The organism is Micromonospora sp. C81 (assembly GCF_018070425.1).
GTDB lineage: Bacteria > Actinomycetota > Actinomycetes > Mycobacteriales > Micromonosporaceae > Micromonospora > Micromonospora zamorensis.
The window spans coordinates 111,945-167,466 of sequence record NZ_JAGPXS010000011.1 but is presented as its reverse complement, the minus strand read 5'-3'; the positions used below and the strand labels follow the sequence as shown (position 1 = coordinate 167,466).

Here is a 55,522-nt window from a genome sequence, read left to right as displayed (position 1 = left end):
CCGGCCTGGCGGGGCCTGCTGCCCGGGCAACGCCTCACCGCCGACGGCCGGCTCGGCGTTCCGCGCGGTGGTGACCTCACCGCGGCGGTGCTCAGCACCGACGGCCCTCCGCAGCGGCACGGTGCGTCGTCCTGGGCGCAGCGCGCCGCCGGGACGCTGCGCGCCGGCCTGCAACGAGCCTGTGCGCCGCTGCCCGACGATCCGGGTGGGCTGCTGCCGGGTCTCGTGGTGGGGGACACCAGCCGATTGCCACCCGCCGTCGAGGAGGACTTCCGCGCCACTGGGATGACACACCTCAACGCCGTTTCGGGAAGCAACGTGGCAGTTGTCGTAGGCGCGGTGTTGCTGCTGGCCCGGTGGGCGCGGGCCGGCCCGTGGCTCGCCGCCGGGCTGTGCGGGGTGGCGCTGGTGGGCTTCGTCATCCTGGTCCGGCCGTCACCGAGCGTTGTACGGGCCGCCACGATGGGGGCGATCGGGCTGGCAGCGCTGGCTGCCGGTCGTCCTCGTGCCGCGCTGCCCGCGTTGGCCGCCGCCGTCACCGTGCTGGTCCTGGTGGACCCGGAGCTGGCCGGTGATCCCGGTTTCGCGCTCTCCGTGCTGGCCACCGGTGGCCTGTTGTTGCTCGCGCCGCGCTGGCGGGACGGCCTGCGGCGGCGAGGTGTGCCGCCCGGCTTGGCGGAGGCGCTGGCCGTGCCGGCGGCGGCGCAGCTGGCCTGCGGGCCGGTCGTCGCCGGCATCTCCGGCACGGTCAGCCTGGTGGCGGTGCCGGCCAACCTGTTGGCGGTGCCCGCCATCGCGCCGGCGACCGTGTTGGGAGTGCTGGCGGCCATGATGTCGCCGATCTGGCCGGGCGGCGCCGAGTTCCTCGCCTGGCTGGCGAGCTGGCCGGCCTGGTGGCTGGTGGTCATCGCCCACCAGGGCGCCCGCTTGCCGGGTGGCACCCTGCCGTGGCCGGGCGGGGTGCCGGGCGCCCTGCTGTTGACCGCGCTGACCGTCGCGCTGCTGATCGCGGTGCGCCGGCCACTCGTACGGCGACTCGTGGCGGTCGTCGGCGTCGCCTCGGTGCTCGGTGCGCTTCCGGTGCGGCTGGTGTTCGCCGGCTGGCCGCCGCCGGGTTGGGTGGTGGTGGTCTGCGCTGTGGGTCAGGGCGACGCCGTGGTGTTGCCGGTCGCCCCCGGTCGGGCGGTGGTGGTGGACGCCGGTCCGGAACCCGGGGCGGTGGACGGTTGCCTGCGCCGGCTCGGCGTACGGGAGGTGCCGCTGCTGGTGATCAGCCACTTTCACGCCGATCACGTGGGAGGAGTGGCCGGGGTGTTCCGGGGGCGGCGGGTCGACGCCGTGCTGGTGCCGTCCTCGACTGACCCGGACAGCGGTCGGGACGTGGTTCGGGCGGCGGCGACTGCCGGACGGGCCGCGTCGTTCACCACGGTGTCCGGGGTCCGCCATCCGATCGGGGACGTCGACCTGCTGGTGCTCGGCCCGCCGTACCCGCTGGCCGGCACGAGGTCCGATCCGAACAACAACTCGTTGGTGCTGCTCGCCACGGTGGCCGGGGTGCGGATCCTGCTTCCCGGAGACGCGGAGACCGAGGAGCAGCACGCGATGGTGGCGCGGGCCACGCCCGGCCAGTTGCGGGCGGACGTGTTGAAGGTCGCCCACCACGGTTCGGCGTACCAGGACGTCGGTTTCCTCGACGCGGTGCGGCCCTCCGTCGCGCTGGTGCCGGTCGGCACCGGCAACACCTACGGACACCCGAGCCCTGGGCTGCTCGCGCGATTGGGCAGGGGCGGCGCTCGGGTGCTGCGTACCGACACCGATGGCGACCTCGCGGCGGTTCGGACGAGCCACGGACTGGGTGTGGCCCGGCGAGGTGTCCCAGTGGGCCGGCGACCCTGAGCCGACGGCGGGGAGGTTCTGATCGACTCCGGGTTGCTGATATCGGGGTATGAGCAGCTGTCCGATACCGCGATATCGCTGATCCCGTGTGGATCAACTCCATGCGGGCGTTCCGGTGTGGCCCAGGTCGCTGTCAGGGCTGAAGATGCGGGTAAATTGCGGATTGCATGGGGAATTGAGATAGATGTCGGGATTTGCGCTGTGTGCGGGCTGCGCCGACCAAGCAGCGAATGAGCAGGCACGATCCCGAGCCGGGCCGTGCGAATATGGGCGGCGTGACCCCCGCCAGCTTCGCCCCCATTCTGCTCGTCCTCGGTGACGAGGAGCTGCTCGCCACGCGCGCGGTCACCGAAGCTGTCGCGAAGGTTCGCGGTGTCGACCCCGAAGCGGACGTCCGCGAATACCAGGCCAGCGCGCTCACCGTCGGCGAGATTGCCGAGATGCTCAGCCCGTCGCTGTTCGGTGGACGGCGGCTGCTGATCCTGCGCTCCGGTCAGGACGCCCGCAAGGATCTGGTCGCCGCACTGCTCGCGTACGCGAAGAACCCCGACCCGGACGTCCAACTGCTGGTGCTGCACCTGGGCGGCGCCAAGGGCAAGGCGTTTGCCGACGGGCTGCGGGCAGCCGGCGCGACCGTCGTTCCGGCGGCCAAGCTCAAGGGGCACCGCGACCGGCTGGCCTTCGTCCGCGACGAGATCCGCCGAGCTGGCGGAAAATGCACCGACGACGCCGCTGAGGCGCTCATCGCGGCTGTCGGCAACGATCTGCGCGAGCTGGCCGCCGCCTGTTCCCAACTGATCGCCGACACGGACGGGCGGATCAGCGCCGATACGGTCTCCCGTTACTACCGCGGCAGGGTCGAGGTGACCGGCTTCACCGTGGCGGACGCCACCATGGTCGGTGACGTGCCGGCGGCGCTGGAGGCACTGCGCTGGGCCCTGCACGTCGGGGTCGACCCGGTGCCCATCGCCGACGCCCTGGCCGACGGGGTACGCACGGTTGCCCGGGTGGCCTCGGCTGGGCGGGGCAACCCGTACCAGCTCGCCAGCAGCCTCGGGATGCCCGCGTGGAAGATCGAGCGGGCGCAGCGGCAGGGGCGTGGTTGGACCCCGGAGGGCCTGGTCCGGGCCATGCAGGTCGCCGCCGAGTGCAACGCGGCCGTCAAGGGCGGCTCCGACGATCGGGCGTACGCCCTGGAGCGTGCGGTCTTCTCCGTCGCCGCGGCCCGGCAGGGCAGCGCCAGGTGACGGGGGCGAACCGCCCGGCCTGGGCCACCATCCCCGTGGACGAGGAGCGTTACCGGCCGCTCTACGCCCGACTCCTCGGCCTGCGGTTCGTCAACCCCGGCGGTGTGCTGTGCTTCCTCTTCTTCGAGGGCACCATCGCTCTGGCGGTGCTGCTCGCCCTCGCCGAGCTGGTCACCTGGTGGGCGGTGCTGGTGCTGCCCGTCGTGGTGGCGGCCATGGTCAAGCTCAACGACATGGTGGCCGCGATCGTGGTCCGTTCCGCCGCGCTCGTGCCCGAGCAGGAACGGGACCGGTTCCGACGGCAGATGGAGCCGGCGGTCGGCCGAGCCCAGGTGGAGTGGATCTCGCACAGCGTCACCGGCGTGGTGATCACCGCGGATTCGGTGCCGCCCGCCCGCCGCTCCGACCCGTCAGACTGAGCCCGACCCGTCAGACCGAGCTGGTCGGTCGGATCGAGCGTCGGCCCGTCCGACTCAGCGCGGCCCGCGGATTGAGCGTCGGCCCGTGAGATTGAGCCGTCTGGTCTGCGGGCACGACACCGGCCTGCGGACACGCGGAAGCCCCGGGCCTGAGCCCGGGGCTTTCCGAATCGGTCTGACGGTTGAGTCGTCAGGCGGCGGAGAGAGCACCCACGCGCTTCGCGATCGCGGACTTGCGGTTCGCGGCCTGGTTGGAGTGGATCACGCCCTTGCTGACGGCCTTGTCCAGCTTGCGAGAGGCGTCCAGCATCAGCGCGGTGGCCTTCTCGACGTCACCGGCCTCGGCAGCCTCGTTGAACTTCCGGACGGCGGTCTTCAGCGACGACTTGACCGACTTGTTGCGCAGCCGGGCCTTCTCGTTCTGCCGGTTGCGCTTGATCTGGGACTTGATGTTCGCCACGCGACAGCCTCGTCTTGATAGCTCGGGTTGGTCAGCTTCTGCGCTGGATGACGAACATGCGTCACCGCTGCGCGAAGAGCCAGGTTACCAGGTCGCCCGGGACGAGCCAAAACGGCTCGGCCTTCGCGCGGACGGACCCGGCCCGTCGACCACCAGATTACGCCCTCGACCGTTACGGCCCCTTACCCCCAGCCCGCGTCGCGCCCAGGCCAGGCCGCGTCGCCGTCAGGCCGCGTCATCGTCAGGCCGCGTCATCGTCAGGCCGCGTCATCGTCAGGCCGCGTCACCGCCAGGCCAGCCCGCCGCCAGGCCGGCCGGCTCACCGCCAGCCCTGGCGGCGGGCCAGCCAGTCGAGTGACTGCTCGCCACTCCAGCGCTGGTGGGCGGGCAGGTGCGGCGAGGCCGTCGGCGGCGCCGCAGCAGCACCGGTGAGGTAGTAGCCGGCCAACGCGGCCAGGGTCGCGTCCAGCGCGTCCGGGGGCGCGCCGACGGTCGTCGGGTGCGTGGCGAAGAGCCGGTCCGCGTCCAGCCCGCTGGCGTACGCGGTGAGCAGCAGGCCGGCCAGGTCGAACCAGGCCGGGCCGGAGCAGACCCACGTCCAGTCGCAGAACCAGGCTCGGCCGTGCGCGTCGATCAGCACGTTGTCGACCCGCAGGTCGCCGTGGATCAGGCTGGTCGCCCCGGCGGCGTACCGGGGGAGGCGGGACTCCAGCGCCACCAGCTCGGCCAGGCGACCCCGCGCCGGAGCGGGCAGTGGTGGGGCCGGCTCGCGCCCGGCGGCGACCTCCTCCCACCAGAGGATGTCCGAGCGGGCCAGGTCCGACAGCTGCGGCAGGCCGAGCGCGGTCAGCTCGACCGGGGGGTCGGCCAGGGCGGCGGCGACCTGCGCGTACCCGGCGAGGGTGGCGTCCAACTCGCCGGGCACCCAGGGCAGACGCGGGGTGTGGCCGTCGACGGCGTCGGTGCAGAGCACGAACCAGCCAGCTTCGGACAGGGTCCACCGGGGGCGGGGCGCCGGCAGGTCGGTCGGCAGCCGATCCAGGATCGCGGCCTCCCGGGCGTACCACTGGACCAGATGCGGTTGCTCGGCGGCGGGTGCCGCCTTCACGAAGGCCCGGCCACCGTCGGCGGTGTGGAGCACTGCGGCGAAGCCGCGGGTGAAGCCCGCACCCGCGACCCGGGCGGTGACCACCGGCGCGCCCAGCCGGTCGGCGACCGCGGCCCGCAGCGCCGCCGGCAGCGTCGGCCACGAGGGGCGCAGGGCACTCGCGTGGTAGGGCACCGGCGGCAGCGGGGGAGGAGACACCACACCATGCTGCCCCGGGGTACGTGCGCGACGCGCGGCGACACTGCCAGACTGCCAAGCCATGAGGACCGAGGACTTCTGGCAGCTGATAGACCAGGCGCGAGCGGGCGGTGGGGGGGAGCCCGGGCCCGTCGCCGCGCGGGCGGTCGCGCTGCTCGCCGAACGCGACCCGGAGGACATCATCGGGTACGCCCGGCACCAGACGAGGGTGCTGGCCGCCTCGCACAAGGTGGACCTGTGGGGTGCGGCGTACCTGATCAACGGCGGCGCTTCCGCCGACGGCTTCGAGCACTTCCGGGGCTGGCTGATGACCCAGGGTCGGGCGGTCTTTGCCCGGGCGGTCGCCGAACCGGACTCGCTGGCCGAGTTGCCCCAGGTGCGGGCGGCCTCGCTCAGCGGCGAGGAGTTCTCCGCCGAGCAGATGCTGTCGGTGCCCTGGGACGCGTACCGAAAGGCCACCGCGACCGAGTTACCGGCGGACCGCGACCCGGTGCGTACGCCGGACCTCAACGACTTCTGGGACTTCGACGACGAGGAGGAGGCCCGCCGACGGCTGCCCCGGCTGGCCGCGCTCTTCGTCGAACCGCCGATGGAGTGAGGGGTCCTCGGGCCGATCCATCGCCCGCGCAGCGGGCGTGCCCCGGCGGCGTGGGAACATAGAGGGGGTCGGCGGCGCGCCGGCCTGTTCACGTCAGCCGACCAGAACGGACCGCTGTGCCACCGAAGCTCGATCCCGGCGCGAACGCCCCTGGTTCCACCGACCCCGGTCGCATCCGGAACTTCGGCATCATCGCCCACATCGACCACGGGAAGTCGACCCTGGCCGACCGGATGTTGCAGCTCACCGGTGTGGTCGACCCCCGGCAGATGCGCGCCCAGTACCTGGACCGGATGGACATCGAGCGCGAGCGCGGCATCACGATCAAGAGCCAGGCCGTTCGCATGCCGTGGACCATCCGTGAGGGTGAGCGGACCGGCGAGCACGCGGTGCTCAACATGATCGACACCCCGGGGCACGTCGACTTCACGTACGAGGTGTCCCGGTCGCTGGCCGCCTGCGAGGGCGCCGTGCTCCTGGTCGACGCCGCGCAGGGCATCGAGGCGCAGACACTGGCCAACCTCTACCTGGCCCTGGAAAACGACCTGCGCATCATCCCGGTGCTCAACAAGATCGACCTGCCGGCCGCCCAGCCGGAGAAGTACGCCGAGGAGCTGGCCCACCTCATCGGTGGCGACCCCGCCGACTGCATCCGCGTCTCCGGCAAGACCGGCGAGGGCGTGCCGTACCTGCTCGACGAGATCGTCCGGCAGTTCATCCCGCCGGTCGGCGACGCGGCGGCGCCCGCCCGGGCGATGATCTTCGATTCGGTGTACGACGTGTACCGCGGCGTCGTCACGTACGTCCGGGTCATCGACGGGCGGATCAGCGCCCGGGACCGGATCAAGATGATGTCCACCGGCGCCGTGCACGAGCTGCTGGAGATCGGCGTCATCTCGCCCGAGATGGTCAAGGCCGAGGCGCTCGGCGTCGGCGAGGTCGGCTACCTGATCACCGGTGTGAAGGACGTCCGGCAGTCCCGGGTCGGTGACACGGTCACCATCAACAGCCGGCCGGCGGCCGAGGCGTTGGGTGGTTACAAGGACCCGAAGCCGATGGTCTACTCCGGCCTCTACCCGATCGACGGGTCCGACTACCCCAACCTGCGTGAGGCTCTGGACAAGCTCAAGCTCAACGACGCCGCCCTGGACTACGAGCCGGAGACCTCCGGCGCGCTCGGCTTCGGCTTCCGTTGCGGCTTCCTCGGCCTGCTCCACCTGGAGATCATCCGGGAGCGGCTGGAGCGCGAGTACAACCTCGACCTGATCTCCACCGCGCCGAACGTCGTCTACCGGGCGATCACGGACGACGGTGAGGAGATCGTCGTGACCAACCCGAGCGAGTACCCCACCGGCAAGATCGCCGAGGTGTACGAGCCGGTCGTGCGGGCCACCGTGTTGACGCCCAACGACTATGTGGGCGCGGTGATGGAGCTCTGCCAGGGCCGGCGCGGCAACCTGCTGGGCATGGACTACCTCTCCGCCGACCGGGTGGAGCTGCGCTACACGCTGCCCCTCGCAGAGATCATCTACGACTTCTTCGACCAGTTGAAGAGCCGTACCAAGGGCTACGCCTCGCTCGACTACGAGCCCACCACCGAGCAGGCGTCCGAGCTGGTGAAGGTGGACATCCTGCTGCACGGCGAGCCGGTGGACGCGTTCAGCGCCATCGTGCACAAGGACAAGGCGTACAACTACGGCGTCACCATCGCCGCCAAGCTCCGTACCCTGATCCCGCGCCAGCAGTTCGAGGTGCCGATCCAGGCGGCCATCGGCAGCCGGGTCATCGCCCGGGAAACCATTCGGGCGATCCGCAAGGACGTGCTCGCCAAGTGCTACGGCGGCGACATCAGCCGTAAGCGCAAGCTGCTGGAGAAGCAGAAGGAGGGCAAGAAGCGGATGAAGATGGTGGGCCGGGTCGAGGTCCCACAGGAAGCCTTCATCGCCGCGCTCTCCTCCGACTCCGGCGACGGCAAGGCGGCCGGGAAGAAGTAGCAGCTCCCGCGGCGGGTCCCGCGGAGCGCCCGGCGTAACCGAAGTCCACAGCCCACCCACTCGACTTCATGGAAATCGCGGTATCCGGGGCTGCTCGACACCCCGCCTTCCTGCAACCCGAGTCGATCAAGAAGCGTCGAGCAAGTCGAGGGTGAGCAGCTGGAGCGCTCCGCTGTCGGCGCCCTGCGTGCGGGCGTGGTCGAGATGTGCGCGCTCTCAGGGGCGCACGCCGCCAGCAGATGTCTTCCGGCGGCGTGCGCCTGCGCCACACCGTTCGCCTGCGCCGCATCGTTGGCTCAGCTCGGCGCTAGATCCACTCGGCTTCCGGGAAGTCGGGGTGTCAAAGGGTCGGCGATACCCCGACTTCCCGAAACGCGAGTGGACCGGCCACCGGCCACCGCCAGCGGCCACCGCCACCGCCACCGCCACCGGCCACCGCCACCGCGCCGGCCACTGGGTTCGGCCACCGGCCCCGGGCGCGCCACCAGCCACCGGCCACTGGGCCCGGCCACCCGGCACCGGCCACTGGGCCCGGCCACCCGGCACCGGCCACCCGGCACCGGACAGTGCCGGGAAGAAAATTTTCTTGCGCTGTCGCGGAGCACCGGGGGTTACCAGATGGGCTCCCACCTGTGTGGATGCGCTCCCACGCGGAACCGACGCAGCTCTGCGCATTGACGTTTGGCGTTGCTGTCTGAGGTGAGTCGGTTTGGATTTTCGTTGGGTCGGGCAATTAGTGGTCACGACAGGAAGCACACGTTGTGTGTCAGACATTCTTTGAAGGAGGGTGGCCGTGGAGCTCACCGTGTGGGGCATCATCACTGCGATCGTTGTTGGTCTCATCGTCGGCGCGCTGGGCCGCCTGGTTGTTCCGGGTCGGCAGAACATGCCGATCTGGCTGCACCTGTTGATCGGTGTGGGTGCGGCTCTGCTGGGCACCGTGCTGGCGCGGGCCATCGGCATCGCGACCGAGACGAGCGGTATCGACTGGGCCGAGCTGCTGGTGCAGGTCGTGGTGGCCGCGATCGCGGTCGCGCTGGTGGCAGGTGTGGGTGGCCGCCGCCGCGTGACCCGGTAACACCGAGCATCACCCCGTACCACTGCTAGATCTTTGATGGGCGCCCGACCGACAGGTCGGGCGCCCATCGGCGTTCCTCCTGTTCGGAGGGTGGTTGGCTCTTCGGATCGTGGCCGGCCGTAGTCCTGGTTCGCCAGCTCGGCCGGTCGAGCCCGCCGTGATCAACTCGGGTTCAGGGATGTCGGGGTGTCCCAGGGCCTCCGATACCCCAGTTTCAAGGATTCCGTGTTGATCAATTGCCCAGCGGCGCCGGTAGGTCGGGGATCGCCGGCTGGTCGCGGACCTCGGCAGGACCGCGTCCGTCGGGCGGTCGGCGGTCGGCGGAACGTGTTCGTGTCTGCCAAATCGTGATCGTTTGGTGGATGGAGTCGGTTTGGATTTTCGTTGGGTCGGGCAATTAGTGGTCACGACAGGAAGCACACGTTGTGTGTCAGACATTCTTTGAAGGAGGGTGGCCGTGGAGCTCACCGTGTGGGGCATCATCACTGCGATCGTTGTTGGTCTCATCGTCGGCGCGCTGGGCCGCCTGGTTGTTCCGGGTCGGCAGAACATGCCGATCTGGCTGCACCTGTTGATCGGTGTGGGTGCGGCTCTGCTGGGCACCGTGCTGGCGCGGGCCATCGGCATCGCGACCGAGACGAGCGGTATCGACTGGGCCGAGCTGCTGGTGCAGGTCGTGGTGGCCGCGATCGCGGTCGCGCTGGTGGCCGGCGTTGGTCGCCGCCGCAGCGTCACCCGATAACGACCCGGCATCACCTGGTCGAACAGCACCACCGGCAAGACGGCAACACTGGAAAGAGCGCCCGGCCTTTGGCCGGGCGCTCTTTCGTGCTGGTACACCCGACTTCGATCCGATGCGGCAGTGCCGATCGTCGGGCCTCTGCGGTACGGTCGCGACGCTTCGGCCAGTCCCGCCCACTGTCGTAAAGGAATTCTCCGTACTAGGGTGCGGCGGAGAAGGTTAGTTCCAGGCGGCGCGAGGGGAGCAGTGGCGTGAACAGGTGGAAGCGGTTGGCCCCGGTCACCGCCATGGTGGCCTCGGCCGCGATGGTGCTGACCGGCTGTGGGGGTTCCGACGACAAGGCGGCCGACGACAGCAAGCTCACGGTCTGGATGATGGGCGAGGGCGGCGACGCGCAGAACACCTTCCTCGACGGGGTCGAGGCCGAGTTCCGCCAGAAGCACCCTGACACCGACGTGGTGGTGCAGTACATTCCCTGGCTCGAGGCGCCCAAGAAGTTCCAGGCCGCGCTCGCCGGTGGCGAGGGACCGGACATCACCGAGCTGGGCAACACCGAGACCCAGGGCTGGGCGGCCCAGGAGGCGCTCGCCGACGTGAGTGGTCGGATGGGCGGCTGGGCCGACGGCAAGGCCCTGCTGCCCGACCTGGTGCGCAACGCGCAGCTCGACGGCAAGCAGTACGGCGTGCCCTGGTACGCGGGTGTGCGCGCTATCTACTACCGCACCGACTGGTTCGCCGAGGCCGGTGTGCAGCCCCCGAAGACCTGGGACGACCTGGTCACCGTGGCGAAGACCGTGCAGGCGAAGAAGAAGGGCACGTACGGCATCGCCCTGCCGGGCAACTCGGAGCTGCCGTTCTACTCCTTCCTCTGGGGCGCCGGTGGCGAGATCGCCAGCAACCAGGGCGGCACCTGGAAGTCCGGCTACACCACGCCGGAGGCGCAGCGGGCGGTCAAGTTCTGGACCGACCTGGTGACAGTGCACAAGGTGGCCCCGCCGGCCGCGGCCGGTTGGAACGAGATCGACGCGCGGACCCAGTTCGCCACCGGCAAGGCGGCGATGGCCTTCGCCGGCAGTTGGCAGCAGGGTGCCATCAAGAAGGACAACCCCGAGATCGAGAAGGTCTGGGGTACGTTCCCGATCCCCGGCCCGGACGGCAAGGCGGCACCCGCTTTCGCCGGCGGTTCGGACGTGGCGATCTGGAAGGACAGCGAGCGCCAGGATCTGGCCTGGGACTACCTGACCGTGCTGCTCAACAAGAAGAACTCGCAGAGCTTCGCGAGCAGCCTCGGCTTCTTCCCGGTCTACCAGGACCTGGTGGCCGGTGACGCGTACGCCAACGACAAGGTGATGGCGGCGTTCGCCACCACCATGCAGAACACCAAGCTCACGCCGCTCACCCCGAAGTGGGTGGAGGTCAGCCGGACCAAGACGGTGACCCAGGCGATGAACAGCTCGGTCATGAAGGGTCAGAAGACGGTCGAGAAGGCTACCGCCGACGCGGCCGGTGAGATGGAAAGCATTCTCAACGCCAAGTGACCACGCTGACAAAGAACCCGGAGACGGCCGCCGCGCGGGAGACCCCCGCGCGGCGGCGTCGCCGGGTTGACCGCCTGCCCTACCTGTTACTCCTGCCCGCACTGGTGATCATCGGGGTGCTGCTGCTCTGGCCGCTCGGCCAGGTGGTGGTGATGTCCTTCTACCGGCTGAACACCGTCCGGCAGTTGCGCGGCGACCGGGAGTGGCCGTGGGTGGGGCTGGGCAACTACGCCGACATCCTCTCCGACCCGTTCTTCCTGACGGTGCTGCGCAACACGGTGCTGTTCGCCGCGGCCAACGTGCTGCTCACCATGGTCCTTGGCACCCTGGTCGGGCTCCTGCTCAACCGGCTCGGCCGCAAGATGGCGACCTTCGTGGCCAGTTGCGTGATGCTCGCCTGGGCCACCCCGGCGCTGACCGGCACCATCGTCTGGAAGTGGATTTTCGACGACACGAGCGGCCTCGTCACGTGGCTGTTCAACGCCCTGCCCGACGGGCTGTCCAACAGCCTCTTCGGCCGTAGCGACTGGACCGGCTACGGCTGGTTCAACTCGCCGCTGCTCTTCTTCGCCATCCTCACCCTGGTGGTGGTCTGGCACTCGTTCCCGTTCATCGCGGTGAGCGTGCTCGCTGGTCTCAAGAGCGTGCCGAGCGAGCTGCACGAGGCCGCCCGGGTGGACGGCGCCAGCCCGTGGCGGGTCTTCTGGAAGATCACGTTTCCGCTGCTGCGGCCGGTCTTCGGGATCCTGATCGTGCTCTCCACCATCTGGGACTTCAAGGTCTTCACCCAGCAGTTCGTGCTGGCCGGCGGCACCCAGGACCGGCCGACGTTCATGCTCGCCATCTACTCGTACGCCGAAGCCTTCTCCCCGCCGCCGAAGTACGGACTCGGCGCGGCCATCGCGGTGATCCTCACGCTGATCCTGCTGATGGTCACCGGCTTCTACGTACGGATGGTGCTCAGGCAGGAGGACGAGTCGTGAAGAAGGTCGCCCTCAACGGCGCCGGGCTGCTGGTCGCGCTCTTCGCGGCGTTCCCGGTCTACTGGATGATCTCCACCTCGCTGAAGCCGAGCAGAGAGATCTTCTCGTCCACTCCGCAGCCGGTGCCGACCCACCCGACGCTGGAGCACTACCGGGAGATCCTGACCGGCAACCTGATCCCCGGGGTGAGCTTCCTCGACTTCTTCCTCAACAGCGCGCTGGTCGCCGTCTCCACAGTGGTGCTCAGTGGGCTGGTGGCCCTGCTGGCCGCGACGGCGGTGGCGCGGTTCCGCTTCAAGCTGCGGACCAGCTTCCTGATCATGCTGCTGGTGGTGCAGATGATCCCACTGGAGGCGCTGGTCATCCCGCTGTTCCTGATGATCCAGCGACTGGGGCTCTACAACACCCTGCCCAGCCTGATCCTCACGTACCTGGGCTTCTCGCTGCCGTTCGCGGTCTGGATGCTTCGTGGTTTCGTCGCCGCGGTGCCCAAGGAACTGGAGGAGGCGGCGGCCATCGACGGGGCGAGCCGGGCCCAGATCTTCCGGCGGGTCCTCTTCCCGCTGGTCGCGCCCGGCCTGGTGGCCACCAGCATCTTCTCCTTCATCACGGCGTGGAACGAGCTGATCTTCGCGTTGACGTTCATCAACGACCAGGAGAGCTACACCCTGCCGGTGGCGATGACCTTCTTCTTCGGCCGCGACGACACCAACTGGGGACCGGTGATGGCGGCGTCGACCCTGTTCACCCTGCCGGTCATCATCTTCTTCCTGCTGGTGCAGCGTCGGATGGTCTCCGGCCTGGTGGCCGGCGCCGTCAAGGGCTGAGCGGTCGGAAGCGCCGCCCGGCGGTCAGTCGGGGGGCGGCTTCGGCAGCCGCTCCATCCGGTTCCAACCGGACCAGCCGCGCTCGCGCATCAGCTCCCGCAGCCGCCGCACCCGCGGGTCGGACTCGACGGCAAGCGCGTCGATCAGGTCGTGCGGAAGATCGTCATTGGCCTCATCGACGTGCAGGACCTCGTTGGCGGCGTACGCCTGCTCTGCCAGGCAGGCCATGATGTCGGCGGCCTCCGCCAGCCGCGGGTCGTCCTCCTCGTCACCGTCGAAGATCTCCGAGAGCACCCGGTAGAGCCGGACGACCTGCGGATCATCGAGGTGGGCGATCTTGCCGGGCATCCACTCGACGATCCGGTCGGGCCAGCGCGCCGCGACCAGGATCCACCCGTCCCGTTCGGCCTCCACCATCCGCTGGGACGCCCCGATGCCCCGGAGTCGGTCGAGATAGGCGGCGACCTCCGGTGGGAGCGCCAGGCTGTCCCCGGCGGTGAGTTGCGCGATGTGTCTGCGGCTGGTCTCCAGCCGTTGGATCTCGTCGCGCAGGTGGCTGTCGATGGTCCGGATCGCTTCGGCGAAGGCTGAGGCGTCGGCTTCGAGCATCCGACTGATCTGCGACAGTGGCACGCCGGCGTCGGCGAGGGTGCGGATCTTGATGAGCGACACGACTGCCGTTGCGCCGTACCGCCGGTAGCCCGAAGCGTCCCGCTCCGGCTCGGGCAGGAGCCCGATCTGGTGATAGTGCCGCACCGCCCGCACCGTGACGCCGGCGTACGCCGCGAGTTGGCCGATCGTCAGCATGCCCTGATCCTGCCCGTAGTCCGTCCAGCTCTGGTGGACACCGGTTCAGGAGATCGTGCGACGGTAGGTGACATTGGCGAACAGGTAGGCGAGGACGAGGATGCCGGTGCACCAGGCGAGGGCGATCCAGATGTCCGTGCCGACCGGCTGTTGGGCGAACAGGTCCCGGATCGCGTTGACGATGGAGGTCACCGGCTGGTGCTCGGCGAAGGCGCGTACCGGGCCGGGCATGGACCCGGTGGGCACGAAGGCCGAGCTGACGAACGGCAGGAAGATGAGCGGATAGGAGAACGCGCTCGCGCCGTCCAGCGTCTTCGCGGTGAGGCCGGGGATCACGGCGATCCAGGTCAGGGCCAGGGTGAACAGGACGAGGATGCCGGCGACCGCGAGCCACCCCGACACGCCCGCCCCCGTACGGAAGCCCATGATCAGGGCGACGCCGATGACGACGACGATCGAGATCAGGTTGGCGACCAGCGAGGTCAGGACGTGCGCCCACAGCACGGCGGAGCGGGCGATCGGCATGGACTGGAACCGTTCGAAAATGCCGCCCTTCAGGTCGAGGAAGAGCCGGAAGGCGGTGTAGGAGATGCCCGAGGCGATCGTGATGATCAGGATGCCGGGCAGCAGGTAGTTGACGTAGGAGTCGGACCCGGTCTCGATCGCGCCGCCGAAGACGTAGACGAACAGCAGCATGAAGGCGATCGGCATGATTGCGGTGGTGATGATGGTGTCCGGGCTGCGGGCGATGTGGCGCAGCGAGCGACCCAGGAGAACGGCGGTGTCGCCGACGAAATGCCTGTTCATCGTTGTTCCTTGCTCGTGCGGGCGCCGACGACGGTGAGGAAGACGTCCTCAAGGCTCGGCTGCTTCTCGACGTACTCGACTTTTGCGGGTGGGAGGAGCTGCTTGAGCTCGTCGAGGGTGCCGTTCACGATGATCCGTCCCTCGTGCAGGATCGCGAGCCGGTCGGCGAGGTGCTCCGCCTCGTCGAGGTACTGAGTGGTGAGCAGCACGGTCGTACCACCCTTGGCGAGTTCCTTGACGGCCTGCCACACCTCGATGCGCGCCTCCGGGTCCAGCCCGGTTGTCGGCTCGTCGAGGAAGATCACCGGTGGGTTCCCGATGAGGCTCATCGCGATGTCCAGCCGGCGGCGCATGCCACCGGAGTACGTCGCCACCCTCCGGGTGCCCGCCTCGGTCAGCGAGAAGCGCCTCAGCAGGTCATCCGCGACCGTGCGCGGCGCTGGACGGTGCCTGAGCCGGGCGACCAGGACGAGGTTCTCCCGCCCGGTGAGGACCTCGTCGACCGCCGCGAACTGCCCGGTGAGACTGATCGACTCGCGCACCTCGGCAGCCTGCGCCGCGACGTCGAAGCCGTTGACCCGGGCGGTCCCCCCGTCGGCCTTGAGCAGCGTGGACAGGATCTTCACCACAGTGGTCTTGCCCGCCCCGTTGGAGCCGAGCAGGGCGAAGATGGAGCCGCGCGCCACGTCGATGTCCACACCGCGCAGCACCTTCAGTTGCTTGAACGACTTCTCCAGGCCCCGCACGTGTATCACCGGCGGCTCGACCTGATCGGTTGTTGGCGGGATGCTCATGGCAGCCAGCATGGAGGGTTGACGCAGCGTCAAGGTCAAGCCCGCACCGCGAATTCACCTAGGCTGACGGTCATGACGGGCAGGGTGGCAGCGGTGAACCTCGGCATCGTGACCGAGGCGCAGTGGGCCGGCGACGCGAGCGGTCGCAGCGGCATCGACAAGCGGCCGGTGGACGGCCCGGTGCAGGTCCGCGTGGACGGGGTGGTCGGTGACTTCATCGGCGAGCGAGCCCACCACGGCGGTCCTGACCAGGCGGTCTACGCCTACGCGGAGGAGGACGCCGCCTGGTGGGCGGCCGAGCTGGGCCGCGCCGTACGACCGGGTGGCTTTGGTGAGAACCTGTCCACCTACGCGGTCGACGTGACCGGCGCGGTGATCGGCGAGCAGTGGCAGGTCGGTTCCGCCCTGCTCCAGGTCACCAAGCCGCGTACGCCCTGCACCACCTTCGCCGGGTTCTGGGGCGTACCGGATCTGATCAAACGCTTCACCGCCCGGGCGCTGCCCGGCGCCTATCTGCGCGTGCTGCGGGAGGGCGAGGTCGGCCCGGGTGACCCGGTCGAGGTGGTGGAGCGGCCCGCGCACGGCGTGACCATCGGCGAGGTGTTCCGGGCGACCAGCCTTGAGCCGGAGCTGCTGCCCCGGCTGCTGGAGGCGGAGGGCCTGCCGGAACCGATCCGGGAGAAGGCACGCCGCCGCCTCGCCTCCCGCGGCTGACCGCGAGCCGCGACGACACGCGGCCCTCCCGTCCAGGTCGGGATAGACGGTCAACAGGAACCGACGGCGGACGGTTGCCCGTATTGTCCCCATCGAGGGCATGCGGCGGGGGACCGGGTGGAGCGCGATGTCGATGGCGACGGACGGCGGTGCTGCTGCGGCGTCACCACCTGATCCGGGTCTGGAGCGTCCGGCGTTCCTGGAACTCTTCTTCGACCTCGTCTACGTCTTCGCGCTGGTCACCCTGGCGACCGTCCTGTCCGAGAACCTCAGCTGGACCGGCCTCGCCAGGACGCTGGTGCTGCTGCTCGGGTTCGCGATGATCTGGGCGCTGACCGTCTGGTCGGCGGACAGCGTCGACCTGACCCGCCCGGCTGGGCAGGGGCAGTTCATCTGGGTGGCGGCCGCCAGCCTGCTGTTGGCTGCGCTCGCGCCCGACGCGTACGACGATCACGCGCTGCCCTTCGCGATCACGTACGTGGTCATCCACCTCAGCGCCTCGGCCTACTACGTCCTGGTCGTCTCGATCAGGAAACCGCCGCGTCGCAGCATCCGGATCCAGGTCTGGGAGGCCATCGCCGGCGTCGGCTGGATCGGCGGGGCGCTCGTCGGCGGTTCGGGACAGTTGGCGATCTGGGCGCTCGCGGTCGTCGTCGAGTATGTCGCAGCCGTGTTCGGCTGGCCGGTGCCGCGGATCGGTCGCTCACGACCGCGCGACTGGCGACTGGTCGGCGCGCGGGTGGCTGAGCGGTACCGGCAGTTCGTCATCGTCGCGCTCGGTGTCTCGATCTTCGTGACCGGAACGACCTTCAGCATGAGCGAGTACACGCTGGTGCGAGGGTGGGCACTGCTCGTGGTGTTCACCACCGTCGTGTTGATGTGGCGGATCTACACCTACCGCGCCGGTGAGCTGCTGACCGACGCGATCACCCGGTCGACCAACCCGGCGCTGCTCACTCAGTCCGCGGCGGCCACCCATCTGGTCATGGTGGCCGGAATCGTCGGCGCGGCGGTCACCAGTCACCTCGTGGTGGGCCGCCCGTTGGGCGAGACCCCGCCCTCGTGGGCCGCGGTGATCCTCGGCGGCCCCGCGTTGTACCTGGTCGGCCGGGGCGTCCTCGACTTCACCGTGTTCGGGCGGATCTCGCGGTCCCGGCTGGCCGGGCTCGTGCTTCTGGCGTGCGTGGCGCCAACCGCGCCCCTGCTGCCGCCGGTCCTGGTCGCGCTGCTCGCCATGGCGGTGCTGCTCCTGATCGCCGTGGCGAACCTGGTGAGCACCCGACTACACGCACGTACGCCGGCACCGCCGATGCTGCGGTGACTCGGCACGGGCGGCCAAGGCCGGGCGACCGCTCAGAGTGACGGCGCGGCCGCCGGGGCCCGGCGGCGGTCACGCGCGGCCAGCCCTTCCCCGACCAGTGTGAGCAGCAGGACCAGGTTCGCCAGCACCAGGGCGGCCAGGGGCGGGAGCAGGAACGTGGCGGGTGCCATCAGGGCGCCCAGCACCACGATCGCCAGCACCCGGGACCAGAGCATCCGGCCGGTCACCACGGCATCGAACAGGACGCTGCCGAGCAGGAAAAGGGCCGGCCCGCCGAGGATGGCGGCCATCAGCTCGACCGGGGCGCGACCGGACGGCTGATCAATGACCGTCAGGGTGCTGGCCGAGACCACCACCACCCCGGCCACCATCACCAGATGGCTGTACGAGGTGGAGGTGCCCGGGCGCACCCGTTCCACCGTCGCGACGCTCGGTGGGGCCAGGATCCGCTGGACCCGCTGGAAGTAGAGCTGGAACAGGAGCACCGCGCTGACGAACGCGACCGCGCTGGTGGCCACCTGGCCGGCCGTGAACCCGCTGCCGGCCAGTCCCATGCCGATGCTCAGGATCAACTCGCCGAGCGCAACGATGAAGATCGCCCGGTGCCGTTCGGAGAGATGCACCCCGGTGAAGATCTGGCTGGCGAGTTCGGTGCGCCCCAGCCTCGGCGTCGGCCAGCCGAACCGGGCCGAACCGAGGTCGACCGCCACCGCGAGCGACCAGAGCACCAGCCGAGCCGTCTCGTCCACGAACACTCCGGCCACCCACGGCGCCACTGTGACGCCGAACCAGAAGAAGACCCGGATGCTCCTGGCCTGGATCGGGCGGTTCACCCGGGTGCCGGGGATCAGGACGGCGTCACGGACCAGGTGGATGCCGAAGTACGCCCCGACGAAGAGCCACCCGTAGCGGCCGAAGGCGTACGGGGTGGCGATCGCCATCAGCAGGGTGCCGAGCATGACCAGCAGGACGGTCGCCTGGATGATCGGCAGTCGGGGGTTGAACAGGTCGGTGAGCCACGCGGTCAGCACCCAGACCCACCAGGCGGCCAGCAGGAGTACGGCGGTCTGCAGCGCACCCCGGATGGTGAGGTCGGCGGCCAGGCTGGCGGCGAGCCGGGAGAACATGAAGATGTAGACCAGGTCGAAGAAGAGCTCCAGGAAGGTCGGGTATTCCGGCTCGCCCCGGCGGCGGAGGATCCGGGGAAGCGGAGCGGACGTCACTGCGACTGCCTCCTGTGCCACCCCGCGCCCTGGGGTGGGGGCACCGCGCCCCGACCTGCGCACCCGTCACGCTACCGACAGTGCGGCCTGCGGTGGTCGGGAACGGGGCCGGCCCGAGCGGTCGTGTCCGTAGACACGAAAACGGCCCTCTGCCACCGCTGGGCGATGGCAGAGGGCCGTTCTGCGAGCGGTGGGTCAGCGGAGCCAGGGGATGTTGCGGTCGAGCAGACCGCGCTCCTTGAGCTCCTTGCGCAGCGGGATCTCGTCGTCGACGTACCCGTCCCAGTTGATGCCCCAGTAGTTGGCGGTGTGGGTGCCCTCGCCGATCAGCTGGCGCTGCACGGGGGTGCGGTTGCGGTACCACTCGCCGTTCACGTCGGGGTGCAGCTCGTCCAGCGGACGGATCCACCGGTAGGTGTAGCCGACGAAGAGCATCTTGCGGGTGACGGTCGACAGGTTCGTCGACCGCGAGTGCCACTGCCGACGGTCGAAGATGAAGGCGTCGCCCGGGTTGGCGGTGATCTCCACCGTGCCCTCCGGGTCGGGGTTCTGCACGGTGAGGTCCGCCGGCCGGGGCAGCGAGTTCTTCAGGTGGCTGCCCGGGATGACCTTGGTGGCGCCGCGGCCGGTCTCGGAGAGGTCCGATAGCACGTACGCGACCTTCAGCGAGAACATCGGCCGGGGCAGGTTCGGGTCCATCGTCTCCGGGTCGGAGTTCTGCCGGTACCCGTCCTGGTGCCAACCCCAGTACGGCTTCTCCGGCTCGGCGGCCGGCGGGGTGACGTCCAGGTGGTTGTGGTGCGTGTAGATGTTCCAGCCGGCCAGCCCCCACATGTACGGGAAGGCGATCGGGTGGGTCAGCAGCTCGCCGAAGAGCTCGTCGCGCTCCAGGAAGCCCAGCAGGTGCAGGGTGCCGTCCTTCTTGGTGGTGCCCTTCGCCTGCTCCTCCGCGTAGACGCGGTCGACCGCCGCCTCCAGCGCCGCCCGGTGGTCCTCCGTCAGGACGTTGCGCAGCAGGAGGAAGCCCTGCTCGTGGAACTCCTTGCGGTCAGTGTCGCTGATCGGTTCGTAACCGGTCCGGTCGCCGTAATCGAACACCGCGTCGTACCCCTCCCCATGAGGTGAAACCTTTTCTGGCACAGGCCGCCGATCGTAACGCGACGGATCTGGCCCCGGGGACGGCGTGTGGGGCTGGTGGGCCACAGGGGGACCCCGTGCAGCGAGAGGACTGCGCAGAGTGATTTGACCGTGATCAATAGAGGTGTTTGCGGAGACTTGTCCGATTGTGCGGTGACTGCCGGTTAAGAGATCCGGGTCGGTCAACCCTCGTTGAACACCTCGGCCACCACCTGACCGGCGGGGCTCTGCTCGCCGTCCGCCCGGCCCCAGGTGCCGGCCCGGGCGGTCCACTCCAGGTCGCCGAAACGGACGCGCTTCACGCCGTGGTCCTGGGCGTGGGAAACCAGCCAGTGCGCGTACCGCCAGCCGTCGCGCTGGTCGTCCGGCGTCACCGCCAACCCGGTGGGGTCGGTCGGGTCGGTGCCCTTCAGCCCCCAGTCCAGCACCAGGTTGCGGGTCAGCTGCGTGGCCGCCGCCGCGCCGTGCATCGCCGGGGTACGCCCGACGGTGCAGGCGACCGCGCCGGTCGCGTCGCCCATCAGCGCCCGGCTGAGCACCTCGGAGTCGTCGGCCCACTTCTGGTAGGCCTCCGGGAAGGCCGAGCGCTGCACCCGCTGGGCGGCGTCGGTGACGCGCATCTTCTCCCAGCCGCGCACCTTCTTGAGCGCCGCGTAGAACCGGTTGGCCGCGTAGCGCGGGTCGCGGATCTGGGCCGGGGTGCCCCAGCCCTGGCTCGGCCGCTGCTGGAACAGGCCGACCGAGTCCCGGTCGCCGTCGGCGAGGTTGCGCAGCCCGGACTCCTGGTACGCGGTGGCCAGCGCGACCACCACGGCCCGCTCGGACATCCCGCGCTGTGCCCCGATGGCTGCGATGGTCGCCGCGTTGGCCATCTGGTCGGCGTCGAGCGCGACCCGACCGTCGGCCTGCACGGTGCACTTCCGGGCCGCCAGCGGCAACTGGAGGCGGTCACCGACCTGCCGTACGACGAGCCAGATCGCGATCACGGCGACGAGGATGAGCACTACTCCACCCGCCACGGTTGCCCGAGTTCGCACCCACACCCCCAGATCGACAGTCTGACAAGCGTACGTCCCCCACGGGCCCCTCCGGGTCGTCCGCGCGGTTCCAGGCCGGCTCTGCCGACCCGTTCCGATCGCGGCATTCCCGCTCCGGCCGCGCTCTCACCTGCCCGTATGGCCCTGAGGTCCACCCTGCTCCGGCGAGAATCGAGCCATCCGGCGCCAGGGCCCGCTGGCGGATCGTGGGCACCGCGTGTGCCGCCAGTCTGACCTGTCGTGCGTGTCACCGCCCCGACGGTGCCCGGAATGGTCGGAAGGTCGAGGCGCTTACTCCCGATTGACATGTCAATTGCTGGCCCGCCCGGTCGTTCACGCAGGTGGCCGGGGGTAGCCACGGAGCAAGGAGGAGTTCCATGGGAACGCTCGACGGCAAGATCGTGCTCGTGACCGGCACCGGCGGCGGTCTGGGGCGCGTCGCCGCGCAGATCTTCGCGCGGGAGGGCGCAAAGGTCGTCGGGGCCGACATCCAGGTCGCCGGAAACGACGAGACGGTCGAACTCGTTCGGAGCGCCGGCGGCGAGATGACCGGCATCGCGCCGGTCGACCTCACCGACCCGGAGCAGGTGCGGAAGTTCGTCGAGGACGCCGCCGCGACCTACGGCGGGCTCGACGTGGTCTACAACAACGCGGCGGCGCTCCGCTTCGGCCCGATGCCGGACTTCTCCGTGGAGGCTTGGCGCTACACCATCACCGGCGAACTCGACATTCCGTACTTCGTGTCCAAGTTCGCCTGGCCCCACCTGGTCCGGCGTGGTGGTGGCGTCATCATCAACGCCGCCTCCATGGCCGGCATGATCGCCGGTCACGTCCCCCCGATGGTCGGCCACACCGCCGCCAACGCCGGCGTCATCGGCCTGACCCGACAACTCGCGCTCGAAGGCGCGCCGCACGGAATCCGCGCGGTGGCGGTCAGCCCGGGGCCGATCGTCAGCCCCGCAAGTGAGCGCGACCTGGGTGACAACCAGGCGGCTCGGGACGCCATCACCGGCAAGACGCTCCTCAAGCGGTTCGCTCAACCGGAGGAGGTCGCCGAACTGGTGGTGTTCCTGGCCTCTGACCGGGCGTCGTACATCACCGGGGCGAACTACCCGGTCGACGGCGGCGCGACCGCCTGGTGACCGGACCGAATGGCCCGGGGACGCCACATCAAGCAGGCGGCGTCCCCGGCAACCCCGGTCCCACCCGACGTGATCACCGGCAACCCCGGTCCCACCCGGCATGATCACCGGCGCCCCCGGTCCTACCCGGCATGATCACCGGAACCACCGTCCAGAGCGGCCACCCATCGAGTTAATCGTTTTTCCCGAAAGGCCATGATCCCCTCGCGCCCCTCGTCGGAGAGGAAGTAGCCGGTCGAGAGGGCGGACAGCCGGGCCAGGTCACCGCGCAGCTCGGCGGTGCCCGGCCGGCGCAGCAGCTCCTTCGCCCCGGCCAGCGCGCCCGGCGCTCCGCGCACCAGCGAGTCGCAGTAGCGCCGAACCGCGTCGTCCAGCCCGTCCGCCGGGACCGAGGCCGTGACCAGGCCGATCTCGGCGGCCCGTCGGCCGTCGAAGGTGTCCCCGGTCAGGTAGAGCTCGGCGGCGGCGCGCGGGTGCAGCCGGGGCAGCACGGTCGCCGAGATCACCGCCGGGATCACCCCGATCCGCACCTCGGTGAACGCGAACGTCGCCTCGTCGGCGCAGATCGCCAGGTCGGCGGCGGCGATCAGGCCCAGCCCGCCGGCCCGCGCCGGCCCGCCCACCCGGGCCAGCACCGGCTTCGGGCAATCCCAGATCGCCGCGAGCACGTCACCCAGCATCGCGGCGGGCACCGTGCCGCTGGCGTACGCCGCGGCCGTCTCCTTCAGGTCGGCGCCCGAGCAGAAGACCGGGCCGGTGTGGTCGAGCACTATCGCTCGAACCGTCTCGTCGGCGACCGCGTCGCCCAACCCCGCCAGCAGCTGGGTCATGAGGCCGGTGGAGAGCGCGTTGCGGTTGTGCGGGCTGTCCAGGGTGAGCGTGGTCACCCCGCGGGCCGTGGCGACCCGCACGAGGACGTCGGGAGAGGTCATGCCGGGCACACTAGTGGCCATGCCCGGCGTCCTTCCAGATGGTGAGACCGTCCCCGTCGACGGATCGCTGCCCGCCACCGCCACCACGGCGGTCGGCGCGCGCGGCTTCGGCGTGTACGTCCACGTGCCGTTCTGCGCCAGCCGCTGCGGCTACTGCGACTTCAACACCTACACGGCGTCCGAGTTGGGCGGCGGTGCGAGCCGCGAGGGGTACGCCGACACCGTCCTGGCCGAGCTCGCGCTCGCCGCCCGGGTGCTGGGCGACAGCCCGCCGCCCCGGGTCGACACCGTCTTCGTGGGCGGTGGAACGCCCACCCTGCTCCCCGCCGACGACCTGGCCCGCATCCTCGACGGCATCGACCGCACCTGGGGGCTGGCCGCCGACGCCGAGGTGACCACCGAGGCCAACCCCGAATCGGTCACCCCGGAATCGTTGAAGCTGCTGCGGGCCGCCGGCTACACCCGGATTTCGCTGGGCATGCAGTCGGCCTCCCCGGGAGTGCTGGCGATCCTGGACCGCAAACACAGCGCCGGCCGGGCCACCGCCGCCGCCCTGGAGGCACGCGACGCCGGGTTCGAGCACGTCAACCTGGACCTGATCTACGGCACCCCGGGGGAGCGCACCGAGGACTTCGCCGCTTCGCTGGAGCAGGTCGTCGCCGCCGGGGTGGACCACGTCAGCGCGTACGCCCTGATCGTCGAGGACGGCACCCGGCTCGCCGCCCGGATGCGGCGCGGCGAACTGGCGTACCCCAGTGACGACGTGGCCGCGGACCGCTACCTGGCCGCGGAGGCCGCGCTCGACGCGGCCGGGCTCTCCTGGTACGAGGTCTCCAACTGGGCGCGCACCGACGACGCCCGCTGCCGGCACAACCTGCTCTACTGGACCGGGGCGGACTGGTGGGGGCTGGGGCCGGGGGCGCACAGCCACGTCGGCGGGGTGCGCTGGTGGAACGTCAAACACCCCACTGCGTACGCCCAGCGGTTGGCGGCGGGCGCGTCGCCCGGCCTGGCCCGCGAGGTGCTCACCGGCGACGAGGCGCACATGGAGGACGTGATGCTCCGACTGCGCCTCGCCAGCGGCCTCCCGTTGGCGGTGCTCGACGCCACCGGCCGGGCGGGCGCCGAGCGGGCCCTGGCCGACGGCCTGCTGGCCGCCGAGGAGTACGCGGCCGGCCGGGCGGTGCTCACCCTGCGCGGGCGGCTGCTCGCCGACGCGGTAGTGCGTGACCTGCTGCCCTGAGTGGGCGGGCCGGCCGGGGGAGCGGCCGACCCGGCATCACTTGATGAAGTTCGCGGAGAGCGGGTAGCGGTAGAGCTGCCCCTCGTTGGCCTTGATTCCGGCGATGATGCCGAACACGAGACCGAGGATGACGGCTGCGCCGACCCCGATGAAGCCGATCAGGATGCAGGTCAACACCCAGCCGACCAGGCCGACGATCGACCAGATGAGCTGGAAGTTGAGCGCCGCCACGGCGTGCGCCCGCACCGTCGGGGACTGGCTGCCACGTGCCAGCATCGCCACCAGCGGGGCGATCCAGCCGAGCACACCGCCGCTGACGATCATGCCGACGGCGCCGCCGAAGTGGGCGATCAGCGCCCAGGTCTTGTCCTCGTTGTTGGCGAAGCCGCCAGGGCCGCCGTAGGCGCCGCCGGTCGGGTAGCCGCCACCGGGCGGGGGATAGCCGCCGGGCGGGGGATAGCCACCAGCCGGAGGGTAGCCGCCTGACGGCGGTTGGTCACCGGTGGGCGGCGGATAGCCACCGGGCGGGGGATAGCCGCCCGGGCCGGGTGCCCCGGACAGTGGTGCGGTGGGCGGCTCCGGCGGGTAGTTACCGGGGTCACCCGCGCCGGGAGGGCGAGGAGGTTCAGTCATGGATGCCACCGTAGGGGCACGTGGCAACGCGGCACCAGCGCGACACCGCCCGGCGGTGAGGGTCGATCGGCCCGGCGGGGTGGCGCGGGCCGCGCCGACGGGCAGCCGTTGATCATCGCGCTGGCGGGCGCGCCGACGTAGACTGGCACTCGTTACAGTCGAGTGCCAGGACGGCCCGGCCGGCCGAGGACGCCGGCGGCCGACGTGCGACAGGAGGTGCGGAGGATGGGTCTCGACGACCGGAAACTCGCCGTGCTCCGCGCCATCGTCGAAGACTACGTCTCCACCCAGGAGCCGGTCGGCAGCAAGGCGCTGGTCGAGCGGCACCAGCTCGGGGTCTCCCCGGCCACGGTCCGCAACGACATGGCCGTGCTGGAGGAGGAGGGCTACATCCGGCAGCCGCACACGAGTGCCGGCCGGGTGCCCACCGACCGCGGCTACCGACTCTTCGTCGACAGGTTGTCCCGGGTCAAGCCGCTCAGCCCGGCCGAACGCCGGGCCATCGAGCGCTTCCTGGTCGGCGCGGTCGACCTCGACGACGTGGTGCACCGCACCGTGCGCCTGCTCGCCCAGCTCACCCGGCAGGTCGCCGTCGTGCAGTACCCGAGCCTGGCCCGCTCCTCGGTGCGTCACCTGGAGCTGGTGCCGATCTCCACCACCCGACTGATGGTCGTCATGATCGCGGACACCGGGCGGGTGGAGCAGCGTCTGGTGGAGCTGCCCGGTCCGGTGCCCGCCGACGACGTCACCGACCTGCGCCGACTGGTCAACGAGAAGCTCGCCGGCGCCCGGCTGTCCGACACGCCACCGCTGGTGCAGGCGCTGGTCGAGGAGTCGTCGCCCAAGCTGCGTCCGGCCATGACCACGCTCGCCACTGTGCTGCTGGAGACCCTGGTCGAGCGGCACGAGGAACGCATCGCCCTGGCCGGCACCGCCAACCTCACCCGGGGTGGCCTGCTCGACTTCCAGGGTTCCCTGCGACCGATCCTCGAGGCGCTGGAGGAGGAGGTCGTCCTGCTCAAGCTCATCGGCGAGACCGAGCCGAGCACGACCCGGGTGCTGATCGGCGACGAGAACGAGTTCGACAACCTGCGGGCCGCCTCCGTGGTCAGCACCGGCTACGGCCCGGGCGCCACGATCGTCGGCGGCCTGGGGGTGCTGGGGCCCACTCGGATGGACTACCCCGGCAACATCGCCACGGTTCGCGCCGTGGCACGCTACGTGGGCGAGTTGCTGGCCCAGAACTGATTGGTCAGGGCCGATGCGGCCGGCTGCGGCCGCCGACCGGCACAACGCGAGACGAACATGAGGACACGGAACGCAGTGGCCAGGGACTACTACGGCATTCTCGGTGTGAGCCGGGAAGCCTCCGATGACGAGATCAAGCGCGCCTACCGCAAGCTGGCGCGCCAGTTCCACCCGGACGTCAATCCGGACCCGGAGGCTCAGGAGAAGTTCAAGGACATCAACGCCGCGTACGAGGTCCTCTCGGACGACCGGAAGCGGCAAATCGTCGACCTGGGTGGCGACCCGCTCGCCCCGGGCGGCGGCGGTGCCGGAGGCCCCGGAGGTCCTGGTGGTGCCGGCCCGTTCGTCGGTTTCCAGGACATCATGGACGCGTTCTTCGGCGGTGCCGCGGGCGGCGCCCGTGGTCCGCGTCCGCGTACCCGGCCGGGCGCCGACGCGATCCTGCGCCTCGAACTGGACCTGCACGAGACGGCGTTCGGCGTCGAGGCCCCGATCACCGTCGACACCGCAGTGCTGTGCACCACCTGCTCCGGCGCCGGCACGGCGGCCGGCACCCACCTGGCGACCTGTGAGGCGTGTGCCGGGCGGGGCGAGGTGCAGTCGGTGCAGCGCACCTTCCTCGGCCAGGTGGTCTCCGCCCGGCCGTGCACCGTGTGCCAGGGCTACGGCACGACCATCCCGCACCCCTGCCCCACCTGCGCCGGCGACGGCCGGGTGCGCACCCGCCGCTCGCTGACCGTCAAGATCCCGGCCGGCGTCGAGGACGGCATGCGGATCCGGCTCGCCCAGCAGGGTGAGGTCGGCCCGGGTGGCGGCACCGCCGGCGACCTCTACGTGGAGATCCACGAGCGGCCGCACGACGTCTACTCCCGCAAGGGCGACGACCTGCACTGCCGGGTCACCGTGCCGATGACCGCGGCGGCACTGGGCACCCGGCTCACCATCAAGACCCTGGACAGCGAGGAGACGGTCGACGTCAAGGCCGGCACCCAGCCGGCCAGCACGCTGCGGCTGCGCGCCCGGGGGGTGCCGCACCTGCGCGGCACCGGCCGAGGCGACCTCTACGTGCACCTGGACGTGCGGACGCCGACCAAGCTCGACCCCGACCAGGAAAAGATGCTGCGCGACTTCGCCAAGACCCGCGGTGAGGAGGTCGCCGAGTTGTCCAAGCAGGGCGGCTTCTTCTCCCGGATGCGCGACGCGTTCAACGGGCACGCCTGAGGTGTCCGCGCCGCTGTTCCTGGTCGAGGCGCTGCCCACCGGCGACGCGCTGACCCTGGACGGCCCCGAGGGGCACCACGCCGCCACAGTGCAGCGGCTGCGCGTCGGCGAGGAGCTGCTGCTCGCCGACGGCCGGGGTGGCACGGCCGCCGCCGTGGTCACCGTCGTCGGCCGGGGCACCCTGGAGGTCACCATCACCTCCCGGGGGTACGCGGACGCGCCCGTACCCCGGATCGTCACCGTGCAGGGCATCGCGAAGGGCGACCGGGGCGAGTTGGCCGTGCAGGCGATGACCGAGGTCGGCGTCGACGAGATCGTGCCCTGGGCGGCGTCGCGCTCGGTGGCCCAGTGGCGGGGTGACCGGGGCGTACGGGCCAGGGAGAAGTGGGTGGCGACCGCCCGGGAGGCGGCCAAGCAGGCCCGCCGGCCGTGGCTGCCGGTGGTGGCCGGTGCGCCGGACGAGTCGACAGCCACTGTGGCCCGCCGGATCGCCGGTGCCGCCGCCGGGTTCGTGCTGCACGAGGAGGCCGACGAGCGGCTCACCACCGCCGAGCTGCCGGCCACCGGTGAGATCGTCCTGGTGGTCGGCCCCGAGGGTGGCATCGCCCCGGCCGAGCTGACCGCATTCCGTGAGGCCGGCGGCCGGCCGGTGCGGCTCGGGCCGGCGGTGCTGCGTACGTCGACCGCCGGAGTGGCGGCGCTCAGCGTGCTCGCCACCCGCCTCGGCCGCTGGTAGCCCGTCGGCTGCTGGCTTGTTTACGGGCGGGGGAACACCGGCACCACCTCTTCCTCCGGCGTCAGGTCCAGCCCGGCCGGCCCGATGATCTGTGGGTCGGGCGTGCCGACCACCTCGGGGTCCTTGCCGGCGTAGTCGAAGCGGTGCAGCACGTGGCGCATCGCCTCCAGCCGGGCCCGCTTCTTGTCGTTGCTCTTCACCACCGTCCACGGCGCGTCGGCGGTGTCGGTCCAGAAGAACATCGCCTCCTTGGCCTCCGTGTACTCGTCCCACCGGTCCAGCGACGCGATGTCCATCGGGGACAGCTTCCACTGCCGGACCGGGTCGACCTGGCGGATCGCGAACCGGGTGCGCTGCTCGTTCTGCGAGACGGAGAACCAGAACTTGACCAGCCGGATGCCCGAGCGCACCAGCATCCGCTCCAGCTCCGGGGCCTGACGCAGGAACTCCAGGTATTCCTTGCGGGAGCAGAAGCCCATCACCCGCTCGACGCCGGCCCTGTTGTACCAGGAACGGTCGAACAGCACGATCTCACCGGCCGCCGGCAGGTGCGCCATCCACCGCTGGAAGTACCACTGGCCGGCCTCCCGCTCGTCCGGCTTGGCGAGCGCCACCACCGACGCCCCACGCGGGTTGAGGTGTTCCATGAAACGTTTGATGGTGCCGCCCTTGCCGGCCGCGTCCCGGCCCTCGAAGACGATCACCAGGCGCTCGCCGGACTCCTTGATCCAGTCCTGGAGTTTGAGCAGCTCGATCTGGAGCAGCCGCTTGTCGCGGTCGTACTCGTCGCGGTCCATCCGTTCGTCGTACGGGTAGTCCTCCCGCCAGGTCTCGACGGGCGTCCCGTCGGGTCGGAGCAGGACGGGGTCGTCGTCGTGGCCATCGGCCACCTGGTAGTCGGCGGTGAGATCCAGCAGCGCGGAGTCGGCCATGTCGCAGAGACTTACCCGCCCTCGTGCCGCGAACCACCCCCTGGCCGGGTGATGTGGGCAGCTGTTCCGCCGTCAGCTGCGCAGGTAGGAGGCGCCGTTGAGGTCGACGATCGTGCCGGAGGCCCACTCGGCCTGCGGCGAGGCCAGCCAGTGCACCGCGGCCGCGATCTCCTCCGGCTCGGCCACCCGGTCGAACGGGCTCTGCGCCCGGATCGCCGCGCCGTGCTCGCCGCGCAGGTGCTCGGTGGTCATGTCGGTCGCCACGAAACCCGGCGCGACGGTGGCGACAGTGATGCCGTACGGCGCGAGCGCCACGGCGAGCGACTGACCCAGCGCGTTCAGACCCGCCTTGCTGGCGCCGTACGCGGGCTGGTCCGGCTCGCCCCGGAACGCGCCACGGGACGAGACGTTGACGATCCGCCCACCGCGTTCGCGCATGTGCTGGGCGGCGCACCAGGTGACGTTGCCGGCTCCGGTGAGGTTGGTTTCCACCACCCGCCGCCAGCGCTGCTGCCACTGCTCGTAGGAGGTGCCGAAGATCGGGTGCGGCTCGTCCCGGTCGCCGTACGTTCCGGCGTTGTTGACCAGCACGTCCAACCCGCCGAGCAGCTCGGCGGCCCCGTCGACCATGGCCCGGACGGCGTCCGGGTCGGTGAGGTCCGCGCGGACCACCACGTGCCCGGTGCCGGGCAACTGCGCGCGCAGCTGTTCGGCCGCGTCGGCCGAGTCGCGGTGGTGGATCGCCACCCGGTCGCCACCGACCGCGAACGCCGTCGCCACCGCACGGCCGATGCCGCGCGAGGCCCCCGTCACGAGTACCGCCCGATCCGTCATGCCGGCCATCCTGCCTCAGCCGGTCTCTCCTGCGAACAGGCCGGCGGCGCATGCTGCGCCGGGGCGCCCCCGGCCCGTTAGTCCTTACACTGCCCCGATGGGATCCGACTGCCTGTTCTGCCGCATCGTCGCCGGGGAGATCCCGGCCACCGTGGTCCGGGAGACCGACACCACGCTCGCCTTCCGCGACATCGACCCGAAGGCGCCGGTGCACGTCCTGGTCATTCCGAAAGAGCACTACGCCGACGTCGCCACGCTCGCCCAGGGTGACCCTGCGCTGGCCGCCGACGTGCTGGCGACGTCCGCCTCGGTGGCGGAGGACGAGGGCCTGCTCGGCGACGGCTTCCGGTTGATGTTCAACACCGGCGCGTACGGCGGTCAGGAGGTGTTCCACGTGCACGCACATCTGCTCGGTGGCGCGCCGCTCGGCCCGATGCTCGCCCGGGACCTGGCGTGAGCGCAGGTCCGGCGCCGGACAGCCGGGTGGATGAGCGCCTGGGTCGGTTGGTCCGGCGGGTGCAGGCCGACGCCCGGGTGCCGGCGGTGTCGGCGGCGCTGCACCGGGCCGACCGCCCGCTCTGGAGCTGCACCGTCGGCGAGACCGGCACCGACAGCCCGCTGGGGCCGGACACCCAGTTCCGGATCGGCTCGGTCACCAAGACCTTCACCGCGGCCCTCACCCTCCAGTGTCGCGACGACGGGCTGCTGGACCTGGACGACCCGGTGGGCCGGCACCTGGACCTTCCCGCACATGGCGAGCTGACCGTGCGCCGGCTGCTGTCGCACACCGCCGGTCTGCAACGCGAGCCGTTCGGCGACGTCTGGGACAGCCTGCGCGCACCGGACGCCGACCAGTTGGTGGCAGAGCTGGACCGGGCCGAGCGGGTGCTGCCGACCGGACGGCGGTTCCACTACTCCAACCTGGGCCTGGCCGTGCTCGGTCAACTGGTCGCCCGGCTGCGCGGCGAGAGCTGGGCACAGGTGCTCACCGAGCGGATCCTCACGCCGCTGGGGCTGACCGACACCACGGTGATCCCTCGGCCGACGGCGGCCACCGGCTTCCTGGTCGACGCGTACTCCGACGAGGCGCACCCGGAGCCGCCGACCGACTTCGGCGCGGTCGGCCCGGCCGCCCAGCTCTGGAGCACCGCGACCGACATGGCGCGCTGGGCCGCGTTCCTGGCCGACCCGGCGGCACTGGACCCGACCGGCACGGTGCTCGCCCCCGCCACCCTGGACGAGATGCGCTGGCCGCTGACCACCACCGACGAGACGCTCTGGGGCGCGGGCTTCGGGCTCGGCCTGATCCTCGTCCCGCAGGGGGAGCGGGTGATGCACGTGGGGCACCACGGGGCGATGCCCGGTTTCCTCGCCGGGGTGTACGGCCGTCGGGGCGGCGACGGCACGGCCGGCGCGATGGGTGCCGCGGTGCTCGGCTCGTCCGGCACGGCGGCCGAACTGTTCGACCTGCCGCACCGGCTGCTCGCCGCGGCGGTCGAGCACGACCCGGCCGAGATCGAGCCATGGCGACCGGGGGCACCCGCCCCGGCGGCCCTGCGGGGCGTGCTCGGTCGCTGGTGGGGGGAGGGTTTCGAGTACGTGTTCTCCTGGCGCGACGGTGCCCTGCGGGCGAGCGGGGCCGGTGACGCCGCCGGACGCCCGCCGGCGATCTTCACGCCCCTGCCGGACCAGCCGGACGTGTTCCGCACCGCCTCCGGTCGGGAGGCCGGTGAGCTGCTGCGGCTGACCCGGGACGAGGCCGGGGCGGTGGTCCGGATGCACTGGGCGACGTACCGGTTCACCCGCCACCAGGAGACCTTCGAGGGGTACGACTTCCGGGCCGGCAGTTGATCGCGGCCAGCGGAAATGGGCGCGATGCGGCCCGCGTTGAACGGATACGATGGGTGTAACGTCCGCACGCCAGGCCAGCAGGCCGGCGCCGAGATCGAGAGCAGGTGGCGCAGGGCCCTACGGGCCCGACCTATGACCGGCACCCCACCTCCCGGCCCGCCCCGGGTGCAGACCAGGATCACCGTGCCCGACTCGAAGATCATGGTCAACCTGCTCGGCGCAGGCGACGAGATCCTCCGACTCGTCGAACGCTCGGTCGCCAGTGACGTGCACGTTCGCGGCAATGAGATCACCATCACCGGTGAGCCCGCGGACAACGCCCTCGCCGAGCGCGTCTTCAGTGAGCTGCTCGAACTCATCGAGAAAGGCGAGACCCTGACCACTGACGCCGTCCGGCGTACCGTCGGCATGCTCGAGCAGGGCACCGCTGAGCGGCCCGCCGAGGTTCTGACGCTCAACATCCTCTCCCGTCGCGGGCGCACCATCCGCCCCAAGACGCTCGGTCAGAAGCGCTACGTCGACGCGATCGACTCGAACACCATCGTCTTCGGCATCGGCCCGGCCGGCACCGGCAAGACCTACCTGGCGATGGCGAAAGCCGTCCAGGCGTTGCAGGCCAAGCAGGTCAACCGGATCATCCTGACCCGGCCGGCGGTGGAGGCGGGTGAGCGACTGGGCTTCCTGCCCGGCACGCTCAACGAGAAGATCGACCCGTACCTGCGCCCGCTCTACGACGCGCTGCACGAGATGCTCGACCCGGAGACGATCCCCAAGCTGATGGCCGCGGGCACGATCGAGGTCGCGCCTCTGGCATACATGCGGGGCCGGACGCTGAGTGACGCGTTCATCATCCTGGACGAGGCGCAGAACACGACGCCCGAGCAGATGAAGATGTTCCTCACCCGACTCGGCTTCAACTCCAAGATCGTCGTGACCGGTGACGTCACCCAGGTGGACCTTCCCGGCGGGACGAGCAGCGGCCTGCGGGTCGTCCGGGAGATCCTTGGAAACGTCGACGACGTGCACTTCGCCCAGTTGTCCAGCACCGACGTGGTCCGCCACCGTCTGGTCGGGGAGATCGTCGACGCGTACGCCCGCTGGGACGCCGAGCGGGAGAACCAGCAGGCGCAGGGCGTCCACGCCGTGCCCGGGCGACCCGCCCAGGGCGGCCGGGCCGGCCGTCGCCGCTAAAGCAGAGGAAAGCAGTTGTCCATCGAGATCGCCAACGAGTCCGGTGTCGACGTCGACACTGACGCCGTGCTCGCCGTCGCCCGGCACGCCCTCGACGAGATGGGAGTCAACCCCCTCGCCGAGTTGTCCGTGCTGTTGGTCGACATCGACTACATGACCGAGCTGAACCACCGCTGGATGGGTGGCGAAGGCCCGACCGACGTGCTCGCCTTCCCCATGGACGAGGGCAGCGTCGACCACGGCCCGGGTGAGTCCGCGCCAGCCGGCGGCGAGCCCGCCCTGCTCGGCGACATCGTGCTGTGCCCGGAGGTCGCGGCCAAGCAGGCGGCTACCGCCGGGCACGCGCCGGCCGACGAGCTGCACCTGCTCACCGTGCACGGGGTGCTGCACCTGCTCGGCTACGACCACGCCGAGCCGGAGGAGGAGCGGGAGATGTTCGCGCTCCAGGCCCGACTGCTGGCCAGCTGGCGGTCGACCCGCACCCAGTGATGTCCACTCCTCCGTTACTTGCGGCCGGTGCCACCGCCGGCCTTCCTGACCTGCAGCTGATCGTCTTCGCGGCCGGCCTGGTGGTGCTGGCCGGTCTGATCGCGATGACCGAGGCAGCTCTCGCGGCGGTCTCGCCGGCCCGGGCCGCCGAGCTGGCCCGTGACGGTGTGCGCGGCGCCCGCACCCTCCAGGTCGTCGCCGGCGACGTCGTCCGGCACCTCAACCTGCTCCTGCTGTTGCGGCTGCTCGCCGAGCTGACCGCCACCACGCTGGTGGCGCTCGTCGCGGTGGACAGCTTCGGTGCGGGCTGGCGGGCCGCGCTGGTGACCGCCGGCGCGATGACCGTGGTCAGCTTCGTGGTGGTCGGCGTCGCGCCGCGCACCATCGGCCGGCAGCACGCGTACGCCGTGGGTCGTGCGGTGGCGCCGATGGTCCGCTGGCTGGGCCGGGCGCTCAACCCGCTCGCGTCGTTGCTGATCCTGATCGGCAACGCGGTCACCCCGGGGCGCGGCTTCCGTGAGGGGCCGTTCGCCACCCAGGTGGAGTTGCGGGAGCTGGTCGATCTGGCCGAGCAACGCGGCGTGGTCGAGCACGGCGAGCGCCAGATGATCCACTCGGTCTTCGCCCTCGGCGACACCATCGCCCGCGAGGTGATGGTCCCGCGTACGGAGATGGTGTGGATCGAGGAGGGCAAGACGCTCGCGCAGGCGCTGGCGCTCTTCCTGCGTTCCGGTTTCTCCCGCATCCCGGTGATCGGCGAGAGCGTCGACGACGTGCTGGGTGTGCTCTACCTCAAGGACCTGATCCGACGTTCCCGGGGCGGTGACCCGGAGGCCGAGCAGTTGCCGGTGGCCGAGCTGATGCGCCCGGCGACCTTCGTTCCGGAGTCCAAGCCGGTCGACGACCTGCTGTCGGAGATGCAGGCGGCCCGCAACCACCTGGTCATCGTCGTCGACGAGTACGGCGGCACCGGCGGTCTGGTCACCATCGAGGACATCCTGGAGGAGATCGTCGGTGAGATCACCGACGAGTACGATGTGGAACGCCCGCCCGTCGAACGTCTGGCGGACTCCACGGTGCGGGTGACCGCCCGCCTGCCGGTCGAGAACCTGGGCGAGATGTTCGACACCGATCTGCCCACCGACGAGGTGGAGACGGTCGGTGGCCTGCTCGCCCAGTCGCTGGGGCGGGTGCCGATCCCCGGTGCGGAGGCGGAGGTCGCCGGCCTCCGGCTGGTCGCCGAGGGCACCACCGGCCGGCGCAACCGGATCGACACCGTCCTGGTCAGCCGGGTGGAGTCGGGCCACGAACAGGACACCGCGGGGCGTGGCGACCACGCCGGCCCCGGGGACGACACGGACAACTACCGAGATGACGAGAGGCAAGCTGCCGATGCCTGACACACCCGCCGCGCCCGCCGCCCGACCCGCCCCCACCGAGTCGGCGACGCTCAGCGCCGAGGACGGCAAGCTCGTCGTCCTGGCCCGGGGAGCCCGCGGACGGGTCGGCGCCGTGGAGGGCGCCGCGGTCCGGGATCAGGACGGTCGGACGTACGCGGCGGCCAGTGTCGCGCTGCCCTCGTTGACCCTCACCGCGTTGCAGTTGGCGGTCGCGTCCGCCGTGGCTGCCGGGGCGAGCCGGCTGGAGGCCGCGGCGGTGGTGACCGAGGCGTCGACGCTGGACGGCGCCGGTCATGCGGCCGTACGTGACCTCACGGTGGACGCGCCGATTCACGTGGCCGCTCCCGACGGCACGGTCCTCGGCACGGTGACCCAGTGAGCCCCGTGCAGGACCCGGAGGCGCGGCCGTACCGTGCCGGGTTCGGCTGCTTCGTCGGCCGGCCCAATGCGGGCAAGTCGACGCTGACCAACGCCATCGTCGGCACCAAGATCGCGATCACCTCGAACAAGCCGCAGACCACCCGGCACGTCATCCGGGCCGTGCTGCACCGACCGGAGTCGCAGCTGGTCCTGGTCGACACCCCAGGCCTGCACCGCCCCCGTACGCTGCTCGGCGAGCGCCTCAACGACCTGGTCCGGTCCACCTGGACGGAGGTCGACGTCATCGGCCTGTGCATTCCGGCGGACGAGCCGGTGGGGCGCGGTGACCGGTTCATCACCGGTGAGCTGGCCGAGTTGAAGGCGACAGTGCTGGCGGTGGTCACCAAGACCGACCTGGTCGACAAGCGCCGCCTGGCGGAGCAGCTGCTCGCGGTGAGCCAGATGGGGGAGTTCGCCGAGATCGTGCCGGTGAGCGCGGTGTCCGGGCACCAGGTGGACACCCTGGTCGAGGTGATGACCAAATACCTGCCGCCGTCGCCGCAGCTCTACCCGGACGACATGCTGACCGACGATCCCGAGCAGGTTCTCGTCGCGGAGCTGATCCGGGAGGCAGCCCTGGAGGGCGTCCGTGACGAGCTGCCGCACTCCATCGCCGTGGTGGTGGAGGAGATGATCCCCGAGGGTCAGGTCATGAAGATCTACGCCGACCTTTACGTGGAGCGGCCCAGCCAGAAGGCCATCGTTCTCGGTCACAAGGCGAGCCGGCTCAAGGAGGTCGGCACGAACGCCCGCCGGCAGATCGAGGAGCTGCTCGGCAGTCGGGTCTATCTCGACCTGCACGTCCGCGTCGCGAAGGACTGGCAGCGCGACCCCAAGCAGCTGCGCAAGCTGGGTTTCTGATCCACCACACCGGCCGGCTGAGGGCTGGTCCGGTCGGCGCAGCCGGAGCTGCCGCCGTACTCCATGATCGTCTTCGGTCAGGTGGGTGGAAAGGCTCACGTTTGGTCGGGGTGGTGACCGTTTCGCGCGGGCACCGCGCAGGGTAGGGGAGTTACGCCCCGCGTCCCCGACCCAGATGCAGGCTGATGCGCAACCGGTATCTCGATCTACTCCGTTTCCTGGCCATCGTTCGAGTTGTCGTCTACCACGTCACGGGATGGGCGACCCTCACCCTCGTCTTCCCCGCCATGTCGGTGATGTTCGCGCTGGCCGGTTCGCTGATGGCCGCTTCGTTGACCCGTTCCGGGCCGGCGGCGGTCGGGCGGCGGCTGCGGCGGCTGCTGCCGTCGTTGTGGGTGCTCGCGGTGGTCTTCGTGCCGGCCATGCTGCTCAGCGGGATGCCGATGAGCCCTCGGGTGCTGCTGTGGCTGTTTCCGATCGCCGACCCGCCGGCCAACAACTGGGGCGCCCTGGCGCTGAGCATCATCTGGTACCTGCGCGACTACCTGTGGTTCGTGCTCGCCTCACCGGTCGCGTTCTGGCTGTTCCGGCGTGCCCCGCTGCTGACCCTGCTCGCCCCGTACCTCCTGCTGGTGGCGATCGAGGTGGGGATCTACCCGGCGCCTCCGGTGCTGCGCGAGTTCGGGCTCTACTTCGGAGCGTGGATGCTCGGCTTCGCCCATCACGCCGGGATGCTGCGCCGGCTCGCCGGTCGGGTGCTGTACCCGGTGGCGCTCGCGCTCGCGGTGACCGGCGGCGCCTGGATCGTCGGGCATCCCGGCCCGCGCGGGTACGACCTCAACGACAACCACCTCGGCAACGCGCTCTGGTCGGCCGCGTTCATCCTGATCGTGCTGGGCCGAGCCCCCGCCAAGGTGGCCTGGCTGGGCCGAAGCCGGCTGGCTGACCGGGCGGTGACCGTGGTCAACCGGCGGGCGCTCACCATCTATCTCTGGCACATGCCGTTCGTGGTGGCGCTCACTCCGCTGGTCGACGTGGTGGGTTGGTCCCATCAGGACCCGGTGGGTCTGGCCATCCGGGTGGTGCTGGTCTTCGCGCTGGTCGGGGTGGTCACCCTGGCCTTCGGGTGGGTCGAGGACGTCGCCGCCCGTCGCCGCCCGGAGCTGATCCCCGGCGGCCCGGTCCAGGCAACCGAGATGGCCGACCAGCCCGACACCGAGGGCCGCGAACAGCCCGACACCGAGCGCCGCGGCCGTCCCGACGAGCAGCCGGCCGGGGCCACCCTCGGGCGGGCGGTGGTGCCACCGCAGCGGGTTGCGGCGGCACGGAGCGATGTCAGCGCTGGGTGATCGTGACGTTGCCGCTGCCGGCCGAGCCGTCGAGCACGTCGGTCGCGGCCGGGTCGTGCGTGACGGTGATCCGCGCGTCGCCGGAACCGGTGCTGGAGCGCACCTGGTAGCTGCCCGCCGGCACCAGCATCGTGACGTCACCGCTGGAGGCGTGCGCCCGGGCCGAGGCGGGCTTGTCCAGCTCGACTGTGACATTGCCGGAGCCGGCCTCGGCGTCCGCTGCGCCACCGAGGCGGCGCGCCGTGATGTCCCCCGAGCCGGCGCGGAGGCGGATCGTCCCACTGGCCTCGCTCACGTCGATGTTCCCGGACCCGGTCTCCACCCCGACCGTGCCGGAGGCGCCGTTGACCCGGACGTTACCGGAGCCCAGGCGCAGGTCCACCGCGCCGACCCGGCTCAGCTCGACATCGCCGGAGCCGGACTCGCCCTGAAGGGCGACGCCCTCCGGCACGGCCACCTCGTAGGAGACGCTGCACCGGTCGCCGCAGTCGGTGTCCAGCACCAGCTCGCTGCCCTTGATCTCGTACCGGGCCTTGGGCTCGCCGCCCTGGTAGCGCACCACCCGCTTGATCCGCGCCTCCGCGGCGGTGGCGGTGCCCCGGACGATCACGTCGCCGGCACCCGGCAGCACCCGGATGGTGGTGATCTTCACGGCCTCGGTGTCGTCGTAGTCGAGCCGGCGCATGGCCAGGTTGTCGCACCCTGCGAGCACGATGAGGGCGGTTGCCAGCCCCAGGGCGATGGGGGTGGCTGCGCGACGACGGCGGGCGTCGGTGGTGGATTGCATTGCCATGGCCAGCACGCTACGGCCGGTGCGGAGCCACGCGCATCGGGGTTCATCCGCGCATCCACCCCGAACCGACCCTGATTTCACACCCCGAGGGAGAATGGCCCGATGGCCGGGTATCGCCGACAGCTCTACCGCGACGACGCGGTGGTGCTGCGTGTGCAGAAACTCGGCGAGTCCGACCGGATCATCACCCTGCTGACCCGTCGACATGGCCGGCTGCGCGCGGTGGCCCGGGGGATCCGCCGCACCACCAGCAAGTTCGGCGCCCGGCTGGAACCGTTCGGCCACGTCGACCTCCAGCTCGCCGGCGACCCGAAGGGCAACCACGGCAGCTCACTGCACAGCGTCAGCCAGGTCGAGGGCATCGACCTGTACGGCAAGCGGTTCCTGGGGGATTATCCGCGCTACACGGCGGCGAGCGCGATCGCCGAGACCGCCGAGCGACTGACCCCGGTGGAGCGGGAGCCGTCGCTGCGGCTGTTCCAGCTCACCGTGGGCGCGTTGAAGGCGCTGTCCCGGGGTGAGCACGCCACCACCCTGGTGCTCGACGCGTACCTGCTGCGGGGGATGGCCCTCGCGGGCTGGGCGCCGGCGCTGATCGCCTGCGCCGTCTGCGGCACCCCCGGCCGGCACCGGGCGTTCTCCGTGCCCGCCGGCGGCACGGTCTGTCCCGATTGTCGGCCACCCGGCGCGGCCCACCCCGCGCCGGCCACCGTCGACCTGATGTCCGCGCTGACCACCGGTGACTGGGTGCTCGCCGACGCCACCGAAGCCGGCGTACGCCGGGAGTGCAGTGGGCTGGTCGCGGCTCACCTCCAGTGGCACCTGGAGCGCGCGCTACGCTCGCTGCCGCTGGTCGACCGGGGTCCCTCGGCGACCAGCACGGCCTCGCCGCCGGATGGCACCGGGGCCGTGGTGCTCCGGCCACGTGGCGACGTCGAGGCCGGGGCGGACGGCGCGAACAGGGAGTGACCGAGTGATCCGATCGAAGAAGGCCGGCCGGCGCGAGCCGACGCCGCCGACACCACACCCGTCCGGCGCCCGGCCGCCGGCGCTGCCCGGCGACGCGGTGCCGAAGCACGTGGCGGTGGTGATGGACGGCAACGGCCGCTGGGCCAAGGACCGCGGGCTGCCCCGTACGAAGGGGCACGAGGCGGGGGAGCACAGCCTCTTCGACACCATCGAGGGTGCGATCGAGATGGGCATCCCGTACCTGTCGGTGTACGCGTTCTCCACCGAGAACTGGCGGCGCTCGCCCGACGAGGTCCGGTTCCTGATGGGGTTCAACCGGGACGTGATCCGTCGCCGCCGCGACGAGTTGGTCGACCTAGGCGTCCGGGTGGTCTGGTCGGGCCGGGCCGGGCGGTTGTGGAAGAGCGTCATCTCCGAGTTGCAGACCGCCGAGGAGATGTCCCGCGACAACTCGACGCTGACCCTGCAGTTCTGCGTCAACTACGGCGGGCAGGCCGAGATCGGCGACGCCGCAGCCGCGATCGCACGGGACGTGGCGGCCGGCCGGCTGGATCCGGCGAAGGTCAGCGAGAAGACCGTCGCGAAGTACCTCTACCACCCGGAGGTCCCGGAGGTCGACCTGTTCCTGCGCCCCTCAGGCGAGGAGCGGATCTCCAACTTCCTGCTCTGGCAGGCCGCGTACGCCGAGCTCGTCTTCCTGGACACGCTCTGGCCCGACTTCGATCGCCGCCATCTCTGGTACGCGTGCGAGCTGTACGCGCAGCGGGACCGGCGCTTCGGCGGGGCGCTGCCCAACCCGGTCGCCCCGGTTCTCTGAACCGACGCTTATCCGCACGTCACTCTGGGTATCAGAGACGTCAGAAGCCACTGACGGAGGTGAACCCACATGATCCAGAAGCGCATTGCCCAGTGGGCGGTGATGGCGGTCGCGGTGCCACTGGCGGCTGCCGGTGCTCGCCGGCTCAGCCACACCCTGGAGGCCCGGCGTGGTCCCTCCGGGGCTACCCGGTTGCTGACCAGGGGCGCTGACCTGATGCGCCCGCAGAAGGCCAAGCGCCGCCGCTTCTTCTAACCCCAGACCCACCGGCGCCGCCCACACCCCGTGTGGGCGGCGCCTCCCTGTGCCCCAAACCCGCCCCCAACCCGGGCGATCATGGAGTTGTGGTGGGCGGTTCCACCGCTTTCGCCACTTCTGTGCGGCACCACAACTGCATGATCGACGCGGCCGGGGCGGAGGGGTTCCGGCTGGGGGACTGAGCTGTCGTTTCGGGGTCTCGCGAAAGGGCGGCGGGTAGGGTCCGGACGTGGCGGGACTACTGCGGTTGGGGTGGGTGTGCGGGATCTTCGGTTCAAGATGATCATGGCGTTGAACGCGGCCGATCTGGGTGACCCGATCTGCGAACAGGTGGCCGACATCTGCGCCGAGATCGCCGAGCAGCACTGCGCCGAGTTTGGCCACACCCCGCAGCTGCGCACCGGTGAGATCGCCGAGCTGGCCACCGGCGAACCGGCCCTGACGTGGGCGCCGTCGACCTCCGACACCGGGCAGCGTGCCTGGTGACCGCGCCCGCGCCCGCCGTCGACATCCGTCGTGGCGAGGACCGCTTCTCCACCCGGATCTCCTGGCTCGACTCCCACCACTCGTTCTCGTTCTCCCGGCACTACGACCCGGCCAACACCCACCACGGTCTGCTGCTGGTCAACAACGACGACGTGGTGCGACCGGGTGCCGGCTTCGAGACCCACCCGCACCAGGACATGGAGATCGTCACCTGGGTGCTGCGTGGCTCCCTGGTGCACCAGGACTCCACCGGGCACTCCGGGGTGATCTACCCGGGGCTGGCGCAGCGGATGAGCGCCGGCACCGGCATCCTGCACTCGGAGAAGAACGACGCCTGGCGACTCAACAACCAGGAGCCGCACAGCGACCCGGTCCACTTCGTGCAGATGTGGGTGCTCCCCGACGAGGAGGGCGGCGACCCCGGCTACGAGCAGTTGGAGATCGAGGACGAGCTGCTCCGCGGCGGCCTGGTGCCGATCGCCTCCGGGATGGAACGCTACGACGGGGCGTCCGCCATCCGGATCCGCAACCGGTACGCGACCCTGCACGCCGCCCGACTCGCCCCCGGCGACGAGGTCACCATCCCCGACGCGCCATTCGTGCACCTGTACGTGCCCAACGGCACGGTGACCCTGGAGGGCAGCGGCCCACTCGGCACCGGCGACGCGGCCCGGCTCACCATGACCGGCGGCCGGCGGGTCACCGCCGACGAACCAGCCGAGATCCTCGTCTGGGAGATGCACGCCACGGTCACCTGACCCACGTGGGCGGGGCCAGGTGACCGTCGCTCAGGTCAGGCGGGGGACTCGGCGCGGTCGCCGGCCCAGGTGGTGTGGAACGAGCCGTCCCGGTCCACCCGCTGGTAGGTGTGCGCCCCGAAGTTGTCCCGCAGACCCTGGATCAGCGCGGCGGGCAGCCGCTCGGCGCGCAGCGCGTCGAAGTACGCCAGCGACGACGAGAACGCGGGCGTCGGCACACCGGCCCGGGTCGCGTCACCCACCACCCGGCGCCAGCTCGGCACACCGGCGGCGACCGCCTCGGCGAAGTACGGTGCCACCAGCAGCGTCGACAGGTCGGGCTGCTGGTCGTACGCCTCGCGGATCCGGTTGAGGAAGCGGGCCCGGATGATGCAGCCGCCCCGCCAGATCGTCGCGGTGCCGCCGAGGTCGATGTCCCAGTTGTATTCCTGGCTGCCGGCCCGGATGTGGTCGAAGCCCTGCGCGTACGCAACGATCTTGGAAGCGAGCAGCGCCCGGCGGACGTCCTCGATGAACGCGTCCCGGTCGGCGACCTGCCACTTCTCACCAGCGTCCGGGAACGCCCGACGGGCCGCCTCCCGCTGGTCGACGTGCCCGGAGAGCGACCGTGCGAAGGTCGCCTCGGCGATCCCGGTGATCGGGATGCCCAGGTCCAGGGCGCTCTGCACCGTCCACCGGCCGGTGCCCTTCTGCTCGGCACGGTCCTGCACGATGTCCACGAACGCCCGGCCGGTCGCCGCATCGGTGTGCGCGAGCACATCGGCGGTGATCTCGATGAGGAACGACTCCAGCTCGCCGTTGTTCCAGTCGCGGAAGATCTCCGCGATCTCCGCCGGCTCCGCGCCCAGACCGGCCCGCAGCAGGTCGTACGCCTCGGCGATGAGCTGCATGTCGGCGTACTCGATGCCGTTGTGCACCATCTTGACGAAGTGCCCGGCGCCGTCCGGCCCGACGTGCATGCAGCACGGCACACCGTCCACCTGCGCGGCGATCTTCTCGAACATCGGCCCGAGCTTGGCGTACGACTCGGCGGAACCGCCCGGCATGATGCTCGGCCCTCGGAGCGCGCCCTCCTCGCCACCGGAGACGCCGGTGCCGCTGAAGTGCAGGCCCTGCGCGCGCAGCGCCTCCTCCCGACGGCGGGTGTCGGCGAAGTGGGCGTTGCCGCAGTCGACGATGATGTCGCCCTCTTCCAGCAGCGGCACCAACTCGTCGATCACCGCGTCGGTGGGCGCGCCAGCCTTGACCATGACGATGACCGCGCGGGGGCGCTCCAACGACGCCACGAAATCTGCCATCGACTCGCCGGGCACGAACGTGCCCTCGTCACCGTGCTCGGCAACCAGGCTGCGGGTGCGTTCCGGCGACCGGTTGTGCACTGCCACCGTGAAGCCGTTGCGGGCCAGGTTGCGGGCCACATTCCGACCCATCACCGCCAGCCCGGTCACACCAATCTGCGCCCTCGCCTGCTCAACCATCCGTGCCGCCACCTCTCGCCGTCGTGTCAATGTGTTGCGACGGTATCGCGACGCAGGGGCCATGGGGGAGCGCTGCCCAACAGCCGGTCACCGACCGATGGCGCTCAGCCCTGGGCCAGCCGGTTCTCCACGTGCGCCACCTTCGCGGTGAGCGCGTCGGTCACCCCCGGCCGGATGTCGGCCTTGAGCACCACGCTCACCCGGGGTGCCTGCGCGGCCACCACGTCGACCGCCTGTTTGACGACCGCCATCACCTCGTCCCACTCACCCTCGACGGTGGTGAACATGGCGTCGGTGCGGTTGGGAAGGCCCGAGTCGCGGACCACCCGTACCGCCTCGGCGACCAGGTCACCAACGGACTCACCGACACCGAGCGGGGTTATCGAGAACGCGATCAGCATGCCGCCGATGGTGCCAGGAAAATCGGCTGCACCGCCCCACCTGGTGCCGATAGAGTGCGGGCATGCGCAACTGACGCCCCACTTCCGAGCCGGCCCGCCGCCCCGCGTCGCGGTCCGTGCGCTCCCGGGCGTCCCGCATCTCCCACCCGCCGTTCGGCGGCGCTGGCTGTGCCCCGACCCCCGGTGAGCAGTCCCTTCCCCGTTGGACCGTCACACGACGACGGTCGTCAGCCGATCCGACCGACCGCCGGCGCGCGGGACCGGCCGTGCCGGTCGGCTTTGAAGGAGGCCCGGATGCCTGCCAGGCGCAACCGGAAGAAATCCCGTTCAACCGCACCCACGTCCGGCACAGACACGGCGGCCGGCCATGACGCGCTCCTACCGACCCGCCCCGACTTCGATCTCGCGGTCCAACCGGCTCTCCTGGTCGATCCCGCGCTTCCGGCGGGGTTGGGTGAGCCGGCAGTGCTGGTCGAGCCGGCGCTGCCGGCGGTGCTGAGTCAGCCGGCTCCGCCGGCGGTGTTGAGTCAGCCGGCTCCGCCGGCGGTGTTGCCGGGTGAGCTGGTGCCGCCGTTCGACGTGCCGGCAGCAGTCGACGCGCCGGTGGTGGCAGACCTGCCGAAGGTCGCCGGGCGACCGAAGGCACCGACCGCCGGACCGCCGCAGGGTGGCGGACCACGCTCGGCCGGCGGGCGTGGTCAACAAGCCGGCCAGAGCCGCCGCTACGCCTTCCGCCGCAGCTGACCGACCCCGCACCCACCCGGCGCGCTGTCCCGACCCCGCGGGCGGTGAGGCAGACAGCAACTTCAGGGATGGTGCTGCCTCACCGCCCAACGAAGCAGCACCATCCCTGATGTTGTGCGGATCATGCGGGCGCGGCGACGCGAACGGACGCCGGGCGGCGCCCCTGCGTGGGCAGAAGGGGTCAGGTCAGCCGATCAGGGGGCGGAAGCTGCCGAGGAGGATGCTCGTGGTCAGTGCGCCGGCGGCCAGGGTGGCTGCCCCGGCGACGAGCAGCCCGTCGGCCCGGGTGAAGCGCTGCCGGCGGGCCACGGTCCGGGGCGTGCCGGCGTCGAAGCCACGCGCGTCCATCGCCACGGCCAGCCGGGTGCCCCGGCGGATCGCCCCGACCAGCAGCGCGAACGCGGTGGAGGCGAACAGTCTCAGCTTCGCCACCGGGTTGCGTCCCGCGTCGACGCCCCGCGCCCGCCGGGCCATGCTGATCATCTGCCACTCCTGACCGAGCAGCGGCACCAGCCGGAACGCGGCGAGCGCCCCGATGGCGAACCGGGCCGGCGCCTTCGCGTTCTGGATCAGCGCGTCGGCCAGGTCGGTGGGGTCGGTGGTCGCGAAGACGATTACGCCCGGCAGTGCCACCGCGAAGACCCGCAGCACCAGGCCGAGCGCGGTGAGCAGCACGCCGGTGCTCACGAACACCGGCCCGGCGTCCAGCAGGACCCGACCGGACCTGTCGGCGGCGAAGAGCACCAGGGTGACCAGGATGCCGGCGGCGCTGAGGAGCAGCGGCCAGGCCCGCCGGGCCAGCACCCGGTAGCGGATGCCGAACAGCGGGAGTACGGCGAGTTCGAGCGCGATGGCGATCGCCGGGGCCACCGGGTCCAGGGTGGCCAGCAGGGTGAACGAGAAGACCAGCGCCGCGGCGACCTTCGCCACCGGGTTGCGGCGGGCCAACGGCGCACCGGGCGCGGCGACCGGTTCGATGCTGATCATCGGGCACCGTCGCCGGTCACGGGACGGTGCAGGGTGACGGTGCGGTCGGCGAGAGCGGCGACGAAGTCCGCGTCGTGGGTGACCGCGACCACGCCGTGCCCGGCGTCGCGCAGCTCGGCGAAGAGGTCGACCAGCTCCCGCCAGGTCCGCCGGTCCTGGCCGAAGGTCGGTTCGTCGCAGATCAACAGACGGGGCGCGGTGGCCAGGGCCGTCGCCACGCTCAGCCGCCGCGCCTCGCCCCCGGAGAGGGTGTACGGGTTGGCGGCGGCGAGCCGATCCAGTCGTAGTCGCTCCAGCAGCCCGGCTACGGTCTCCCGCACGGCTGCCTCGGGTTGACCGGTGCGGCGCGGGCCGAGCGCCAGCTCGTCGAAGACGGTGCTCGTGACGAACTGGTGCTCCGGGTCCTGGAAGACCGACCCGATCCGCCGGGTCAGCGCGGGTGCCCGCCAGCGGTGCGGGGGAGTGCGATGGTCCGCGCCGGCCAACTCGGCTGACGCGTTGACCCGGCCGGTGCCTGGCCGGAGCAGCCCGCCGAGCAGCAACGCCAGGGTGGACTTGCCGGCGCCGTTGGGTCCGCGTACGGCGAGTGCCTCTCCGGCGCGTACCGCCAGATCGGTGGAGGCCAGCCGGGGTGGCAGGCCGAGCCGGTCGGCGGTGAGCAACAGCTCGCCCGGAGCGGCGGTGGCCCGCCGGGGCGCGATGGGGTGACCCGGCACCCAGACTCCCTCGGCGGCCAGGGCGGCGCCGTGGGCGGCGAAGACCGCCTCGGGCGTGCCGTCCGCACGGACCCCGCCGCCCGGGTCCAGGACGACCACCCGGTCGACCAGTGGCAGCGCCTCGGCGACCCGGTGCTCGACCAGGATCAGCGTGGTGTCGGCGTCCAGCGCCCCGGCAACCGCCTGCCGGATCAGCTCGGCCCCGGCCGGGTCGAGGTTGGCGGTCGGCTCGTCGAGCAGCAGCAGGCCGGGGCGCAGGGCCAGCGCGCCGGCCAGGGCCAGGCGTTGCTGCTCGCCGCCGGACAGTGCGGCCGTGTTGCGGTCCCGGGAGTACGGGAAGCCGACCCGGTGCAGCGCCTCGTCCACCCGGGGCCAGATCTCGTCGGCGGGCACTCCCCGGTTCTCCAGCCCGAACGCGACGTCGTCGCCGCAGCGGGCCATCACCAGCTGGGTTTCCGGGTCCTGGAAGACGATGCCGACCCGTTCCCGGCCCTTGCGGGGGTCGAGCCCGTCGATCTCGACGGTGCCCTCCTGCTCGCCGGAGTCCTCGGGTAGCAGCCCGGCGAGGGCGCTGAGCAGGGTGCTCTTGCCGGCCCCCGAGGGCCCGAGCAGCAGCACCCGCTCCCCGACCTCAACCCGCAGGTCGACCCCGCGCAGAGCCCACGCGCGCCGCCCGGCGTGCCGCCAACCGAACCCCCGCAGCAGTACCCCGCCCACCAAACACCCCCTCCCAAGCCCCGGCTCCACCCTGCACGGTCGATCATGAGGTTGACGGTGGTTCTGAAGATCCATCCGCCCGTCAACCTCATGATCGACGCGAGTGGTGGGGTCAGATCAGGGCGCGGTCCCGGCCTACCGGGAAACGGTCCAGGACACCGGTGTTGGCCAGGGCCTTGGTCAGCAGCCAGCCGCCCGCTCCGGCGATCACCGTGGCGCTGACGATGGTGATCAGCGCGTACGGGATGCGGTAGTCGGCCAGTGCGTAGTCGACGTTCCAGATGAAGAAGTCGAACAGCGCGGCGCTGAGACCGGTCAGCGCGCCGGCCACCACTGCGGTGGGCAGCCGGAACGACCGGTACCGGAAGGCGGCGAACGCCAGCTCCGCGCCGATGCCCTGCACGATGCCCTGCGGGATCACCGTGCCGGCCCACTGGCTGCCCAGCAGCGCGGAGAGGACCGCGGCCACCGTCTCGCAGTAGAGCGCAGCACCGGGCTTGCGGATGACCAGACCGCCGATCACGGCCGGCATCAGCCAGACGCCGTACAGCAGCGCCTGCGCCGGCGGGAAGAAGGCGAACGCACCCTCGGTGGCGCTCCAGACCAGTCCCCAGGCCCAGAAGATGACGCCGAAGGCGACCGCGATCACCGAGGCGACCACGATGTCGATGGTCCGCCAACGGTGTGTGTCGGTGGTGGATTTCATGTGTTGCTCCCAGTTCGTGAGTGCGAACCAGGAGAAGACGCACGCCGCGTCCGGTGGCACCGGACTGCGGCGCGGCTGGAGGTCGACCGAACTCCCTGCGCTGGCATTACCCAGATCAGGTTCGAGGGTCTGCGGGCATGCCCGCACTCTCAGCGCTGTGCGCTCCCCTGTCGGATGTGAAGTTGTCTCGCTGACGCTAACACCGACGTGGGCCGCTGGCCCAGGAGGGCATCCGCCTGACCTGCGGCGGGCAACTGCCCCGTCGTCGGCTGGGTACGCTTCCGATCATGCGGGTTGACGCGCGAGGCTTCACGTTCGAGGTAACCGCCGGTGGTCCGCCGGAGGGCGTACCCGTCCTGCTGTTGCACGGGTTCCCACAGCACAGCGGCGAGTGGGACGACGTCGTGCCGGCGCTGCACGCGGCCGGGCTGCGCACGTACGCGCTGGACCAGCGCGGTTACTCGCCGGGTGCCCGGCCCACGGCGGTGGCGGACTACCGGATCCCCGAGCTGGTCGCCGATGTGGTGGCGGTGCTCGACGCCCTCGGGTTGGACGCCGTCCACCTGGTCGGCCACGACTGGGGCGCGATCGTGGCCTGGGCGGTCGCCGCCGGGCACCCCGAGCGGGTCCGCACACTGACGGCGGTGTCCGTGCCACATCCGGCGGCCATGGCGCACGCCCTGGCCAACGACAGCCAGCAGAAGGCCCGCTCGTCGTACATTGCGCTGTTCCGTAAGCCGGACAAGGCGGAGAAGGTGCTGCTGGCGTGGCACGCCACCGCGCTGCGCAAACTGCTCGGCGGGGTGGGCGACGGGCCCCGGGTGGACCGCTACGCCGACCCGATGCGCGAGCCGGGAGCCCTCACCGCCGCCCTGAACTGGTACCGGGCGATGTCCCGCTCCGACCTGGCAGCGGTCGGCCCGGTCGCGGTGCCCACCACGTACGTCTGGAGTGACCGGGACGTCGCCATCGGCCGGACCGCCGCCGAGGCGTGTGCGGCGAACGTCACCGGGGACTACCGCTTTGTGCAACTGGCCGGTGTGAGCCACTGGATCCCGGACGCGGCCCCGGGCCCGCTCGCCGAGGCGGTCCTGGCCCGAGTCAGCGCAACGGCCTGAGTCGTGCGGGTCAGCGGGGGAGGGCCATCATGACGACGGACGGCAGCGGGCCGGGCAGCCGCCGCTCGATCGCCGCGCAACTACGCCTGCTGGGCGTACGCCCCGGCGCGACGCTGCTGGTGCACGCCGGCCTCCGTCCGCTGGGATTCATCAGCGGTGGTCCGCACGCGGTGGTGCTGGCCCTGCGCGACGCGCTCGGTCCGGACGGCACGATCGTCGTGCCCACCCACACACCGGAGAACAGCGATCCCGCCCAGTGGCGCAACCCGCCGGTGCCGGCGGACTGGTGGCCGCTGATCCGCTCGGAGATGCCCGGCTTCGACCCGGCGATCACCCCGAGCCGGTTCATGGGGGCGCTCGCCGAGACGGTCCGCGGCTGGCCCGGCGCTCTGCGCAGCTCGCATCCCCAGGTGTCGTTCGCCGCGCTCGGGCCGGCCGCCGAGCAGGTGGTGACCGGGCACGCCCTGGCCGACATGCTCGGCGAGCAGTCCCCGCTGGGCCGGCTCTACGACCTGGACGCCGACGTGTTGCTGCTCGGTGTCGGCCACTCCGCGAGCACCTCGCTGCACCTGGCCGAATACCGCAGCCCCGGCTCGCCCCGGGAGCGGGTCGGCGCTGCGGTGCGCACCGCCGACGGCGGCCGGGAATGGGTGTGGTGGCAGGACGTACGGCTCGACGCGGGTGACTTCGACGCGTTGGGCGCGGCCCTGGAGGCCACCGGAGAGGTTCGCACCGGCCCGGTGGGTGCCGGGACCGGCAGGTTGATGCGCCAGCGGGCGGCGGTCGACTTCGCGGTGCACTGGTTGGCCCGCAATCGGACGACGGAGGACGCATGACGGTGAGTGCCGAGGACTACCTGGCCGTGGTGACCGAGACGATCGGCCGGGTGGCCGAAAGCCAGCGGGAGGCGGTGGGGCGGGCCGCGGATCTGATCGCCGACGCCGTACGCGCCGACGGCGTGGTGCACGCGTTCGGCACCGGGCACTCGGAGGCCCTCGCCATGGAGATCGCCGGCCGGGCGGGCGGTCTGGTGCCGACCAACCGGATCGCCCTCCGCGACCTGGTGCTGCTCGGCGGCGAACCGGCCGATCGGCTGGGCCCGATGCTGGAACGGGACCCGTCGGTCGCGCACCGCCTCTACGAGCTGGCGCCGGTGCGGCCCACCGACGTCTTCGTGCTTGCCTCGAACTCCGGGGTCAACGGCGCGATGGTGGAGTTCGCCACGCTGGTCAAGGAACGTGGCCACGGGCTGGTCGCGATCACCTCGGCGCAGCACTCCGGTCGGATGACCTCCCGGCACCCGTCCGGGCGCAAGCTGGGCGACATCGCCGACGTGGTGCTCGACAACGGCGCCCCGTACGGCGACGCGACGCTGCCGCTTCCCGGTGGCGGTGCGGTCGGCGCGGTCTCCTCGATCACCGCTGCGCTGCTCGCCCAGCAGATCACCGTGGAGGTGGTGGCGCGGTTGCTGGCAGCGGGGGAGCGGCCACCGGTCTACCTGTCGGCGAACATCCCGGACGGCGACGCGCACAACACGGCGTTGGAGGCCCGGTACGCGGGCCGCATCCGTCGCGGGTCCTGACGCCGCCCCGCGGTGCTTCCGGTCGCCAGGCATCGGCGCTGGCTGATGCTGGTGACCGACCTGCGTCCCCGAGGTGAACGGAAGATGTCGTGAACCTGTTTCGCGCTCGGGCGGGTGGGGCATTGGCGTTGCTGCCGGCGGCCGGGACCGCCGGCAGTAGCGTCTCACCGGAGGTAGCGCGTGTCCAAGGAGACCGACAAGCAGCGTTGGCAGCGCAATTTCGCCGACCTGCTCCAGGAGTTGCGGGTCGCACAGACCGGCGTGCAGATCCTCTTCGCCTTCCTGCTCACCCTGCCGTTCAGCAACGGGTTCACCGAGACCACGGAGTTCCAGCGGGACGTCTACATCGTGGCGTTGCTCGCGGCGGCCGCCGCCACCGCGCTGATCATCTCGCCGGTGGCGTTCCACCGGGCGCTGTTCCGGCAGGGACGCAAGCCGGAGCTGGTGCGCTTCGCGCACCGGATGGCCACCGGTGGTCTCGCCTTCATGCTGATCGCGATGGTCAGCGCGGTGCTGCTGATCACCGACTTCGTGCTGGACCGGCCGATCGCCTTCCTGCTCAGCGCCCTGACCGGAATCTGGTTCCTCGCGTTCTGGGTGATCCTGCCGTTCGCGCGGCGCAACTGGGGTGAGGACGACATCGACGACGATGACGACGACCCGGACACGATCGCCGGTCGCTGATCGCTGATCGCGCAGATCTTCACGCAGCGCTACCCCTGGGTAACAACCGGGGGTAGCGTGGCGGGTAGTCGCGCACGTCGACGCAGCCGCACCGAGCTTCGAGGGGGCAGCCGTGACCACGACGCAGGACGGCCGACCGGCACCGGACGGCCCCGACTCCGAAGCCGCGCCCAGCACCGCCGGTGCCGCGGCCCCGTTGCCCAGGGAGGCCGGGCAGGTCTCCGAGAAGGAGGCCCGGCAGGTCGCCGAGGCCGCCCGTGAGTCCACCTGGGACCGACCCAGCTTCGGCAAGGAGTTGTTCCTCGGTCGGTTCCGGCTGGACCTGATCGACCCGTGGCCCCGGTCCGACCCGGACGACGTGGCGCGCGCCGAGGAGTTCCTCGGTCGGTTGCGAGCCTTCCTGACGACCGAGGTCGATGGCGCCGCCATCGAACGCGACGCGTCCATTCCGGACTCGGTGTTCCACGGTCTGGCCGACCTCGGCGCGTTCGGCATGAAGATCGACCGGAAGTACGGCGGGCTCGGGCTGAGCAACCTGCACTACTGCCGGGCGCTGATGCTGGCCGGGTCCGTCAGCCCGGCCATCGGCGCGCTGCTCTCGGCGCACCAGTCGATCGGGGTGCCACAGCCGCTCAAGATGTTCGGCACCGCCGAGCAGAAGCAGCTCTTCCTGCCCCGCCTCGCCGCGGGTGAGGTGTCCGCGTTCCTGCTCACCGAGCCCGATGTCGGCTCCGACCCCGCCCGCCTGGGCACCATCGCCGAGCCGACCGAGGACGGCACCGGCTATCGGCTCAACGGGGTGAAGCTCTGGGCCACCAACGGCATCGTGGCCACCCTGCTGGTGGTGATGGCCCGGGTGCCCGCCACCGAGGGGCGTCGGGGCGGGATCACCGCGTTCGTGGTGGAGGGCGACAGCGAGGGCATCACCGTCGAGCGGCGCAACGAGTTCATCGGATTGCGCGGCCTGGAAAACAGCCTCACCCGGTTCCACGACGTGTTCGTACCCGCCGAGAACGTCATCGGCGGCGAGGGCAAGGGTCTGAAGATCGCCCTGACCACGCTGAACACCGGCCGGCTCTCGCTGCCGGCGATGTGCGTGGGTGCCGGCAAGTGGGCACTGAACGTGGCCCGGGGCTGGGCGGCCGACCGGGTCCAGTGGGGCCGGCCGGTGGGCGAGCACGAGGCGGTCGCGCAGAAGTTGTCCTTCATCGCCGCCACCACGTACGGCATGGAGACCATGCTCGACCTCTGCTGCCTGCTCGCCGACGACGACCGCAACGACATCCGGATCGAGGCGGCACTGGTCAAGCTGTACGCCAGCGAGATGGCCTGGAAGATCGCCGACGAGCTGATCCAGATCCGGGGCGGGCGCGGCTACGAAACGGCCGACTCGCTGGCCGCCCGTGGCGAACGCCCGGCCGCCGTCGAACAGATGCTGCGCGACCTGCGGATCAACCGGATCTTCGAGGGCTCCACCGAGATCATGCATCTGCTGATCGCCCGGGAGGCGGTCGACGCCCACCTGTCGGTGGCCGGCGACATCATCGACCCGGACGCTGGGCTGGGCCGCAAGGCACGGGCCGGCGCCCGAGCCGGTGCCTTCTACGCGAAGTGGCTGCCCACCCTCGCCGTGGGTCGAGGGCAGAGGCCCTCGGCGTACGCCGAGTTCGGGCCGCTCGCCGCGCACCTGCGCCAGGTCGAGCGCTCGTCGCGCAAGCTGGCCCGCTCGACGTTCTACGCGATGTCCCGCTGGCAGGGAAAGATGGAGCGTAAGCAGGCGTTCCTGGGCCGTGTGGTGGACATCGGCGCCGAGTTGTTCGCGATGTCCGCGGTCTGTGTCCGGGCCGTCGCCGAACGGGACAGCCGACCGGAAAACGTGGAGCTGGCCGACCTGTTCTGTCGGCAGGCGCGGGTGCGGGTGGACGCCCTGTTCGCCGCACTGTGGGACAACACCGACTCGGTCGACACCGCGGCGGCGAAGCGGATCCTCGCCGGCCGCTACGCGGGTCTGGAGGAGGGTGTGCTCACCCCGTCCGACGAGCTGCCGTGGGTGGCCGCCTGGTCACCCGGCCCGTCCACCGCCGAGGACGTCCGCCGCCGCATCCCACCGAAGCCGTAAGCCGGGCTGGTCGGTGGTCACGCTGGTCGGCGGCCGGGCTGGTCGGCGGCCGCGTCGATGGCGCCGGTCAGCGGGCGACCGCCCAGGCCAGCACCCCGGCCAGGATCAGGCCGTTGAGCCCGGCCAGCGCCAGGTACGCCGCGGGTGGGATCTTCTTGCCCCGTCGCACGAAGGAGACCAGGACGGCGGCGTAGCCGAGCAGCAGGACGGCGATGACGAGGAGGAAGTAGAACACCCGAAGACCTTAGCGGCTCCTGCCGCGTAGGCCGAGTTGGCGCAGCTCCAACGCGGCCAAGGCGTCGACGGTCGCGTCGTCGCCACGTCGCCACGCCTCGGCGACGTCCGGCGCGATCCGGGTCAGCTTGCCCAGCGGCTGGGTGGCCAGTGCGCGCAGGGCGAGCAGGTCCCGGCCGGCCGGTCCGACGGCCAGCTTCGCCGCTGACCCGGCCCGGCGCATCCAGCGCACCCGCAGCGGCAGCCAGCCGAGCAGCACGATGCCGAGCGGGAAGATCAGGACCGCGATGGCGAGGGCGAGGGCGAGCTGGTCGACCAGGTGCTGCTGGTCGCGGCCGGCGTCGGCGAGCCCCCGGGCCGCGTCGGCGGCCCGTTGGAAGGGTGCGGTCAGCTCGTCGCCAACCAGCGGGACCCGGCGGACCTTGCCGCCCGCGTCGGCGAGGTTGTCGGCGAGGCCGCTGCCCGCGCCCTCCAGCTTCTGCCCCGGTACGGCGAGCTTCTGCACCAGGTCGTGCAGCCACAGCGCGCCGCGGATCGCCACGTACACCCAGGCGACGACGAGCAGGTCGGTGAGCAACTGACGGGCGGCGGTCGGAAACCGATCGGCATAGATTTTCACGCCGGACAGCGTGTCACGAACGGCCCGGCGCGGCACCCGTCAGATCAGCCGGCGGGACGGCCCGGGCGGCCAGGGCAGGCAGCAACATCGGCGATATTGCTGCCTCGCTGTCGAATGAGGCAGCAACATCGGGGATATTGCTGCCTCAAGACGCGGCGACCAGTCCGCGGTGTTGAGTCAGCGGACGCAGGTCGGGCAGGTGCCGAAGATTTCCAGGGTGTGGCTGACATCGGCGTAACCGTGCTGGGCGGCGACCCGGTCGGCCCAGCTCTCCACCGCCGGGCCGGCCACCTCGACGGTGCGCCCGCAGGCCCGGCAGACCAGGTGGTGGTGGTGCCCCTCGCTGCACCGGCGGTAGAGGTGCTCGCCGCCGGGTGGGCGCATCACGTCGATCTCGCCGGCGTCGGCGAGCCCCTGCAGGGTGCGGTAGACGGTGGTGAGGCCGACCCGCTCGCCGCGCTGCCGCAGCATGGCGTGCAGGTCCTGGGCGCTGTGGAAGCCCTCCATCTCGCCCAGCAGCGCGCTCACCGCCGAGCGCTGCCGGGTGTTGCGCACCGCGGCGGTGCTCTCGCTCATGATCCCTCCCCGGCGTGGCTGACCGCGTCTGCCACGATGTGCGCGACGTGCTCGTCGACCAGGCTGTAGGCGATCTCCCGACCGCGGCGGGAGCCTCGCACCACTCCCGCGCCGCGCAGCACCCGCAGGTGCTGGGAGACCAACGGTTGTGCGGCACCGAGCTTCTCCACCAGCTCGTGCACGCACCGTTCGCCGCCGGCCAGCTCGCTGACGATGGCCAGCCGGATCGGCGCGGACAGAGCGCGGAGCAACTCGCTGGCCCCGTCGAACCCGTCGTAGCCCGTCGCGCTGGTCATTCCGCAACGGTACCCATTACCACCGACGCTTCGCTGATCAGGATCAGCTCAGCACGACCTCGTGCGGCTCCGGCGTCGGAGCGTCGGTCGGTGTCGCCCGGCGGCGCAACGTCCGCCAGACGCCGCCGGCCACGGCCACGACCAGGAACGAGGCGATCGCCACCAGCACCACCGAGGCGCCCGGCGCGGTGTCCGCCGTAGCAGCCACCCAGACACCGGAACCGGCGGCGAAGAACCCGAGCGCCATCGCGGCGACCATCGTGCTGCGGAAGCCCCGGGTCACCTGCTGGGCGGTGGCGACCGGCACCACCATCAGCGCGCTGATCAGGAGCACCCCGACAGCCCGCATCGCGATGGTCACGGTGACCGCGGTGGCGACCGCGATCAGCAGGTTCAGCGTGCGCACCGGGAGACCGGAGACCCGGGCGTACTCCTCGTCGTGGCTGACCGCGAAGAGCGCCGGCCGCAACGCGATCATCGTGACCAGGATCGCCGCGCCGAGCACCACGACGGTGATCACGTCGGCGAGGGAGGTGGTGAGTAGCGACCCGAACAGGTACTCGTTGAGGTTGGCGCTCGTAGCGTCGGAGAGGCCGACAAGCAGCACGCCACCGGCGATGCCGCCGTAGAAGAGCAGGGCCAGGGCCAGGTCACCTGAGGTACGCCCGCGGGCGCGGACCACCTCGATGGCGATCGCGCCGATGGTGGCGGCGATCACCGCGACCAGCACCGGTGAGCGGTTGAGCAGCAGCCCCGCCCCGACGCCGGTCAGCGCCACATGCCCAATGCCGTCGCCGATCAACGTCAGCCGGCGCTGCACCAGGTAGATGCCGAGCGCCGGCGCGGCCAGGCCGATCACCAGCGCGGCGATCAGGGCGCGCTGCATGTAGGGGTACTGGAAGAGTTCCATGCGTCAGTTGCTCCACAGCCCGGCGGGCTCGTCGTAACAGTGCGGGTGCACGTGGTCGTGGTCGGGCTCCGCGTGATGGCCCGCCGGGTCCGGCACCGCGCCGTCGTGGACGATGCCACCCTCGTGGACGACCACCGCCCGGCT

At 71.2% G+C, this 55,522-nt stretch carries 59 protein-coding genes, 1 pseudogene and 1 riboswitch (2 of these 61 only partly in view); of the genes and pseudogenes, 36 read left to right on the top strand and 24 right to left on the bottom strand.

All coding sequences use genetic code 11. The features are described 5' to 3' along the window. The 3 genes from KBX46_RS19600 to KBX46_RS19590 form a co-directional block, all read left to right on the top strand. A protein-coding gene (locus tag KBX46_RS19600; protein WP_308159617.1) for a ComEC/Rec2 family competence protein crosses the window boundary here: on the top strand, positions 1-1,896 show its 3' portion. Its footprint begins 471 nt before the window's first position; only the last 1,896 of its 2,367 coding nucleotides appear in the window; the start codon falls outside the window, past its left edge; it ends in the stop codon at positions 1,894-1,896. A 266-nt stretch (positions 1,897-2,162) separates the two neighbouring features. Further along, positions 2,163-3,143 carry a DNA polymerase III subunit delta gene (gene holA / locus KBX46_RS19595; RefSeq protein WP_210793588.1) on the top strand — a complete coding sequence of 327 codons (981 nt, stop codon included), beginning with the start codon at positions 2,163-2,165 and terminating at the stop codon, positions 3,141-3,143. Further along, positions 3,140-3,562, top strand: coding sequence for a hypothetical protein (locus KBX46_RS19590; protein ID WP_210793554.1), 423 nt, complete (start codon positions 3,140-3,142; stop codon positions 3,560-3,562). The genes holA and KBX46_RS19590 overlap by 4 nt, the downstream gene beginning before the upstream one ends. 190 nt (positions 3,563-3,752) lie before the next feature. Here the strand turns inward: KBX46_RS19590 and rpsT are convergent, their stop codons facing one another. Then, positions 3,753-4,022: a 30S ribosomal protein S20 gene (gene rpsT / locus KBX46_RS19585; RefSeq protein ID WP_088949712.1), complete on the bottom strand. Its 270-nt coding sequence runs from the start codon at positions 4,020-4,022 to the stop codon at positions 3,753-3,755. Between the two features lie 319 nt (positions 4,023-4,341). Beyond that, complete coding sequence (locus KBX46_RS19580; RefSeq protein ID WP_210793553.1) at positions 4,342-5,328, bottom strand: phosphotransferase; 987 nt, start codon at positions 5,326-5,328, stop codon at positions 4,342-4,344. A 61-nt stretch (positions 5,329-5,389) separates the two neighbouring features. Here KBX46_RS19580 and KBX46_RS19575 point away from each other — a divergent pair, with 61 nt between their 5' ends. The 7 genes from KBX46_RS19575 to KBX46_RS19545 all read left to right on the top strand — a co-directional run bounded on the left by KBX46_RS19575 (position 5,390) and on the right by KBX46_RS19545 (position 13,088). Further along, on the top strand, positions 5,390-5,926 hold the full coding sequence (locus tag KBX46_RS19575; protein WP_210793552.1) for a DUF4240 domain-containing protein: 537 nt from the start codon (positions 5,390-5,392) through the stop codon (positions 5,924-5,926). A gap of 116 nt (positions 5,927-6,042) precedes the next feature. Next, a complete protein-coding gene (lepA, locus tag KBX46_RS19570) occupies positions 6,043-7,920 on the top strand; it encodes a translation elongation factor 4 (RefSeq protein ID WP_088949710.1) in 1,878 nt (625 codons plus the stop codon). 793 nt (positions 7,921-8,713) lie between these two features. Then, a complete protein-coding gene (locus KBX46_RS19565) occupies positions 8,714-8,998 on the top strand; it encodes a GlsB/YeaQ/YmgE family stress response membrane protein (protein ID WP_099857898.1) in 285 nt (94 codons plus the stop codon). 457 nt (positions 8,999-9,455) lie between these two features. Continuing rightward, positions 9,456-9,740, top strand: a complete 285-nt coding sequence (locus KBX46_RS19560) for a GlsB/YeaQ/YmgE family stress response membrane protein (protein WP_091410004.1) — start codon at positions 9,456-9,458, stop codon at positions 9,738-9,740. Between the two features lie 251 nt (positions 9,741-9,991). Continuing rightward, the gene (locus KBX46_RS19555) at positions 9,992-11,278 is read left to right on the top strand and encodes a sugar ABC transporter substrate-binding protein (protein ID WP_210793551.1); all 1,287 of its coding nucleotides are present in this window, start codon (positions 9,992-9,994) and stop codon (positions 11,276-11,278) included. Next, complete coding sequence (locus tag KBX46_RS19550) at positions 11,275-12,261, top strand: carbohydrate ABC transporter permease (protein WP_099856570.1); 987 nt, start codon at positions 11,275-11,277, stop codon at positions 12,259-12,261. The genes KBX46_RS19555 and KBX46_RS19550 overlap by 4 nt, the downstream gene beginning before the upstream one ends. Continuing rightward, on the top strand, positions 12,258-13,088 hold the full coding sequence (locus KBX46_RS19545) for a carbohydrate ABC transporter permease (RefSeq protein WP_210793550.1): 831 nt from the start codon (positions 12,258-12,260) through the stop codon (positions 13,086-13,088). Before KBX46_RS19550 ends, KBX46_RS19545 begins: the two co-directional genes overlap by 4 nt. A gap of 24 nt (positions 13,089-13,112) precedes the next feature. Here KBX46_RS19545 and KBX46_RS19540 read toward each other — a convergent pair whose 3' ends face one another. From KBX46_RS19540 to KBX46_RS19530, 3 genes are read right to left on the bottom strand one after another with little or no spacing between them, the layout of a single operon-like run. Continuing rightward, positions 13,113-13,895, bottom strand: coding sequence for a MerR family transcriptional regulator (locus KBX46_RS19540; protein WP_210793549.1), 783 nt, complete (start codon positions 13,893-13,895; stop codon positions 13,113-13,115). 45 nt (positions 13,896-13,940) lie between these two features. Continuing rightward, positions 13,941-14,702: an ABC transporter permease gene (locus tag KBX46_RS19535; RefSeq protein WP_210793548.1), complete on the bottom strand. Its 762-nt coding sequence runs from the start codon at positions 14,700-14,702 to the stop codon at positions 13,941-13,943. Beyond that, positions 14,699-15,496, bottom strand: a complete 798-nt coding sequence (locus KBX46_RS19530; RefSeq protein ID WP_247667804.1) for an ABC transporter ATP-binding protein — start codon at positions 15,494-15,496, stop codon at positions 14,699-14,701. The genes KBX46_RS19535 and KBX46_RS19530 overlap by 4 nt, the downstream gene beginning before the upstream one ends. A 72-nt stretch (positions 15,497-15,568) precedes the next feature. Here KBX46_RS19530 and KBX46_RS19525 point away from each other — a divergent pair, with 72 nt between their 5' ends. Both KBX46_RS19525 and KBX46_RS19520 read left to right on the top strand, forming a co-directional pair. Further along, the gene (locus KBX46_RS19525) at positions 15,569-16,210 is read left to right on the top strand and encodes an MOSC domain-containing protein (RefSeq protein WP_088949703.1); all 642 of its coding nucleotides are present in this window, start codon (positions 15,569-15,571) and stop codon (positions 16,208-16,210) included. Positions 16,211-16,337: 127 nt separating this feature from the next. Then, on the top strand, positions 16,338-17,531 hold the full coding sequence (locus KBX46_RS19520; protein WP_210793547.1) for a low temperature requirement protein A: 1,194 nt from the start codon (positions 16,338-16,340) through the stop codon (positions 17,529-17,531). 32 nt (positions 17,532-17,563) lie between these two features. Here the strand turns inward: KBX46_RS19520 and KBX46_RS19515 are convergent, their stop codons facing one another. The 3 genes from KBX46_RS19515 to KBX46_RS19505 all read right to left on the bottom strand — a co-directional run bounded on the left by KBX46_RS19515 (position 17,564) and on the right by KBX46_RS19505 (position 20,934). Then, the gene (locus KBX46_RS19515) at positions 17,564-18,754 is read right to left on the bottom strand and encodes a low temperature requirement protein A (protein WP_210793546.1); all 1,191 of its coding nucleotides are present in this window, start codon (positions 18,752-18,754) and stop codon (positions 17,564-17,566) included. 195 nt (positions 18,755-18,949) lie between these two features. Beyond that, a complete protein-coding gene (locus KBX46_RS19510; RefSeq protein WP_088949700.1) occupies positions 18,950-19,852 on the bottom strand; it encodes a phytanoyl-CoA dioxygenase family protein in 903 nt (300 codons plus the stop codon). 221 nt (positions 19,853-20,073) lie between these two features. Continuing rightward, positions 20,074-20,934: a hypothetical protein gene (locus KBX46_RS19505; RefSeq protein ID WP_088949699.1), complete on the bottom strand. Its 861-nt coding sequence runs from the start codon at positions 20,932-20,934 to the stop codon at positions 20,074-20,076. A 371-nt stretch (positions 20,935-21,305) separates the two neighbouring features. On the opposite strand from KBX46_RS19505, the gene KBX46_RS19500 reads away from it, so the two are divergent. Beyond that, positions 21,306-22,070, top strand: a complete 765-nt coding sequence (locus KBX46_RS19500) for an SDR family NAD(P)-dependent oxidoreductase (RefSeq protein ID WP_088949698.1) — start codon at positions 21,306-21,308, stop codon at positions 22,068-22,070. Positions 22,071-22,192: 122 nt separating this feature from the next. Here the strand turns inward: KBX46_RS19500 and KBX46_RS19495 are convergent, their stop codons facing one another. Beyond that, complete coding sequence (locus KBX46_RS19495; protein WP_210793545.1) at positions 22,193-23,002, bottom strand: enoyl-CoA hydratase-related protein; 810 nt, start codon at positions 23,000-23,002, stop codon at positions 22,193-22,195. Between the two features lie 19 nt (positions 23,003-23,021). Here KBX46_RS19495 and hemW point away from each other — a divergent pair, with 19 nt between their 5' ends. Then, the gene (hemW, locus tag KBX46_RS19490; RefSeq protein ID WP_210793586.1) at positions 23,022-24,245 is read left to right on the top strand and encodes a radical SAM family heme chaperone HemW; all 1,224 of its coding nucleotides are present in this window, start codon (positions 23,022-23,024) and stop codon (positions 24,243-24,245) included. 36 nt (positions 24,246-24,281) lie between these two features. Here hemW and KBX46_RS19485 read toward each other — a convergent pair whose 3' ends face one another. After that, positions 24,282-24,878, bottom strand: a complete 597-nt coding sequence (locus KBX46_RS19485) for a DUF4870 domain-containing protein (protein WP_088949696.1) — start codon at positions 24,876-24,878, stop codon at positions 24,282-24,284. A gap of 225 nt (positions 24,879-25,103) precedes the next feature. Here KBX46_RS19485 and hrcA point away from each other — a divergent pair, with 225 nt between their 5' ends. The 3 genes from hrcA to KBX46_RS19470 all read left to right on the top strand — a co-directional run bounded on the left by hrcA (position 25,104) and on the right by KBX46_RS19470 (position 28,083). After that, entirely contained in the window at positions 25,104-26,126 is a 1,023-nt protein-coding gene (gene hrcA / locus KBX46_RS19480) for a heat-inducible transcriptional repressor HrcA (protein WP_088949695.1), read from the top strand. Positions 26,127-26,201: 75 nt separating this feature from the next. Then, positions 26,202-27,347, top strand: a complete 1,146-nt coding sequence (gene dnaJ, locus KBX46_RS19475) for a molecular chaperone DnaJ (protein ID WP_172862226.1) — start codon at positions 26,202-26,204, stop codon at positions 27,345-27,347. Position 27,348: 1 nt separating this feature from the next. Continuing rightward, positions 27,349-28,083, top strand: coding sequence for a 16S rRNA (uracil(1498)-N(3))-methyltransferase (locus KBX46_RS19470; RefSeq protein WP_210793544.1), 735 nt, complete (start codon positions 27,349-27,351; stop codon positions 28,081-28,083). 20 nt (positions 28,084-28,103) lie between these two features. On the opposite strand, the gene ppk2 is transcribed toward KBX46_RS19470, so the two are convergent. Both ppk2 and KBX46_RS19460 read right to left on the bottom strand, forming a co-directional pair. Continuing rightward, entirely contained in the window at positions 28,104-29,015 is a 912-nt protein-coding gene (gene ppk2, locus KBX46_RS19465; RefSeq protein WP_088949692.1) for a polyphosphate kinase 2, read from the bottom strand. Positions 29,016-29,087: 72 nt separating this feature from the next. Then, complete coding sequence (locus KBX46_RS19460; protein WP_210793543.1) at positions 29,088-29,849, bottom strand: SDR family NAD(P)-dependent oxidoreductase; 762 nt, start codon at positions 29,847-29,849, stop codon at positions 29,088-29,090. A 97-nt stretch (positions 29,850-29,946) separates the two neighbouring features. Here KBX46_RS19460 and KBX46_RS19455 point away from each other — a divergent pair, with 97 nt between their 5' ends. The 8 genes and pseudogenes from KBX46_RS19455 to KBX46_RS19420 all read left to right on the top strand — a co-directional run. Then, a complete protein-coding gene (locus KBX46_RS19455; protein WP_210793542.1) occupies positions 29,947-30,306 on the top strand; it encodes a histidine triad nucleotide-binding protein in 360 nt (119 codons plus the stop codon). Then, positions 30,303-31,700 carry a serine hydrolase gene (locus tag KBX46_RS19450; protein WP_210793541.1) on the top strand — a complete coding sequence of 466 codons (1,398 nt, stop codon included), beginning with the start codon at positions 30,303-30,305 and terminating at the stop codon, positions 31,698-31,700. The genes KBX46_RS19455 and KBX46_RS19450 overlap by 4 nt, the downstream gene beginning before the upstream one ends. A 132-nt stretch (positions 31,701-31,832) precedes the next feature. Next, positions 31,833-32,891, top strand: coding sequence for a PhoH family protein (locus KBX46_RS19445; protein ID WP_088949689.1), 1,059 nt, complete (start codon positions 31,833-31,835; stop codon positions 32,889-32,891). 15 nt (positions 32,892-32,906) lie between these two features. Continuing rightward, on the top strand, positions 32,907-33,380 hold the full coding sequence (gene ybeY / locus KBX46_RS19440; protein WP_088949688.1) for an rRNA maturation RNase YbeY: 474 nt from the start codon (positions 32,907-32,909) through the stop codon (positions 33,378-33,380). Continuing rightward, positions 33,356-34,780, top strand: a complete 1,425-nt coding sequence (locus KBX46_RS19435; protein ID WP_088951947.1) for a hemolysin family protein — start codon at positions 33,356-33,358, stop codon at positions 34,778-34,780. The genes ybeY and KBX46_RS19435 overlap by 25 nt, the downstream gene beginning before the upstream one ends. Further along, complete coding sequence (locus KBX46_RS19430) at positions 34,773-35,159, top strand: cytidine deaminase (RefSeq protein WP_088949687.1); 387 nt, start codon at positions 34,773-34,775, stop codon at positions 35,157-35,159. Before KBX46_RS19435 ends, KBX46_RS19430 begins: the two co-directional genes overlap by 8 nt. A gap of 5 nt (positions 35,160-35,164) precedes the next feature. Next, positions 35,165-36,061: a GTPase Era gene (era, locus tag KBX46_RS19425; protein WP_374223709.1), complete on the top strand. Its 897-nt coding sequence runs from the start codon at positions 35,165-35,167 to the stop codon at positions 36,059-36,061. Positions 36,062-36,246: 185 nt separating this feature from the next. Further along, positions 36,247-37,486 (top strand): annotated as a pseudogene (locus KBX46_RS19420) (acyltransferase); the annotation flags it as partial. Here KBX46_RS19420 and KBX46_RS19415 read toward each other — a convergent pair. Then, positions 37,397-38,203, bottom strand: coding sequence for a DUF4097 family beta strand repeat-containing protein (locus KBX46_RS19415; RefSeq protein ID WP_210793538.1), 807 nt, complete (start codon positions 38,201-38,203; stop codon positions 37,397-37,399). The pseudogene KBX46_RS19420 and the gene KBX46_RS19415 sit on opposite strands and share 90 nt — an antisense overlap. A 102-nt stretch (positions 38,204-38,305) precedes the next feature. Between KBX46_RS19415 and recO the strand changes: the two genes are divergently transcribed. From recO to KBX46_RS19390, 5 genes are all read left to right on the top strand, one after another. Continuing rightward, entirely contained in the window at positions 38,306-39,172 is an 867-nt protein-coding gene (gene recO / locus KBX46_RS19410) for a DNA repair protein RecO (protein WP_088949684.1), read from the top strand. A 4-nt stretch (positions 39,173-39,176) separates the two neighbouring features. After that, positions 39,177-39,989, top strand: a complete 813-nt coding sequence (locus KBX46_RS19405; RefSeq protein ID WP_088949683.1) for an isoprenyl transferase — start codon at positions 39,177-39,179, stop codon at positions 39,987-39,989. Between the two features lie 69 nt (positions 39,990-40,058). After that, entirely contained in the window at positions 40,059-40,244 is a 186-nt protein-coding gene (locus KBX46_RS19400) for a hypothetical protein (RefSeq protein WP_088949682.1), read from the top strand. A 288-nt stretch (positions 40,245-40,532) separates the two neighbouring features. Continuing rightward, the gene (locus tag KBX46_RS19395; RefSeq protein ID WP_231927123.1) at positions 40,533-40,733 is read left to right on the top strand and encodes a thioredoxin reductase; all 201 of its coding nucleotides are present in this window, start codon (positions 40,533-40,535) and stop codon (positions 40,731-40,733) included. Beyond that, positions 40,730-41,491, top strand: a complete 762-nt coding sequence (locus tag KBX46_RS19390; protein ID WP_210793537.1) for a pirin-like bicupin family protein — start codon at positions 40,730-40,732, stop codon at positions 41,489-41,491. The genes KBX46_RS19395 and KBX46_RS19390 overlap by 4 nt, the downstream gene beginning before the upstream one ends. A gap of 35 nt (positions 41,492-41,526) precedes the next feature. Here the strand turns inward: KBX46_RS19390 and gndA are convergent, their stop codons facing one another. Continuing rightward, positions 41,527-42,969 (bottom strand): NADP-dependent phosphogluconate dehydrogenase, encoded by a 1,443-nt coding sequence (gndA, locus tag KBX46_RS19385; protein ID WP_088949680.1) that lies wholly within the window; start codon positions 42,967-42,969, stop codon positions 41,527-41,529. 104 nt (positions 42,970-43,073) lie between these two features. Then, positions 43,074-43,370 carry an MTH1187 family thiamine-binding protein gene (locus tag KBX46_RS19380; protein ID WP_088949679.1) on the bottom strand — a complete coding sequence of 99 codons (297 nt, stop codon included), beginning with the start codon at positions 43,368-43,370 and terminating at the stop codon, positions 43,074-43,076. A gap of 294 nt (positions 43,371-43,664) precedes the next feature. Here KBX46_RS19380 and KBX46_RS19375 point away from each other — a divergent pair, with 294 nt between their 5' ends. Next, positions 43,665-44,114: a hypothetical protein gene (locus KBX46_RS19375; protein WP_210793536.1), complete on the top strand. Its 450-nt coding sequence runs from the start codon at positions 43,665-43,667 to the stop codon at positions 44,112-44,114. A 186-nt stretch (positions 44,115-44,300) separates the two neighbouring features. On the opposite strand, the gene KBX46_RS19370 is transcribed toward KBX46_RS19375, so the two are convergent. The 3 genes from KBX46_RS19370 to KBX46_RS19360 form a co-directional block, all read right to left on the bottom strand. Continuing rightward, the gene (locus KBX46_RS19370; RefSeq protein WP_210793535.1) at positions 44,301-45,101 is read right to left on the bottom strand and encodes an energy-coupling factor transporter transmembrane protein EcfT; all 801 of its coding nucleotides are present in this window, start codon (positions 45,099-45,101) and stop codon (positions 44,301-44,303) included. Continuing rightward, positions 45,098-46,534, bottom strand: a complete 1,437-nt coding sequence (locus KBX46_RS19365; RefSeq protein ID WP_210793534.1) for an ABC transporter ATP-binding protein — start codon at positions 46,532-46,534, stop codon at positions 45,098-45,100. The genes KBX46_RS19370 and KBX46_RS19365 overlap by 4 nt, the downstream gene beginning before the upstream one ends. A gap of 112 nt (positions 46,535-46,646) precedes the next feature. Further along, positions 46,647-47,240: an ECF transporter S component gene (locus tag KBX46_RS19360; protein WP_088951943.1), complete on the bottom strand. Its 594-nt coding sequence runs from the start codon at positions 47,238-47,240 to the stop codon at positions 46,647-46,649. A 74-nt stretch (positions 47,241-47,314) separates the two neighbouring features. Continuing rightward, a riboswitch (TPP riboswitch) is annotated at positions 47,315-47,419 on the bottom strand. A gap of 108 nt (positions 47,420-47,527) precedes the next feature. On the opposite strand from KBX46_RS19360, the gene KBX46_RS19355 reads away from it, so the two are divergent. The 5 genes from KBX46_RS19355 (at position 47,528) to KBX46_RS19335 (ending at position 52,743) form a co-directional block, all read left to right on the top strand. Then, positions 47,528-48,358, top strand: coding sequence for an alpha/beta fold hydrolase (locus KBX46_RS19355; RefSeq protein ID WP_210793533.1), 831 nt, complete (start codon positions 47,528-47,530; stop codon positions 48,356-48,358). Between the two features lie 29 nt (positions 48,359-48,387). Continuing rightward, positions 48,388-49,194: an aminoglycoside N(3)-acetyltransferase gene (locus tag KBX46_RS19350; protein WP_141910759.1), complete on the top strand. Its 807-nt coding sequence runs from the start codon at positions 48,388-48,390 to the stop codon at positions 49,192-49,194. Beyond that, positions 49,191-49,940: a sugar isomerase domain-containing protein gene (locus tag KBX46_RS19345; RefSeq protein WP_210793532.1), complete on the top strand. Its 750-nt coding sequence runs from the start codon at positions 49,191-49,193 to the stop codon at positions 49,938-49,940. Before KBX46_RS19350 ends, KBX46_RS19345 begins: the two co-directional genes overlap by 4 nt. 180 nt (positions 49,941-50,120) lie before the next feature. After that, on the top strand, positions 50,121-50,624 hold the full coding sequence (locus tag KBX46_RS19340; protein WP_088949672.1) for a DUF6328 family protein: 504 nt from the start codon (positions 50,121-50,123) through the stop codon (positions 50,622-50,624). 112 nt (positions 50,625-50,736) lie between these two features. After that, positions 50,737-52,743, top strand: a complete 2,007-nt coding sequence (locus KBX46_RS19335; RefSeq protein ID WP_210793531.1) for an acyl-CoA dehydrogenase family protein — start codon at positions 50,737-50,739, stop codon at positions 52,741-52,743. A gap of 67 nt (positions 52,744-52,810) precedes the next feature. Here KBX46_RS19335 and KBX46_RS19330 read toward each other — a convergent pair whose 3' ends face one another. The 6 genes from KBX46_RS19330 to KBX46_RS19305 form a co-directional block, all read right to left on the bottom strand. Then, positions 52,811-52,978 (bottom strand): hypothetical protein, encoded by a 168-nt coding sequence (locus KBX46_RS19330; RefSeq protein WP_172862087.1) that lies wholly within the window; start codon positions 52,976-52,978, stop codon positions 52,811-52,813. Positions 52,979-52,987: 9 nt separating this feature from the next. Continuing rightward, on the bottom strand, positions 52,988-53,596 hold the full coding sequence (locus tag KBX46_RS19325; protein ID WP_099857882.1) for a hypothetical protein: 609 nt from the start codon (positions 53,594-53,596) through the stop codon (positions 52,988-52,990). 177 nt (positions 53,597-53,773) lie between these two features. Beyond that, on the bottom strand, positions 53,774-54,172 hold the full coding sequence (locus KBX46_RS19320; protein WP_088949670.1) for a Fur family transcriptional regulator: 399 nt from the start codon (positions 54,170-54,172) through the stop codon (positions 53,774-53,776). Beyond that, positions 54,169-54,468 (bottom strand): metalloregulator ArsR/SmtB family transcription factor, encoded by a 300-nt coding sequence (locus KBX46_RS19315; protein WP_030338189.1) that lies wholly within the window; start codon positions 54,466-54,468, stop codon positions 54,169-54,171. Before KBX46_RS19315 ends, KBX46_RS19320 begins: the two co-directional genes overlap by 4 nt. Positions 54,469-54,511: 43 nt before the next feature. Continuing rightward, the gene (locus tag KBX46_RS19310) at positions 54,512-55,378 is read right to left on the bottom strand and encodes a metal ABC transporter permease (RefSeq protein WP_210793530.1); all 867 of its coding nucleotides are present in this window, start codon (positions 55,376-55,378) and stop codon (positions 54,512-54,514) included. 3 nt (positions 55,379-55,381) lie between these two features. Then, on the bottom strand, positions 55,382-55,522 hold the 3' end of the coding sequence (locus KBX46_RS19305; RefSeq protein WP_141910752.1) for a metal ABC transporter ATP-binding protein. It continues 621 nt past the right edge of the window; 141 of the gene's 762 nt are visible here — the last part of the coding sequence; the start codon falls outside the window, past its right edge — the gene reads right to left on this strand; the stop codon is at positions 55,382-55,384.

Bases quoted from the DNA above. Each gene is read 5' to 3' on its own strand.
- holA (WP_210793588.1), top strand. From the start codon at position 2,163: ATGGGCGGCGTGACCCCCGCCAGCTTCGCCCCCATTCTGCTCGTCCTC.
- KBX46_RS19575 (WP_210793552.1), top strand. From the start codon at position 5,390: ATGAGGACCGAGGACTTCTGGCAGCTGATAGACCAGGCGCGAGCGGGC.
- KBX46_RS19540 (WP_210793549.1), bottom strand. From the start codon at position 13,895: ATGCTGACGATCGGCCAACTCGCGGCGTACGCCGGCGTCACGGTGCGG.
- KBX46_RS19535 (WP_210793548.1), bottom strand. From the start codon at position 14,702: ATGAACAGGCATTTCGTCGGCGACACCGCCGTTCTCCTGGGTCGCTCG.
- KBX46_RS19530 (WP_247667804.1), bottom strand. From the start codon at position 15,496: ATGAGCATCCCGCCAACAACCGATCAGGTCGAGCCGCCGGTGATACAC.
- KBX46_RS19525 (WP_088949703.1), top strand. From the start codon at position 15,569: ATGACGGGCAGGGTGGCAGCGGTGAACCTCGGCATCGTGACCGAGGCG.
- KBX46_RS19520 (WP_210793547.1), top strand. From the start codon at position 16,338: ATGTCGATGGCGACGGACGGCGGTGCTGCTGCGGCGTCACCACCTGAT.
- KBX46_RS19500 (WP_088949698.1), top strand. From the start codon at position 21,306: ATGGGAACGCTCGACGGCAAGATCGTGCTCGTGACCGGCACCGGCGGC.
- KBX46_RS19495 (WP_210793545.1), bottom strand. From the start codon at position 23,002: ATGACCTCTCCCGACGTCCTCGTGCGGGTCGCCACGGCCCGCGGGGTG.
- hemW (WP_210793586.1), top strand. From the start codon at position 23,022: ATGCCCGGCGTCCTTCCAGATGGTGAGACCGTCCCCGTCGACGGATCG.
- KBX46_RS19485 (WP_088949696.1), bottom strand. From the start codon at position 24,878: ATGACTGAACCTCCTCGCCCTCCCGGCGCGGGTGACCCCGGTAACTAC.
- hrcA (WP_088949695.1), top strand. From the start codon at position 25,104: ATGGGTCTCGACGACCGGAAACTCGCCGTGCTCCGCGCCATCGTCGAA.
- ppk2 (WP_088949692.1), bottom strand. From the start codon at position 29,015: ATGGCCGACTCCGCGCTGCTGGATCTCACCGCCGACTACCAGGTGGCC.
- KBX46_RS19460 (WP_210793543.1), bottom strand. From the start codon at position 29,849: ATGACGGATCGGGCGGTACTCGTGACGGGGGCCTCGCGCGGCATCGGC.
- KBX46_RS19455 (WP_210793542.1), top strand. From the start codon at position 29,947: ATGGGATCCGACTGCCTGTTCTGCCGCATCGTCGCCGGGGAGATCCCG.
- KBX46_RS19445 (WP_088949689.1), top strand. From the start codon at position 31,833: ATGACCGGCACCCCACCTCCCGGCCCGCCCCGGGTGCAGACCAGGATC.
- KBX46_RS19430 (WP_088949687.1), top strand. From the start codon at position 34,773: ATGCCTGACACACCCGCCGCGCCCGCCGCCCGACCCGCCCCCACCGAG.
- KBX46_RS19415 (WP_210793538.1), bottom strand. From the start codon at position 38,203: ATGGCAATGCAATCCACCACCGACGCCCGCCGTCGTCGCGCAGCCACC.
- recO (WP_088949684.1), top strand. From the start codon at position 38,306: ATGGCCGGGTATCGCCGACAGCTCTACCGCGACGACGCGGTGGTGCTG.
- KBX46_RS19400 (WP_088949682.1), top strand. From the start codon at position 40,059: ATGATCCAGAAGCGCATTGCCCAGTGGGCGGTGATGGCGGTCGCGGTG.
- KBX46_RS19395 (WP_231927123.1), top strand. From the start codon at position 40,533: ATGGCGTTGAACGCGGCCGATCTGGGTGACCCGATCTGCGAACAGGTG.
- gndA (WP_088949680.1), bottom strand. From the start codon at position 42,969: ATGGTTGAGCAGGCGAGGGCGCAGATTGGTGTGACCGGGCTGGCGGTG.
- KBX46_RS19380 (WP_088949679.1), bottom strand. From the start codon at position 43,370: ATGCTGATCGCGTTCTCGATAACCCCGCTCGGTGTCGGTGAGTCCGTT.
- KBX46_RS19375 (WP_210793536.1), top strand. From the start codon at position 43,665: ATGCCTGCCAGGCGCAACCGGAAGAAATCCCGTTCAACCGCACCCACG.
- KBX46_RS19370 (WP_210793535.1), bottom strand. From the start codon at position 45,101: ATGATCAGCATCGAACCGGTCGCCGCGCCCGGTGCGCCGTTGGCCCGC.
- KBX46_RS19360 (WP_088951943.1), bottom strand. From the start codon at position 47,240: ATGAAATCCACCACCGACACACACCGTTGGCGGACCATCGACATCGTG.
- KBX46_RS19355 (WP_210793533.1), top strand. From the start codon at position 47,528: ATGCGGGTTGACGCGCGAGGCTTCACGTTCGAGGTAACCGCCGGTGGT.
- KBX46_RS19350 (WP_141910759.1), top strand. From the start codon at position 48,388: ATGACGACGGACGGCAGCGGGCCGGGCAGCCGCCGCTCGATCGCCGCG.
- KBX46_RS19345 (WP_210793532.1), top strand. From the start codon at position 49,191: ATGACGGTGAGTGCCGAGGACTACCTGGCCGTGGTGACCGAGACGATC.
- KBX46_RS19320 (WP_088949670.1), bottom strand. From the start codon at position 54,172: ATGAGCGAGAGCACCGCCGCGGTGCGCAACACCCGGCAGCGCTCGGCG.
- KBX46_RS19315 (WP_030338189.1), bottom strand. From the start codon at position 54,468: ATGACCAGCGCGACGGGCTACGACGGGTTCGACGGGGCCAGCGAGTTG.
- KBX46_RS19310 (WP_210793530.1), bottom strand. From the start codon at position 55,378: ATGGAACTCTTCCAGTACCCCTACATGCAGCGCGCCCTGATCGCCGCG.